This is a genomic window from Actinomadura sp. NPDC000600 (assembly GCF_040492135.1).
In the GTDB taxonomy this organism is placed as follows: Bacteria; Actinomycetota; Actinomycetes; order Streptosporangiales; family Streptosporangiaceae; genus Spirillospora.
Genome location: NZ_JBEUPD010000015.1, coordinates 163,497 through 219,178 on the forward strand (window position 1 = coordinate 163,497; position 55,682 = coordinate 219,178).

A 55,682-nucleotide genomic window follows, 5' to 3' on the forward strand; every position below is an offset into this window, starting at 1 on the left:
TCTCTGAGGCGTGGGCCGGTCCGGCCTCCCGCGGCGCCACCCCACGTTCGCGCTGCACCCCCAGCCCTGCCCCGGCGGCCCGGGGGGCCGGCCGCGCGCGTCCGGCCCCCGGGGGGTCAGCCCTGGCGCTCGGCGGCGAGCCGCTGCGTGATCGTGTGCTGGAGCCGCTGGAGGCCGGACGTGCCGACCAGTCCGATCTGGCCTTCGAGGTCGCGCAGCAGGACGTCCTCGTTCATCACGACCTCCGACGACTGCATCATCACGGTGCCCTGGCCGGTGAAGTCGAACTGGTGCTCCTCGCCGGACGAGCCGCCGATCCCGAAGATCATCCGGGCGGCGCCGAACGCGCCGCGCATGTAGGAGTGGTCGTAGTGGTGGCAGGGCGAGGGGCAGTCGGCCCAGCCGAGCAGCGCCTGCGGGTCGACGCGGATCGGCGGTTCGACGAAGTGCACGGGCCCGTTGGACGCGGCGACGAACCGGCCCGTGCCGATCAGGGTCAGGAACCCCGGGATGATCGACTGCTTCAGCTCCAGGCCCGGCTCGAAGGCGAGCAGGTTCCCGGCCCGGACGGTGAGGTTGCCCTCCTCCAGGTCGAAGGAGTTGACGTCGAACCCGCGGTCGGCCAGGACGAGCTTGCCCTGCCCCTGCGCGACGATCCAGTCCTGCGCGTACAGCGGGGAGTTGAACGTGTGCGCGACGAGGGAGTCCAGCGGGCCGGCCGACAGCGCCTCGAACCTGATCTGCCCGTAGTAGGCGATCATCTTGCCCTTCTGCGCGAACCACTGGCCGTTGAGGTCGACGCTGAAGGCGTAGGGGTTGACGTTGTCGTTGGACGGCAGGGTCGTGGGGTTCCAGGTCTGCGTGCCGAACGTGCTCACGGTCAGATCTTCCTCTCGCTGGCCTGGACGTAGACGACGCCGGAGCCGCTCAGCTCCAGCTGGAAGCCCTCGCCGGAGCCGCGCCCGATCAGGTCGCGCAGCCCCACCGCCGTGGTGAGCTTGTTCTGCACCTGGCCGCGGTGGGCCACGTACGCCTGCGGGTCGACGTGGACGGGGCGCTGCGGGGTGATCGGCAGCTCCATCACGCCGCCGTGCGACAGCAGGGCGCACGCGCCGTGCCCGGTGAGCGTCGTGGTGAACAGGCCCTGCCCGGTGACCGCGCCGCGCACGATGCCGCGCACGCCGCCCTGCTCGCCCATGAACATGGTCCCGACCTGCAGGGTCGCGTCGTGCACGAGCAGCCGGTCGGCCTCGGCGTACAGGGTGTCGGCGCCGTTCAGCTCGACAACGGACACGTGCAGCCCGCCATGGCCGAACATGACGCTGCCCTGGCCGGTCACGTGCATCATCGCGCTGTGCTCGCCGGCGACGGCGCGCCCGAGGGCACCGCCGATGCCCTGCCCCGCCGTGGTGGACGGGGCGAACGACACCGGGCCGGTGTAGGCCAGCATGGCCCCGCGCTTGCTGTAGACCTCCTGCCCGGGCCCGATCCGGACCTGGAGCATCTTGGAATTGATCGACTGGTAGCCGGGCATCAGATCTCCAGAATCCCGCCGCGTTCGGCCGGCTGGACGTAGACCAGCCCGTGCCCCTGGTACCGGAACTGCACGCTCTCCCCCGATCCCTGGCCGATCACCGTCCGCCAGTTGACGTCGGTGACCACGTCCTGCTGCAGCTGCCCGTGATGGCAGACGTAGGCGTGCGGGTCGACGCACAGCGGCGTCTGCGGCGTCACCTCCAGCGCGATGGCCGGGCCCTGCGAGAGGATCGCGACCGTCCCGTGCCCGTCGACCTTGGTGGTGGCGAGGCCCTGGCCCGTGCCCATCCCCCGCAGCCCCACGAACTGGACGCCCGTCTGGAGGCTCCCGTCGAGCGCCAGCAGGCTCTCCGACTCCACGAACAGGGTGTCGCCGGTGAGCTGGACGAGGGTCACCTCCGTCGCCTCGCTCGCCAGGTAGACCGTCCCCTGCCCGGTGATCTCCATGAGGGTCATGCCCTCGCCGGCGATCCTGCGCTTGAGGGCGCCCCGCAGCCCCTCGCCGCCCGTCATGCCCTGCCGCTTGAACGACATCTGGCCCTCGTAGGCCACCATCGAGCCGTTCAGCGCCCGGATCGTCTCGCCGCCGAGGTCGACGGCGAGCATCTTCGAGCCGTTCATTCGAAATTGCGCCACGAAGCGGAAAGATACAGCCCGGCGCGTTGCCGGTCCCCCGCGTGCGCCGATCCGCAAGGATGAGCACATGTGGATCGCTCCCGAACGCCGCAGTCTCAGCCGGTGGGCCGTCCCAGGGCTCGTCCTGGGCGCCGGTGTGGTGGTCGGGGCCGTGCTGGCCGCCGACGGGCGGTCGGGCACGGCCCTCATCGCACTGGCCGCGCTGGCCGGGTACGCGGCGTATCTCGCCTACCGGCGCAACGAGCCGGCGCTGCCGCTCAGCGAGGGGTTCGGGTCGGGCACCCGGGCCCGCGCGCACCTGCGGGCCGCCGCGATGACCGGCGACGTGCTGACCGTCGCGGTCGTCGGCGGGCTCGTGGTGCAGGCGCTGCGCGGCGCCGACATCACCGCCTACGTGTGGCTGGCGGCCGTCGCCGGCGTGACGTACCTGCTGTCGGCCGTGGCTGGCCGCGGGCTGTGACCGGATGCCGGCCGGCCGCGTGACCTCGGGAACTGTGGGTTAACTTCTCCCAACAAGTCTGGTTTGACCGGGCCGCGGGCGGCATGATGCGCCTGTGTCCGCCACCGACACCCTCGATGCGCTCGTCCCGGCCCGGGCTGTGTTCCATCCCGTGGTCGACCTCGGCACGGGCGCCGTCGTCGCCGTGGAGGCGCACGCCGCACCGTCCGCTCCGTCCGGCCCGCCCGGCCCGTCCGGCGGACCGATGCGGCCCGACCCGGCGTCCGGGGACGTGCGGCGCGCGGTCGAGGCCGCCCGCGCGGCCGCCGGGCTGGGCACGCCGCTGCCGATCCAGATCGGGCTGCGCGCCGAGACCCTCGCCGGCGGCGAGGACCTGCTGGCCGAGCTGCACCGCGGCCTCGGCGACACCGGACGGCGCCCGCAGGAGATCATCCTGTGCGTCGGCGGGGGCTTCCCGCCCGCGCGCCGCCCGGCCCTCGCCGCCGCGCTGTCCGCGCTGCGCCGCGCCGGCTACCTCGTCGGGCTCTCCGGCCTCGGCTCGGCGCACACGCCGCTCGACCTGCTCGTGGAAGGCGCCTCCTACCTGCTCAAGCTCGATCCCGGGCTGGCCCGGACTGCGGCCGCCGATCCGCGCCGCGCGGCGCTCGTGGCGAGCCTCGTCGAGCTGGCCCACCGGCTGGAGACGCACGTCCTGGCGCCCGGCATGGCCGCCCGCGACCAGGTGGTGCACATGCGCGAGACCGGCGTCCGGCTCGTCCAGGGGCCGGCCCTCGCTCCGCCGGAGTGGCGGCCGGGGATGCCGGTCACCATCCCGGTCACCGGGGAGGCCGCGGCGCCCGCCCGGCCCGGCGCCGGACTGGGACCGCGCGTGTCGGAGTTCACCCTCCCCGCCGTGACGCTGCCGCGGACGGCGACCGCCGGCGAGGTGCTCAACGCGCTCACCGCCGAGACCGGCGCGACCAGCGTCGTCCTGGTGGACGAGCGGCAGCGGCCGAGCTTCACCGTGGACCGGACGCGCTTCCTGCTCCAGCTGTCGGGCGCCTACGGCCATGCCCTGCACGCGCGCCGGCCCGCCGCGCGGCTCGCCGACCCGCCGCGCCCGGTCCCGCGCACCGTCCCGGCGATCGCCGCGCTGCGGGCCGCCGGGGCCGCGGACGAGCGCGTCTACGACGACCTCGTCGTGGTCGACGAGGTCGGCCGCTGCCTCGGCATCGTCCGGGTGGCCGACCTGATCCGAGCCATGTCGCGCTGAGATCGCCGCTGCGGGCCTAGTCCGCCCCGGTTGATCCCTTATGTGGATCAAGGCCGGAAAGCCCGGTGACGGCCGTCTCCTGGGCGAGGATGGCCGCCTGGACGCGGCCGGCGAGCCCGAGCTTGCCGAGGATGCGGCTCACGTGCGTCTTGGTCGTCGTCTCGGCCATGGCGAGCCGGGCGGCGATCTGCCCGTTCGACAGGCCCTCCCCGAGGCAGGCGAACACCTCGCGCTCGCGCGGCGTCAGCTCGGCCAGCCCCGGTACCTCGGCGGGCACGGCGGGCCGGGCGGCGAAGGCCCCGATCAGCCGCCGGGTGACCTTGGGGGCGATGATGCCCTCGCCCGCCGCGACCGTCCGCACCGCCTCCACCAGCTTGTCGGCGTCGACGTCCTTGAGCAGGAACCCGGCCGCGCCCGCCCGCAGCGCGCCGAACACGTACTCGTCCATGTCGAACGTCGTCAGCACCAGGACGTCGGTGAACCCGGCGATCCGCCGGGTGGCGGCGATGCCGTCCAGGACGGGCATGCGGACGTCCATGAGCACGACGTCGGGGCGCAGCTCGCGGGCCAGCTCCACCGCCCGCGCGCCGTCCGCGGCCTCGCCGACCACCCGGACGTCCGGCGCGGCGCCGAGGATCAGCACCAGCCCCGCCCGGACGGCGGCCTGGTCGTCGGCCACCAGCACCTCGATCGGACCGCCCGGCCCGCCGCCCACACGGCCCTGCTCAGCGCTCGTCCCGCTCGGCTCGCCGCTCATGCCGCCCCGCTCAGCGAGTCGACGGGCAGTTCGGCGTGCACCCGCCACCGGCCGCCGTCCGGCCCGGCGTCGAACCTGCCGGCGAGCATCACGGCGCGCTCGCGCATCCCGACCAGGCCGCTGCCGGTGCCCGGCAGCCGGGAGCCGTCCGGGCCGAGCGGGCTCAGCACGTCGATCACCACGCGCCCGCCCGCGTACTCCACCCGCACGTCGGCGTACCCGGACCCGGCGTGCTTGAGCGCGTTCGTCAGCGCCTCCTGGACGATCCGGTAGGCGGCCAGCTCGACCGCCGCCGGCAGGTCCGGCTGCTCGCCGGCGACCTCCAGCCGCGCCGACAGGTCGGGCCGCGCGGTGTGCCGGACGAGCCGGTCCAGCTCCGCCAGGCGCGGCCGGGCCGCCGGGTCCTCGGCGTCGCCCTCGCGCAGCAGCCCGATCATCCGCCGCATCTCGGCCAGCCCCCGCACGCTGTTCTCCCGGATCACCTCCATGGCCCGGTTCACCTCCTCCCGGTCGAGGCCCTGCACCTTCAGGACGGCCGAGGAGTGCAGCGCGACCGCGCTCAGATGGTTGGCGATCACGTCGTGCAGCTCGCGGGCCATCCGGGCGCGCTCGGCGGTCACCGCGGCCCGCCGGTCCATCTCGGCCAGGCGCGCGACCTGCTCGGCGCGCTGGCGCTCGGCCTCGGCCCGGGAGCGGTGCTCCCGGACCGCCATCGCGGTCAGCACGGGGGTCACCCACACCACCCCGGTGAGCGACGCCGCGAGCACGCCGACCGCGACGCCGCGCAGCGCGAGCGCGACGGCGGCCGCCACCGCCAGGCTCGCGGCGAGCGTCGTCCCGAGCAGCCACTCCGCCGTCCGGCGCCGCCCGTACAGGCTCGCGGCGTACAGCGCGTCCCCGTAGATCATCGCGGTGGCGAGGCTCGGCCCGAACGCTACGTCGACGAAGTTGAACGGGGTCGCCAGCAGCAGCCAGGTGAGCGGCGCCGTCCGCCTCAGCGGCATCGCCGCGCACAGCCCGGCCAGCGGGACGAGCCGCACCGCGAACGGCGGGTTCCAGCTCTCGGACCAGACCGTGTGGCCGTGCGCCGCGAGCACCACGAGCCCTCCCGCGAACGCGGCCGCGGCGATCAGCGCGTCCTGGGGGGTGGTGAGACGTCGGAGGCTGTGCACGCGTCCATCTCAGCATCCCGGCCGGGGTCTCCACTTCCGCCCGGGTGAGGAGCGCCCGTACATCCTTCGGACGACCCCCGGAACCTCACCGCAGACGACGATCGGCGGCCGTCCGGAGCAGACGATGGAAACCCGCGTCGAGAAGGGATTCCACGTGCTCCTGGCGGTCATCACCGCATGCGAGATCGGCTTCTGGGTCGTCCTCGCCGCCGGCCTCCTCGCCCGCTACGCGCTGCGCCTGCGCCGCACCGGCGCGGCGCTCCTGCTGTGCGTCCCGCTGCTCGACCTGGTCCTGCTGGCGGCCGCGGTCGTCGACCTGCGCGGCGGCGCGACCGCCGGCACCGGCCACGGGCTGGCGGCCGCCTACCTCGGCTACTCGGTCGCGTTCGGCCACAGCATGGTGCGCTGGGCGGACGAGCGCTTCGCCCACCGCTTCGCGGGCGGCCCGCCGCCCACGCGCAGCCCCAGGTACGGGGCGGCCCGCGCGCGCCACGAGTGGCGCGAGTTCGGCAAGGCGGTCCTCGCCACGGCCATCGCGTGCGGCCTGCTCCTGGCGATGATCGCGCTGGTCGGCGACGCGGACCGCACGCGGGCCCTCGACGCCTGGCCGGGGCGCCTCGGATTCGTCCTGGCGGTCTGGTCGCTGTGGCCGATCACCACCACCGTCTGGCCGCCCAGGCCGCCCGGGGACGCTACCCGCGACCCCGCGGAGCACGCGCGGCAAGAGTGACGATCGGCAGGTCGAACTCCCCCTCGGCCGTCTCCGGGGTGCCGTGAAGGTACTCCAGCACCCGGCCGAGGGCGGCGGCGCGCTCCTCGGCGTCCAGCACCAGCATGTGCGAGTGCGTCCCGACGGTCGCCGCCAGCGACTCGGCGGTCCGCCGCTGCGCGTGCGGGAACTCGGCCCGCTCGAACCCCGGGAACCACCGGGTCTCGGGCAGCGTCTTCGACCGCCAGTTCGAGGCGGACACGCTGCTGCGCGCCACCCGCTTCAGCCCGGCGACCCACGGCACCCGGTCGTCGTCGGTGTTCCACAGCCCGCCGAGGACGCCGCCCTCCGCGAGGACCCGGTGGATCTCCGGCAGCGCCCGGTCCGGATCGAACCAGTGCATGGCCTGCCCGACGAGCACCGCGTCGACGGCTCCGTCCTCGAGCGGCACGGCCTCGGCGCTTCCCCGGAGGGCCCGCACGCCCGGCACGCGCCGCCGCAGCTCCGCCAGCATCGCCGCGTCGGGCTCCACGGCCACCACGCCGGCCGCGTCCACGCCCGTCCGCAGCAGCACCTGCGTCAGCTTGCCCGTCCCGGCGCCGAGATCCAGGACCCGGAGCCGCCCGCGCCCGGCGACCGGCTCCAGCGCCCACCGCACGGCCGCGTCCGGATAGTCGGGACGCTCCTTCGCGTAGGCCGCCGCCTCGCCGCCGAACGACGCGGCCCGGCGGGCGACCAGCGCCGGATCGCTCCCGGGGAACGCATCTCTCACAGATGCCACCTTAGAAGCGGCCCGCCCGCGGCGGCCGACCGCGGCCAGGTCGGCGGCCCCGCTTGCCCGCCGCCGCGCGGCGGTGTCCCATGGCGGTGATCGAGTTGAAGGGACCGGGACGGCATGCTGACCCAGCGCGCCTCGGCGGGGCCGTTCGGCCGGGTCTTCCAGGCGGGCCGCGACATGGTCGTGTACGAGGCCGAGGACCCGTACCGCCTCAGGTGGTGGCGGCCGCGGGGTTCCCCGCCCTCGGCGGCCGAGGCCCGGGCCCAGCCGAGCCGGCTGCTCCGCGTGTCGAGCGAGGCGGTGCCGTTCACCGGGCGCGAGGCCGAACTGGCGGGCCTGCGCGAGTGGCGCGACGGGCGGGCGGCACTGTCCGTGCGGCTCGTGCACGGGCCGGGAGGGCAGGGCAAGTCCCGCCTGGCCGCCCAGGCGGCGCGGCTCTGGAGTGCCGACGGCTGGACGGTCCTCACCGCGCTGCACCGCCACGATCCGGCCGCGCCGCCGGAGTTCGCGCCGGGCGACCTGCGCGCCGCACGGGGGCTGCTGGTCGTCGCCGACTACGCCGAACGCTGGGACGTCGCCGACCTGCTCAGGATGCTCTCCGACCTGCGCGGCGCGGAAGGGCCCAAGGTGCGGGTGCTGCTGCTGGCGCGCCCGGCCGGCACCTGGTGGCAGACCCTCGCGCACAGGCTGGACGCCGATCTCGGGCTGGAGGCCGGGGCGAGCGCCCTGGACGCCCTCGAAGCGGGCGCGCACGGCCGCGGCAGGCTGTTCGAGGAGGCGCGCGACCGGTACGCGGCGCTGCTGGACGTGCCCGGGGCGCGCCTCGTACCGGCGCCCGAAGCGGTCATGGCGGACGACGGCTACACCCAGGTGCTCGCGGTGCACATGGCCGCGCTCGCCGCGGTGCTCGCCCATGAGGAGGGCGCCCGGGCGCCGCGGTTGCCCGCGGAGGTCTCGATGTTCCTCCTGTCGCGCGAGCGCGTCCATTGGGAGGAGCTCCACCGCGGCCTGCTGAGCACCGGCGCGGACGCGATGGGCCAGGCCGTCTACACGGCCACCCTGACCGGCGGCCTTCCGCGCGCGGAGGCGGTTGAGGCGCTGGTCCGGGCCGAGGTGGAGTCCGTTCTGCACCCCGGTCAGATCATCAAGGACCACGCCGTCTGCTACCCGCCGCCGCCCGGGTCCGCCGGCGTTTTGCGGCCGCTCTACCCGGACCGGCTCGGCGAGGACTTCGTCGCGCTGACGACCCCGGGCCATGACCACCCGTACCCGAGCGACCCCTGGGCCGCCGACGCGGCCGAACGCCTGCTCGGGGCGGGCGGGAAGGCGTGGACCCGCTCCGCCATGACCGTGCTCGTCGAGACCGCGCGGCGCTGGCCGCACGTCCGGGACGGGCGGCTCTTCCCCCTGCTCAGGGCGCGGCCCGAACTGGCGGTCCAGGCCGGCGGCGCCGCGCTCACCGCCCTGGCCGAGCTGCCGGACCTCGATCCCGCGCTGCTGGACGCGGTCGAGGCCCTGCTGCCGGAGCGGCGAGACGTCGACCTGGACCCCGGCGTCGCCGCCATCACCCGCCGCTGGGCGGAGCAGCGGCTCGGCCGGGCGCCGCGGGAAGGAGACGGCGTGCTCGAGGACCGCGCCCTCACCCATACCAAGCTCACCGGCCGGCTGATCAAGGCCGGGCTCTACGCGGAGGCCATGGAGTCCGCGCGGGAGGCGGTCGCCGCCTACCGGCGGCCGGCGGAACAGCGTCCGGGCGAATACCTGTCCGACCTCTCCGGCGCGCTGGTCAACCTCGGCATCTGCCAGGCGCACCTGGGAATGCGCCCGGAGGCGCTGGAGGCCACCGAGGAGGGAGTGGAGCTCGACCGGCGCCTCGCCGAGAGCGGTTCGGCCGCGAGGCTGGAGAACCTCGCCTCCTCGCTCAACAACCTGGGCAACCGCCTCGCCGAACTGGGGCACCGGGACCGCGCCCTGGAGGCCTCCTGGGAGTCGGTGCGGATCCGGCGGCGGCTCGCCGAGACCGCTCCGCCCCGCTACCTCGCGAAGCTGGCCGGGGCACTCGACAACCTCGGGAACCGCCTCGCCGCGCTGGGGGACCCCGAGGACGCCCTCGCGGCCACGGGCGAGGCGGTCGAGCTGTACCGGCGCCTCACCGCCGTCGACCGCGCCGCCCATCTGGCCGACCTCGGCATCGCGCTCACCAACCTCAGCGCCCTGCTGGAGCAGACGGGGAAGGCGGAGGAGGCGCTGGAGGCCGGCGACGACGCCGTCCGCGTCCGCCGGGAGCTCGCCGAGACCAACCCGGTCGCGTTCCGCGCCGGCCTGGCCGGGGCGCTGTGCACCCGGTCCGACGCCCTGGCCGCGCTCCGGCGGCACGGCGAGGCCCTGCGGGACCTCCAGGAGGGCGTGGAGCTGTTCCGATCGGCCGCGCTCGGCAACCCGGGGGCGGTCCGGCGCGACCTCGCGGCCGCCCTGTGCAAACTCGGTGCGCGGCTGCGGGAGAAGGACCGCCACGCGGACGCCGCGAGGGCCCTCGACGAGGGGGTGGGGCTGTACCGGTCGATCGCCGCGACGCACCCCGGCGCGTTCGGGGAAGAGTTCACCATGGCCCTTCGCATGCGCCTCGCCGCCCATCTGGACGGCGGCGCGGACGAGGAGGCGCTCCGCTGCACCGCCGAGTACGCGGAGCATCTGCTGCCTCTCGCGCGGCGGCTCCCCTGGCGGTACCGCCGCGAGCTGGACGAGACCCTGGCGACCGCCGTCCTCCTTCTCGGCCGGTCCGGGCGGCTGCGCGAGACCGTCACGATGCGGCAGCGGCACGGCAAGGCCAGGCGCACCGGCGACCACGCGAAGGCGGTCGAGATGCTCCGGCGGATCGCCGGGCCCGGGGACGCGTGAGGCCGCGCCCCGGACGGGGCGCGGCCTCATCGTTCACGTCGACCGGTGCCGGCCGGGCCCGCGGACCGGGTCCGCGGAGCCGTCAGACGTTGAACCCGAGGGCGCGGAGCTGGTCGCGGCCCTCGTCGGTGATCTTGTCTGGGCCCCACGGCGGAAGCCAGACCCAGTTGATCTTGACGTCCTTGACGAGGCCCTCCAGCGCGCTGTGCGCCTGGTCCTCGATCACGTCGGTGAGCGGGCAGGCGGCGCTGGTCAGCGTCATGTCCAGGGTGGCGACCTCGTCGGACAGGTCGACGCCGTACACCAGGCCGAGGTCGACGACGTTGATGCCGAGCTCGGGGTCGACGACGTCCTTGAGGGCCTCCAGGATCTCCTCCTCCTGCTCGGAGGCGGGGGCCGCGGGGACCTCGGCGTCGGTGGCCTCGGCGGCGGGCGTGTCGGTCGCGGGCGTGTCGGTCATGGTGCCTCTCCGAGTGCGCGGGCGGTCGCGTCCTTCCACGCCATCCAGGCGAGCAGGGCGCATTTGATCCGGGCGGGGTACTTCGAGACCCCGGCGAAGGCGACGGCGTCCTCCAGGACGTCCTCGTCCGGCGCGACGTCCTGGCCGCGGGACTGCATCAGCGCCAGGAACTCCTCGCCGACGGCCATCCCCTCCTTCACGGACTTGCCGATCAGCAGGTCGGACATCACCGACGCGCTCGCCTGGCTGATCGAGCAGCCCATGGCGTCGTACGACACGTCGGCGACCGTGGCGTCCTGGCCCTCGCCCTCCAGGTGGACGCGGAGCGTCACCTCGTCGCCGCACGTGGGGTTGACGTGGTGCGCCTCCCCCTCGAACGGCTCCCGCAGCCCCTTGTGCAGGGGATTGCGGTAGTGGTCCAGGATGACCTCCTGGTACATCGCCTCCAACTGCATGGCGTCCCTTCCAAGCCTTTCTCGCTACAACCCGGGCACCACTCAGCGTGTTCCTCAGGCGGTGCCGAAGAACTTCTGAGCGTGCCGTACCCCGTCGGCGAGCGCGTCCACGTCGGCGAGGGTGTTGTAGAGGTAGAACGTCGCGCGGGTGGTCGCCGGGATGCCGAAGCGGCGGCAGATCGGCCACGCGCAGTGGTGGCCGACGCGCACCTCGACGCCCTGGTCGTCCAGGACCTGCCCGACGTCGTGCGGGTGGATGCCGTCGACGGTGAACGACACGGCGCCGCCGCGGGCCTCGGTGGTGCCGGGGCCGATGACGCGGACGCCGGGGATCTCGCCGAGCCGCTCCAGCGAGTAGCCGACCAGGGCCTCCTCGTGGGCGTGCACGCGGTCCATGCCGATCTCGGCGAGGTAGTCGCACGCCACGCCGAGCCCGACGGCCTGGGCGGTCATCGGGACGCCCGCCTCGAACCGCTGCGGCGGCGGCATGAACGTGGACTCCTCCATGTGGACGACCTCGATCATGGAGCCGCCGGTGATGAACGGCGGCATGGCCTCCAGCAGCTCGCCGCGGCCCCACAGCACGCCGATGCCGGTCGGGCCGAGCATCTTGTGGCCGGAGAACACGAGGAAGTCGGCGCCGAGCCGGGCCACGTCCACGGGCTGGTGCGGCACCGACTGCGCGGCGTCCAGCAGGACCAGCGCGCCGACCGCGTGGGCGCGCGCCACGATCCGCTCGATCGGCGGGACGGTGCCGAGCACGTTCGACTGGTGCGTCAGCGCGACGATCTTCGTGCGCTCGTTGACGATGCCGTCCAGGTCGTCCAGGTCGAGGCGGCCCTCGTCGGTGATGCCGAACCAGCGCAGGGTGGCGCCCGTCCGCCGGCACAGCTGCTGCCACGGGACGAGGTTGGCGTGGTGCTCCATCTCCGACACCACGACCTCGTCGCCGGGGCCCACGGCGAACCGCTCGGCCTCGGGGCCGGCGGTGGCCGCGTTGCTCATAGCGTAGGCGACCAGGTTGATGCCCTCGGTGGCGTTCTTGGTGAACACGATCTCGGCGGGCGTCGCGCCGACGAACCGGGCGATGGACGCGCGGGCGCTCTCGTAGGCCTCCGTCGCCTCCTCGGCGAGCAGGTGCGCCCCGCGGTGCGGCGCCGCGTTGTGCCGCTCGTAGAACTCCCGTTCCGCGTCCAGCACCCGGACGGGCTTCTGCGACGTCGCGCCCGAGTCGAGGTAGACGAGCGGCCTCCCGCCGCGGACCGTGCGCCCCAGCAGCGGGAAGTCCTTCTTCAGCTCCTCAGGCAGAAGGCCCCCGGTTCCACTCATAGGGAAGCGCCCGCCTTCACGTACTTCTCGTAACCCTCGTTCTCCAGCTCGTCGGCCAGCTCGGGGCCGCCCTCGGCCACGACGCGGCCGCCGGCGAACACGTGCACGAAGTCGGGCTTCACGTACCGCAGGATGCGCGTGTAGTGGGTGATGAGCAGGACGCCGGTGTCGCCGGACGCGAACCGGTTGACGCCCTCGGAGACGACCTTGAGCGCGTCGACGTCGAGGCCGGAGTCCGTCTCGTCCAGGACGGCGACCTTCGGCTTCAGCATCTCCAGCTGCAGGATCTCGTGCCGCTTCTTCTCACCGCCGGAGAAGCCCTCGTTCAGGCTGCGCTGCGCGAACGCCGGGTCGATGGACAGGGCGTCCATCGCCGCCTTCATCTCCTTGGAGAACTCGCGCAGCTTCGGGGCCTCGCCGCGCACGGCGGTGACGGCCGAGCGCAGGAAGTTGGAGACCGAGACGCCGGGCACCTCGACCGGGTACTGCATCGCCAGGAAGAGCCCGGCGCGGGCGCGCTCGTCGACCGACATGGCCAGGACGTCCTCGCCGTCCAGCGTGACGGAGCCCGAGGTCACCTCGTACTTCGGGTGGCCCGCGACCGCGTAGGCGAGGGTGGACTTGCCGGAGCCGTTCGGCCCCATGATCGCGTGGGTCTCGCCGGCCTTCACGGTCAGGTCGACCCCGCGCAGGATCTCCTTCGCGCCGTCGGAGCCGTCGCCGACGGAGACGTGGAGGTCGCGGATCTCAAGGGTGGCCATAGTGCGTACAGTCCTTCGTCGTGCGGTCAGTCGTCGCCGGCGAGCGAGACGTAGACGTCGCCGTCCTCGACCTTGACCTTGTAGGTGGCGACCGGCTGCGTGGCCGGCGGGTTGGTGGGCTTGCCGCTGCGCAGGTCGAAGCAGGACCCGTGCAGCCAGCACTCGATGGTGCCGTTGTAGACCTCGCCCTCGGAGAGCGAGACCTCGGCGTGCGAGCAGATGTCGTTCAGCGCGAACACGTCGTCGCCGCTGCGCGCGATGACGACGGGCTCGCCGTCGACCTCGGCGCCGAGCGCCCCGTCGGCGGGGACCTCGTCCAGCGCGCACACCTTCACGTAGGTCACTTCGCCGCTCCCTGGTCGAGCTCCGCCTCGATCGCCTCGCGCACCTTCTCGCGCACCTCGGCGACCTCGATGCGCTCGACGAGCTGGCCGAGGAAGCCCCGGACCACCATGCGCCGCGCCTCGTCGAAGGTGATGCCGCGCGCCTGGAGGTAGAACAGGTGCTCGTCGTCCAGCCGACCGGACGCCGAGGCGTGCCCCGCGCCGGCGACCTCGCCGGTGAGGATCTCCAGGTTCGGCACGGAGTCGACCCGCGTGCCGTCGGTGAGCACGAGGTTGCGGTTCAGCTCGTAGGTGTCGGTGCCCTCGGCCTCGGCGCGGATGATCACGTCGCCGATCCATACGGCGTGCGCGTCCTGGTCCTGCAGGGCGCCGCGGTAGTCGACGCGGCTGCGGCAGTGCGGGACGGCGTGGTCGACGAGGAGGCGGTGCTCCAGGTGCTGGCCGCCGTCGACGAAGTACACCCCGTACAGCTCGGCGTCGCCGCCGGGCCCCTCGTAGGCGACCGACGGGGAGATCCGCACGACGTCGCCGCCGAGCGAGACGTTGTGCGAGACGAACCGGGCGTCGCGGCCGAGCCTGGCGTGCTGGTGGGAGACGTGGACGCCGTCGTCCGACCAGTCCTGCAGGCTGATCACCGACAGCCGGGCGCCGTCGCCGACGACGAACTCGACGTTGTCGGCGTAGGTCGCCGAGCCCCGGTGCGCCAGCACGACGGTGGCCTCGGCGAACGGCTCGAGGACGATCGTGGTGTGCCCGTAGGCGGCGGCCGAGGCGTCCTCGCCGCGCAGCCGCAGCACGGTCGGCGCGGAGGCGGCGGTCTCCTTCGGGACGGTCACGACCGTGGCCTGGGTGAAGGAGCTCCACGCCTGGGCGCTGACGCGGTCGGCGGGGACGTAGGCCCTGCCGAGGCGATCGTCGTCGCGTCCGACGGTCTCGACGGTCACCTCGGGCGCCGCCTCGACCTCCACCAGGACCTTGCCGCCGTCCTCGGCGGTGCCGTTGTGCAGGCCGCGCAGGCGGCGCAGCGGGGTGAACCGCCACTCCTCCTCGCGGCCCGTGGGCACCTCGAAGTCGGCGACCTCGTAGGACGCCTTCTCGTGCAGCGTCGAGAGAGGCTTCTGCTCCAGCCCCATCAGCCGACGGCTCCTTCCATCTGCAGCTCGATGAGCCGGTTCAGCTCGAGGGCGTACTCCATGGGCAGCTCGCGCGCGATCGGCTCGACGAAGCCGCGCACGATCATCGCCATCGCCTCGTCCTCGGTGAGGCCGCGGCTCATCAGGTAGAACAGCTGCTGCTCCGACACCTTGGAGACGGTCGCCTCGTGGCCCATCTCCACGTCGTCCTCGCGGACGTCGACGTAGGGGTAGGTGTCGGACCGGCTGATCTGGTCGACGAGCAGCGCGTCGCACTTGACCGTGGACTTGCTGTGCTCGGCGCCCTCCTGGATCTGCACCAGCCCGCGGTAGGACGTGCGGCCCCCGCCGCGCGCAACCGACTTGGAGATGATGCTGCTGGAGGTGTTCGGCGCGGCGTGCACCATCTTCGCGCCGGCGTCCTGGTGCTGGTCCGCGCCCGCGAACGCGATCGACAGGGTCTCGCCCTTGGCGTGCTCGCCGAGCAGGTACACGGCCGGGTACTTCATGGTGACCTTGGAGCCGATGTTGCCGTCGACCCACTCCATGGTGGCGCCCTCGTAGGCGACGGCGCGCTTGGTCACCAGGTTGTAGACGTTGTTGGACCAGTTCTGGATCGTCGTGTACCGGACGCGCGCGTCCTTCTTCACGACGATCTCCACCACGGCGGAGTGCAGCGAGTCGGACTTGTAGATCGGCGCGGTGCAGCCCTCGACGTAGTGGACGTAGGAGCCCTCGTCGGCGATGATCAGCGTCCGCTCGAACTGGCCCATGTTCTCGGTGTTGATCCGGAAGTAGGCCTGGAGCGGGATCTCCACGTGCACGCCCGGCGGGACGTAGATGAACGAGCCGCCCGACCACACGGCGGTGTTGAGCGCGGCGAACTTGTTGTCGCCGACCGGGATCACCGAGCCGAAGTACTCCTGGAAGATCTCCGGGTGCTCGCGCAGGCCGGTGTCGGTGTCGACGAAGATGACGCCCTTCTCCTCAAGGTCCTCACGGATCTTGTGGTAGACGACCTCCGACTCGTACTGGGCGGCGACACCGGCGACGAGGCGCTGCTTCTCGGCCTCGGGGATGCCGAGCTTGTCGTAGGTGTTCTTGATGTCCTCCGGGAGCTCCTCCCAGGAGGCGGCCTGCGCCTCGGTGGAGCGCACGAAGTACTTGATGTTCTCGAAGTCGATGTCCGACAGGTCGGAGCCCCAGGTGGGCATCGGCTTCTTGCTGAACAGCCGCAGCCCCTTGAGGCGCAGGTCGAGCATCCAGTCGGGCTCGTTCTTCTTGGCCGAGATGTCGCGGACGACGTCCTCGTTCAGGCCGCGGCGCGCCGAGGCGCCGGCCTCGTCCGAGTCGGCCCAGCCGAACTTGTACTTGTCGAGCCCTTCGAGCTCCGGGTGGGCAGCCGTAGTCATAGGGAGGTCCCTCCGGACTCCTCGTCACTGGTCAGATGCTTTGCGGCGGACGCCCCCGCGTCCGCCTCGCCCCCGCCGGGGGCGGCATGCGCGGCGCGTGCGCCGCCGTCGCCGGTCTCGCCCGGCCCGCACAGCGAGCGCGAGCTGACGTGGGTCGTGCAGATGCCGTCGCCGTGCGCGATCGTCGCGAGCCGCTGCACCGGAGTGCCGAGCAGCCGGCTGAACGCCTCGGTCTCGGCCTCGCACAGCTGCGGGAACTCCGCGGCGACGTGCGCGACCGGGCAGTGGTGCTGGCACAGCTGCTCGCCGCCGCCCGGCTGCGGCGCCTTGGCGGCGGCCGCCGCGTAGCCGTCGCCCGACAGGGCCTCGGCGAGCGTGCGGACCCGCTGGTGGGGCGGAGCGTCCTGCACGACGGGCCGGTACCGCCGCTCCAGGTCGGCGATCTGCCGCCGGGCGAACTCGGCGACCGCGCGGTCGCCGGCCGTCTCGGCGAGGAACCGCAGGGCGCTGGTCGCCAGGTCGTCGTAGGCGTGCACGAAGGCGCTGCGCCCGGCGTCGGTGATGGCGAACCACTTGGCGGGCCGGCCCCGGCCGCGCCGGGACTGCGGGACCCGCGCCTTGCGGACCTCGATCATGCCCTCGGCCAGCAGCGCGTCCAGGTGCCGGCGGACGGCCGCCGGCGTGAGGCCGACGCGCTCGCCGAGCGTGGACGCGGTGACCGGGCCGTGTTCCAGGATCAGGCGGGCGACCCGGGCGCGGGTGTCGCGCTCGGTGCGGCCGGACGGCGCGCCGAAGGAGCGCGTAGCTGCGCCTCCGGTGCTCGTCTGATCCTCGCCCACGTTTTTCACAACATCAGTGTGCCGTAATTACTTCCCGCGAAACACCGGAATCCCGATGTCGTAGCTCACGCAGGTAAGCCTTACCTAATTCGGGCCTCCTCGCCGGCGAAGGGCGCGCCGGCCCCGCGCGGCAGCACCACCACCGGGCACGGCGCGGCCCGGACGATCTTGCCGGACCGCTCCCCGAGGAACACCCTGAGCAGCGGGCCGTGGTGGCCGGACAGGCAGGCGAGGACCTCGCCCGGCAGCATATCGACGGCGCCGAGGGTCCCGGAGACCCCGCTGCCGACCTCCGCGAGCCGCTCCACCGGCATCCCGTCCCCGAAGCGCGCGCCGAGCAGGCCCGCGGCCTCCCGCAGGTCCTCGTCGGCCTGGGCGGCCTGGCGGCCCAGCGCGCGCTCGACGCCGCCGAGCCTGGCCGCGGGGCCGGGCGGGCGCAGTACCAGCGTCAGCAGCCGCACCGGAAGCCCGAGCCGCGCCGCGAGGTCGGCCATGGCAGTCAGGTCCTCCAAGCCGCGGGGCGGCCAGTAGGCCACGGTCATCCGCTCCAGCCGCCGCGCGGGATGATGGGGGTGCACCACCCGCGTGTGGTGCGGCGAGTCCTCCGCGTACCCGCGCGGAGCCAGCATGACCGGCACGGGCGAGTCGTGCAGGAGTCGGTCGGCGGTGCTGCCGAGGGCGATCCGGTGAGGGTTCCCGCCCGGCGCCGAGCCGATGACCACGAGGTCGGCGCCGGTCTCGCGGGCGGCCTCCATGAGACCGCGCCCGCTCCCCCGGTGGGCGTGCACGCGCAGGTCGAGCTCCTGGCTCGGCACCCCGAGCTCGCCGAGCCGCGCGGCGGCCCTGGCGAGGGCCTCCTCGGCCTGCTCCCTGAGGTAGGCGACCCATTCGGCGTCAACGGAACCGGGGCCGTGCGCGGGCCAGGCGGGCGGATGGACGTGGACGACGGTCAGCGGCGCGTTCCGGTCCGACTGTGCCGCCGACCAGACGAGTGCGGCCAGGGCGAGGGCGTCGTCACCGCGCTCGTCGGGCGAGTACCCGACCAGCACGCGCAGTCCGCCGGGCTCGCCCCTGTGCTGTTCGGCGCCGTGCTGTTCGGCGCCGTCCGGTTCGACGCCGCCCTGTTCCGTCGTGCTCGGTTCACTCATGCGGGCTCCCCTCCGTGCCCCGTGTGCCGGGCCGCCAGCCGCGAGTGGCGGCGGCCGTACAGGAAGTAGGCCGCCAGGCCGACGGCGATCCAGATCGCGAAGACGGTCCAGGTGACGCCGCCGAGGCCGACCATCAGGTACACGCACAGGGCGACGCCGAGCAGCGGCGTGAGGGGGTACAGCGGTGCGCGGAAGCTGCGCGGAAGGTCGGGCCGGGTGCGGCGCAGCACGATCACGCCGACGCTGACCAGCGCGAACGCGAACAGCGTGCCGATGCTGGTGGCGTCGACGAGCCGGCCGAGCGGGACGGCCGCTGCGAGCACCCCGATGAACGCGGCCACGATGACGGTGTTGGCGACCGGCACGCGGCGCCGGGGGCTCACCTTCCGGAAGACGTCCGGGACGAGCCCGTCGCGCGACATCGCGAACAGGATGCGGGTCTGGCCGTACATGACGGTGAGCACGACGCTGGCGATCGCGACCACGGCGCCGAGGGACAGGATCATCGACGGCCACGTCCGCCCGCTCACGCTGTCCAGCACCTGCGCCAGCGAGGCCTCCGAACCGCTCAGCGAGAACCGCGTCCAGTTCATGGCGGCGACCGCGGCGAGCCCCACCAGGACGTACAGGGCGGTCACGATGGCCAGCGACAGGATGATCGCCAGCGGCAGGTCGCGGCGCGGGTTCCTGGCCTCCTCGCCCGCCGTGGAGGCGGCGTCGAACCCGATGTAGGAGAAGAACACCTTGGAGCCCGCAGCGCTGATGCCCGCCCATCCCATCGGGGCGAACGGGGCCATGTTCCCGGTCCGGAACGCCGTGAAGGCGACCGCGCAGAAGAACAGCAGCACGCCGATCTTGAGGAAGACCATGACCGTGTTCGCCGCGGCGCTCTCGGAGGTGCCCCGCAGCAGCAGCAGCGTCGCGAACAGCACCACGACCACGGCGGGGAGGTTGACCACCCCGCCCTCCCCCGGCGGGTTGCCGACCTGCGCCGGGATCGTGAAGCCCAGCGCCGAGTCGAGGAAGGCGTTGAGGTAGGAGCCCCAGCCGACCGCCACGGCCGACACCGACACCGCGTACTCCAGGAGCAGGCACCAGCCGCAGACCCACGCGACCAGCTCGCCGAGCGTCGCGTAGGCGTAGGAGTAGGACGAGCCGGAGACGGGGATCGTCCCGGCCAGCTCGGCGTACGACAGCGCCGAGAACAGGGCGGTGACGGCGGCGAGGACGAACGAGAGCACGACGGCGGGCCCGGCCAGCGGGACCGCCTCGCCGAGGACCACGAAGATCCCGGTGCCGAGGGTCGCGCCGACGCTGAACAGGGTGAGCTGCAGGAGGCTCATCGTGCGCTTCAGCTCGCCGCCCGCGCCGTACCCGCCCTCGGCGACGATCCTGTCGACCGGCTTCGTCCGCAGCAGGCTGCGCGCGAAGGTCTCCGGCGCGATCCCGGTGGTCACAGCGTGCTCGCCAGCGGCCAGGTCGCGTTGGGGGTGACGATCGTCCCCGCGGTGCCCTCCAGGATGCGCTCGCACTGGTCCAGCAGCCCGATCGCGGCCATGTCGCCCGTGCGCTCCACGAAGCTCACCGCCGCCTCGACCTTCGGGCCCATCGACCCGGCGGGGAACTCCTCGCCGCGCAGCTCGTGCGGCGTCGTGTGTGCGATCTCCTCCTGCCGCGGGGTCCCGAAGTGCCGCATCACGCGCGGCACGTCGGTGAGGATCAGCAGCGCGTCGGCGTCCATGCTCTCGGCCAGGACGGACGCGGTGAGGTCCTTGTCGACCACCGCCTCGACGCCCTCCAGCCGCCCCACGTCGTTGCGGAAGACGGGGATGCCGCCGCCGCCCGCGCACACCACCACCGTGCCGAGCCGGACCAGCTCCCTGATCAGCCGGGTCTCGATCACCCGCTGCGGCCGCGGGGACGGCACCACGCGGCGCCAGCGGTCCCCGTCCTGCCGGACGGTCCAGCCGTACTCGGCGGCGAGCTTCTCCGCCTCCTCCCGCTCGTAGACCTGGCCGACGAACTTGCTGGGCTCGTCGAACGCCGGGTCCACCGCCGAGACCAGCGTCTGGTTGATCATCGCCACGACCTGGCGGCCGGGCAGCGCGTTCTGCAGCGCCTGCAGCATCCAGTAGCCGATCATGCCCTGGGTCTCGGCGCCGATCGTGTCCAGCGGGTAGGGCCGGGTCAGGTTCGGGTCGTTGACGCTCTCCAGCGCCAGCACCCCGACCTGCGGGCCGTTCCCGTGGGTGATGATCAGCTCGTGCCGCTCGGCGAGCGGCGCCAGCGACCGCACGGCCCGGTCCACGTTGGCGCGCTGCGGCTCGGCGTCGGGCGTCTCCCCCCGCTCGACCAGCGCGTTCCCTCCGAGCGCGACGACCACGCGCATGCTGCCTCCCCCTCCCCGGCGGTCCGCTCAGCCGAGCGTCGCCACCATGACCGCCTTGATGGTGTGCACCCGGTTCTCGGCCTCGTCGAAGACGATCGACGCCTCGGACTCGAAGACCTCGTCGGTGACCTCCAGGGCGTCCAGGCCGGTCTTGCGGAAGACCTCCTCGCCCACGGCGGTCGCCCGGTCGTGGAAGGCCGGCAGGCAGTGCATGAACCGGGCGGCGGGGTTGCCCGTCGCCCGCATGACCTCCGCGTTGACCTGGTAGGGCCGCAGCAGCGCGACGCGCTCGTCCCACACCTCGGCCGGCTCCCCCATCGACACCCACACGTCGGTGATCACGAAGTCGGCGCCGCGCACGCCCTCCCCGACGTCCTCGGTGAAGGCGATCTCGGCGCCGGTCCCGGCCGCGACCGCGCGCGCCGGCCCGACGACCGCCTCCTCGTCGGGCCAGAGGCTCCGCGGGGCGACGATGCGGACGTTCATGCCGAGGAGCGCACCGGCCGCCACGTAGGAGTTCCCCATGTTGTTGCGCGCGTCGCCCAGGTACGCGTAGGTGATCTCTTGGAGCGGCCTGCCGCCGTGCTCGCGCATGGTCAGCATGTCGGCGAGCATCTGCGTCGGGTGCCACTCGTCGGTCAGCCCGTTCCACACCGGGACGCCCGCGTGCTCGGCCAGCTCCTCGACGAGCCGCTGGCCGGCCCCCCGGTACTCGATGCCGTCGTACATCCGCCCGAGGACGCGCGCCGTGTCCTTCATCGACTCCTTGTGGCCGATCTGCGTCCCGGTGGGGCCGAGGTAGGTGACGTGGGCGCCCTGGTCGTGCGCGGCGACCTCGAACGCGCAGCGGGTCCGCGTGGAGTCCTTCTCGAAGATCAGCGCGATGTTCCGGCCCGCCAGCGCCCGCACCTCCGTCCCGCCGTACTTGGCGGCCTTCAGCTCGGCCGCCAGGTCGACGAGGTACCCGAACTCGCCCGGGGTGAGGTCGAGCTCCCTGACCAGACTGCGCCCGCGAAGGTCGAAGGCCATCAGGCGTCCCGGACGAGCGGGCAGCTCATGCAGCGCGGGCCGCCGCGCCCCCGGCCGAGCTCGCTGCCGCGGATCGTGATGACCTCGATCCCGTTGCGGCTCAGGTGGTTGTTGCTCGTGGCGTTGCGCTCGTAGGCGACGACGACGCCGGGCGAGACGGCCAGGACGTTCGCGCCGTCGTCCCACTGCTCGCGCTCGGCGGCGAACACGTCCTGGGTCGGGGTGAGGACCTTGATGTCGTCGGTGCCGAGCGCGGCGGCGATCGCCCGGTGCATGTCCTCCGGCGGATGGTCGGTGATCTTGAGTTCCTTCTCGGTGTCACCGGGCTCGACGGTGTGCGACGGCAGCATGCCCATCCCCGCGTACTTGGTGAACACGCCGTGGTCGACCATGGTCATGACCGTGTCCAGGTGCATGAACGCCCGCTTGCGCGGCATCCGCAGCGCGACGATCCGCTCGCAGGAGCCGGCGGCGAACAGCGACTGGGCGAGCATCTCCACCGCCTGCGGCTGCGTCCGCTCGCTCATCCCGACCAGCACGCTGCGGTTCCCGAGGACCAGCACGTCGCCGCCCTCCAGCGTCGCCGGCGCCATCGCGGTGCCGCGGTTCCACACGTGGTAGCCGCCCTCGGCGGGGCGGTCGTGCCCGGGGGCGAACAGCGGATGCCAGCGGTAGACCGCCTCCATGTTCACCGTCTCGCGCATCCGGGCCTTCATGCGCATCGTGTTGATGGAGACGCCGTCGTAGATCCAGCAGGACGTGTCGCGGGTGAACAGGTGGTTCGGCAGCGGCGGCAGGACGAACCCGTCCGCCTCGACGGAGTGGAACGCGATGGACGCCGGCTCGGGCATCCGCTCCAGCATCTCCCGCTTGGTGATGCCGCCGACCAGGAACGCGGCCAGGTCCGCGACGTCCATGGCGTCGAAGCAGTTGCGGATCGCGTCGGTGGCGAGCGGGCCGAACCAGTGCGGATCGACGATCCGGTCGAGGATGTGGCGGCGCGCCTCGGGGATCGTGACGGTCTCGGTCAGCAGGTCCGTCAGCAGGTGCGTCCGCACGCCCTGGGCGCGCAGCACGTCCTCGAACTCCTCGTGCTCCTCGACCGCGCGCCTGACCCACAGCACGTCGTCGAACAGCAGCCCGGCGGCGTTGGAGGGGGTGAGCCGCTTCAGCGAGAGCTCGGGCCGGTGCAGCAGCACCTCCCTGAGCCGGCCGACCTCCGAATCGACGTGGAACGCCATCCCACCTCCCCGGGGGCCCCGGCCGCGGCGCCGCGGCTCCCCTGATCGCGGATTCCCCGGCGCGGGGCGGCGAAACTAGATCGACTTCCACCGGACGGCTTTACCGCGCCTTCACGCGGCCGGGGCCGGGTCCGGGCGCGGAGCTGTCCTCCCCCGGACCTAAACTCGTCAGCATGACACCCCCCGGAGACGGCGCGGTCGAACTGCGCTCCCTCGCCAAGCGCTACGGCGCGGTGACGGCCGTGGACGGCCTGTCGCTCAGCGCCGCCCGGGGAGCGGTCACCGCGCTGCTCGGCCCGAACGGCGCCGGCAAGACCACCACGATCGAGATCTGCGAGGGGTTCCGGCGGGCCGACTCGGGCACCGTCCGCGTCCTCGGCCTCGACCCCGCCTCCGACGGGCGCGCGCTGCGGCCGCGGGTCGGCGTGATGCCGCAGTCCGGCGGCGTGCCGGGCACGGCCCGCGCGGGCGAGTTCCTGCGGCTGGTCGCCTCGTTCCACGCCGCCCCGCTCGACGCCTCCGCCCTGCTGGAGCGGCTCGGCCTCGCCGAGCACGCCCGCACCCCGTTCCGGCGCATGTCGGGCGGGCAGCAGCAGCGGCTCTCGCTGGCCGTCGCCGTGGTCGGGCGCCCCGAGCTGGTCTTCCTCGACGAGCCCACCACCGGGCTCGACCCGCAGGCCAGGCACGCCACCTGGGACCTGATCGGCGAGCTGCGCGCCGCCGGGGTGTCGGTCGTGCTCACCACGCACAACATGGAGGAGGCCGAGCGCCTCTCCGACCACGTCGTGATCGTCGACGGCGGCAGGGTCGTCGCCGAGGGCGCCCCCGAGGAGCTGACCGGCGCCGAGCGGCAGCTGCGGTTCCGCGCCCGTCCCGGCCTCGGCCTGGAGGAGCTGCTGGCGGCGCTGCCCGCCGGGAGCGCCGCCAAGGAGTCGCCCGCCGGGCACTACCTGATCGAGGCGGAGGTCAGGCCCGAGCTGCTGGCCACGGTCACCGCCTGGTGCGCCTCGCACGGCGTCCTCACCGAGGACCTGCGCATCGAGCGCCGCACGCTGGAGGACGTCTTCCTGGAACTCACCGGACGGGAGCTGCGCTCGTGACGACCCCGCTCGACCTGGCCCCCGCGCCGGGCGCCGCGCCGCTGCCGCGGATGATCCTGTCCCAGGCCGGCTACGAGTTCCGCGCCGTGCTGCGCAACGGCGAGCAGCTGCTGCTCACGCTGATCATCCCGGTGGTGCTGCTCACCCTGTTCAGCGCCACGTCCCTGCTCGACCTCGGCGCGGGCCGCCGCGTCGACTTCCTCACGCCCGGGATCCTCGCGCTCGCGGTGATGTCCACCGCGTTCACCGGCCAGGCCATCGGCACCGGGTTCGAGCGGCGCTACGGCGTCCTCAAGCGGCTCGGCGCGACCCCGCTGCCGCGCGGCGGGCTCATCGCGGCCAAGACGCTCAGCGTGGTCGCGGTCGAGGCCGTGCAGGCCGCGGTGGTCTGCGCGGTGGCGCTGGCGCTCGGCTGGCACCCGCACGGCGACCCCGGCTCCGTGGTCGTCCTGCTGCTGCTCGGCACCGCCGCGTTCAGCGGCTTCGGGCTGCTGATGGCGGGGACGCTGCGCGCCGAGGCCACCCTCGCCGCCGCCAACCTCGTCTACATCCTGCTGCTCGCCCTCGGCGGCGTCGTCTTCCCGCTGGACAGGTTCCCCGCGGCGGTGCGGTCGGCCCTGGAGCTGCTGCCGATCTCGGCGCTGGCCGACGGGCTGCGCCAGGTCCTCCAGCACGGCGCCGCGCTGCCCGGCAAGCCGCTGGCCGTCCTCGCCGTCTGGGCCGTCGCGGGCCTCGTCCTGGCCGCCCGCTTCTTCCGGTGGGAGTAGCGCATGGCCCTGTCTGAGGCGCCCGGCTCGTTCGGCGGCGCGTCCCGCCGCGCCCGGCCCCTGCGGCCGCGGGCGGGCTGGTCGCGGACGCTGTCGCTCGGCTCGGTGCCGCCGCCCGCGCTGATCCTGCTCGGCATCATCTCCCTGCAGGTCGGGGCGGGCCTGGCCAAGCACCTGTTCGACCGGCTGCCGCCGAGCGCCGTCGTGACGATGCGGCTGCTGACCTCGGCGGTCGTGCTGGGGTTCCTCGCCCGCAAGGCGCTGCGGACCGTCCTGCGCGACCACTCGCGCTCCAGCCTCGCCATCGCCGCCGGGTTCGGGCTGGCGCTGGCGCTGATGAACTTCTCGATCTACCAGTCGTTCTCGCGGATCCCGCTCGGCGTCGCGGTCACGATCGAGTTCCTCGGGCCGCTCGCGGTCTCCATCGCGGCCTCCCGGCGCCCCCGGGACGCGCTTTGGGTCGTGCTCGCGGGGGCCGGGGTCGTCCTGCTGGCCAGGGGCGGCAGCGGCGCCCTCGACCCGGTCGGCATCGCGTTCGCCCTGCTGGCGGGGGTCTGCTGGGCGGGCTACATCGTGCTCACCGCCGCGACCGGCAGGCGGTTCTCCGGCACCACCGGCCTGGCGCTCGCCAGCATCGTCGGGACGGTCGCGATCCTCCCGCTCGGCGTGGCGTCGGCCGGCTCCGCCCTGCTCGACCCGCGGCTCCTGCTGATCGGCCTCGGCGTCGGGCTGCTGTCGTCGGTGATCCCGTACTCGCTGGAACTGGAGGCGCTGCGACGGATGCCCGCCCGCGTCTTCGGGATCCTCATGAGCCTGGAGCCCGCCGTGGCGGCGCTCGTCGGGGTGGCGCTGCTCGGCGAGGTCCTCACCGTGCGGCAGTGGGTCGCGATCTGCTGCGTCATCGTCGCCTGCGCGGGCGCCACCAGGGGGCAGAAGGACCCTCCCGAGGCCCCCGAGGCGTGAGCGGTGGCGGCCCCGTGTGGCAGCGTGGAAGGATCGGAACGTCGCGATCATCGAGCCGGAGAGGAGCCGCCGTGATCGGCCGGAGCGAGGACCAGGGGATTCCGCCCGAGTTCTTCGAGGCGGGGTCGGCGTCGTTCGTCGACTTCCTGCGCCTGCACTCCCCTGAGCTGCTGCCCGTGAACCGGGTGCCCGAGGGGGACGCGCCCGAGCTGCCGCACGGGACGACGGTCCTGGCGCTGACGTTCCCCGGCGGCGTCATGATGGCCGGCGACCGGCGCGCCACGCAGGGCAACCGCATCGCCTACCGCGAGCTCGACAAGGTGCAGCGCGCCGACGAGTACTCCGCCGTCGCCTTCGCCGGAACGGTCGGCCTGGCGCTGGAGATGGTCCGCCTGTTCCAGGTGGAGCTGGAGCACTACGAGAAGATGGAGACCGTCCCGCTGTCGCTGCCGGGCAAGGCCCGCCGCCTCGGCGCCGTGATCCAGGCGAACCTCGCGCAGGCCCTCCAGGGGCTGGCGGTCGTCCCGCTGTTCGCCGGCCTCGACCCCGACTCCGGCGAGGGCCGCATCTACACCTACGACATCACCGGCGCCCCGCAGGAGGCCCGCGGCTTCCACGCCGACGGCTCCGGCTCCCCCTACGCGACCGGCGCGCTGAAGAAGCTCTACCGCGACGACCTGTCCCTGGAGGACGCCGCCACCGCGTGCGTCCAGGCCCTCTACGACGCGGCCGACGACGACACCGCCACCGGCGGCCCCGACCCGACCCGGCGCATCTACCCGACCATCGCGGTCGTCACCGCCGACGGCTACCGGCGGCTGCCCGACGAGCAGGTGGCGGCGATCGCCGACGAGGTCGTGCGCGGCCGGACGGAGCGGCCCGGCGGCCCCGTCGCGCCGCTGCGCTGAGCGCCGGAAGCGTCGTACCCGGCTTCTAGACTCGGCCCATGGCACGGGCGAACGACGAGGCTGCGGCCCTCATCCAGGAACTGGCCGACCTGCTGTCCATCACGGGCGGGGACGCGTTCAAGATCAGGGCGTACGAGAAGGCGGCGCGCGCGGTCGCGGGCCACCCGGGCGACATCTCCGGCCTCGACCTGGCCGGGCTGCGCAAGATCTCCGGGGTGGGCGACGCGATCGCCAAGAAGCTCCTCGACTACAACACCACCGGCACGATCCGCCAGGTCGAGGAGCTGCGCACGCAGATCCCGTCCGGGGTCAGGGCCCTGACCGCCATCCCCACGCTCGGCCCGAAGAAGGCCCTCGCCGTCTACGAGGCGCTCGGCGTCTCCTCGGTGGACGAGCTCGCGGCCGCCATCGGCGAGGGCCGCCTGCGCGGCCTCAAGGGCTTCGGCGCCAAGACCGAGGAGAACATCCTCCGGGGCATCGAGCTGATGCGCAGCTCCGGCGACCGCGTCCTGGTCGACGCGGCCGCGGGCGTCGCCGACGAGATCGTCGCGGCCCTGTCCGAGCTGCCCCAGGTGGAGCGCTGCGCCCACGCCGGCTCCCTGCGCCGCATGCGCGAGACGATCGGCGACGTCGACGTCCTCGCGGCCTCCCGCGACCCGCGTCCGATCATGGAGGCGTTCACCGCGCTGCCGTTCGTCGCGGAGGTGATCGCGGGCGGCGACAAGAAGACCTCGGTGCGCACCGCCACCGGCCTGCAGGTCGACCTGCGGGTCGTCCCGCCCGAGTCGTGGGGCGCCGCGCTCCAGTACTTCACCGGCTCGCAGGCGCACAACATCCGCACCCGCGAGATCGCCGTCAAGGCGGGCCTCAAGCTGTCGGAGTACGGGCTGTTCGACGCCGACAGCGGCGAGCTGATCGTGTCGAAGACCGAGGAGGGGGTCTACGAGCGCCTCGGCCTGCCGTGGGTCCACCCCGCCCTGCGCGAGGACACCGGCGAGATCGAGGCCGCGCTCAAGGACGAGCTGCCCCGCCTGGTGACGGTCGAGGACCTGCGCGGCGACCTGCACAGCCACACCGACCTGACCGACGGCGTCGCCTCCCTGGAGGACATGGTCGCCGCGGCGCGGGCCCGCGGCCTGGAGTACTACGCGATCACCGACCACGCGCCGAACCTGGTCATGCAGCGCATGACCGACGAGAAGATGCTCGCCCAGCGCGCGCAGATCGCCGAGCTGCAGGAGCGGTGCCCCGGCCTCACCCTCCTGCACGGCACCGAGCTCAACATCGACCCCGACGGCGGCGTCGACTGGGACGCCGACTTCCTGTCCGGCTTCGACGTCTGCGTCGCCTCCGTCCACTCCCACTTCACGCAGGACGAGGCCGACATGACCCGGCGGCTCGTCCGCGCGTGCGAGAACCCGCACGTCCACGTGATCGGGCACCCCACCGCCCGCAGCATCGGCCGCCGCCCGCCGGTGAACGCCGACTGGGACGAGGTGTTCCGCGCCGCCGCCCGCACCGGTACCGCGATGGAGATCGACTCCTTCCCCGACCGCCTCGACCTGCCCGCCGACCTGGTCCGGCGCGCGAAGCGGTTCGGCGTGAAGTTCTCCGTCGACACCGACGCCCACTCGGTCGGCCACCACCGCAACATCCGCTACGGCGTCGGCACCGCCCAGCGCGGCTGGCTGACCCCGGACGACGTCATCAACACCTGGCCGCTGGAGCGGCTGCGCGCGTTCCTGCGCAAGAGCTGAGCGCGGGTCAGGCGGGCTGGGGCGCCCCGGCGGCGTGCGGGGCGGCCAGGGCCGGTTCCGCAGTCGCTGGGCCCGGCGCCGGGCCCCGGTCGCGCAGGGCGAAGAAGAGGCGGAACGCCGCGATCCACATCAGCACCGAGCCGAGCATGTGCAGCAGCACCAGGCCGGCGGGGACGCCGAGGAAGTACTGCGTGTAGCCCACGGCGCCCTGGAGGACGATCAGCCCGGCCAGCTCGTGGGCGCGGCGGCGGGCGGCCGCGGGCGCGCCGGTGCGGTGCAGGGCCGCGATGGCGAGCACCGTCAGCGCGATGGTGAGCCACGCCAGCTCGCCGTGGATCCGGGCGACGTCGGTGATGTCGAAGCCGTAGCGGCGCGACTCGGCGTCGCCCGCGTGCGGGCCGGTGCCGGTGACGACGGTGCCCGCGACCATCACGGCGGCGGAGGAGACCAGCAGCGCGGCGGCGAGGCGGCGCGTCCAGGGCCCGGCGAGCGGGCGGGGCGGCGCGTCGCCCTCCCCCGCGCGGATCCACAGCGCGACGCAGAAGACCAGCAGGGCGGGCGAGACCAGGAAGTGCAGGGACACGGCGGCCGGGTGCAGCTTGGTCAGCACGACGACGCCGCCGATGACCGCCTGGGCGACCACGCTCATCGGCTGGGCCAGCGCCCACCACACCAGGCTCCGGCGGCGCGGCCGCAGCCGCAGCGCGGCGACGAACACCAGGACGCCGACGCCGAGCACCACGAAGGTGATCAGCCGGTTGCCGAACTCGATCGACATGTTGAGCACGTGGTGCTCGGGGTTGTGGGTGGGCACGAGGCTGTCGCCGGAGCAGCGCGGCCAGTCGGGGCAGCCGAGGCCGGACTTGGTGACGCGGACGGCGCCGCCGCTGACGACGATCACCACGTTGCCGATGACGCCGAGCAGCGCGAGCAGCCGCAGCGACCCGGGCGTCGGGCGCCACACGGCGTTCCAGGTCCGGACCAGGGGGTTCGACGACTCTCGCTCTGCCACGGCACCAATCGTATGGCCGGGCCCCCGTGACCGTGACGCGACCCCTGCCCATGCCCGCACCGCACGACCGCGCCGCGCGGACGGGCCGCTGGCCGGGGGTCAGGCGCCGTAGGGGCCGGGTGGTCGGGGCGGCAGGAATCCCGACGGGCCCTGGCGCGCCCACGGCGGCCCGGCCGCCGGCGGGGCCGCTCCGGGGCGCGGCGCGGTGCGCAGGAACGCCTGCCTGGCCAGCGCCATCAGTTCGAGCAGGGAGTCGCGGCGGGTGGCGAACCAGCCCGGGTCGGCGACGCCCCGGTCGGCGCGCTTGTGCAGCAGCGCGAGCTCGGTCGCGGCGAGCTGGTAGTCGACCATGGCGCGCCCGGCGGGCGCGCCGCCGACCGAGCGGGCCCAGCGGCGGGCGGCGCGGCGGGAGGGGATGGAGCGCAGCATGCGCACGTCCTGAGGCGTCACCAGGCCCGTCCCGGCGTACATCGGCAGGTACGCCTCGATGCGCCGCACGGTGCCGCGGCGCTCCACGAACACGATGACGATCAGCGTGACCAGGACGGAGAAGTCGAGCACGTAGACGGCGCCGATGCCGCCGAGCCCGAAGGCGGCGGCCCCGTTCCACAGCCCGTGCAGGACCATCGCGCCGAGCAGCCCGGCCAGCGGCGCGGCGAGCTGGCCGCGCCGGTGGGTGGCGGCGTAGGCGACGCCGAGGCCGGTCATCGCGGTGAACAGCGGGTGGCTGAGCGGCGCGATCAGGCCGCGCAGGATGAACACCGCCTGGAGCTGCTGGGCGCCGCCGTCCTCGAACGCCCGCATGTAGTACGTGATGTTCTCCATCATGGCGAAGCCGAGGCCCACCATGGCGGCGTAGATGATCCCGTCCGCGAACCCGTCGATCTCGTTGCGGCGGAACCACAGCATGCCGAACAGGACGGCGCCCTTCAGCGTCTCCTCGATGACCGGGGCGCCGAAGGCGGCGCTGACGAAGTGGCCCTCCGTCTCGCCGAAGATGGGCACGGTCACGTACAGCATCCCGAGGGTGTTGAGCACGAGGGCGCCCAGGACGGCGACCCCCGCGCCCCACATGAACGAGAAGGCGAGCGCGCGCGGCGGCTCGGGCTCCAGCCGGTCGAGGGTGAGCGCGAGGGCGACCAGCACCGGGATCGGCAGGATCGCGAGGAGCGCCCCGACCCAGAAGGCGGCCCCGCCCAGCACGGCGTACGTGCCGAGCGCGATGACGGCGCACAGCCCGGACACGGTCATGCCGAGGATCAGGCCGACCGGAGGCCGTCCGGGGACGCGGCCCTCGAGCACCGCCTTGGGATCCATGGTCGCCATACCGCGAAGGGTAACGGCAGGTGGGACCGATCGGTAAAGCGCCGGAAGCGCCGCCTCCGGCCGGACGCGCCGTCAGTACAGGAGCGGGTCGACCGCCACGGCGGTGAACAGCAGCGCCAGGTAGACGTTCGACAGGTGGAAGAAGCGCATCGGCCGCAGGTGGACGCCGGTCACCCCGGCGCGCACGGCCTTCAGCAGGCGGTGCCCCTCGGCGAGGAAGACCAGGCCCAGGACGACGGCGACGGCCCCGTACACCGGGCCCATCCCGGCGACGGGCCACAGCACCAGCGAGCAGGCGATGGTCGCGTAGGTGTACACCAGGCTCTCGACGACCACGCGGCGCTCGGAGGCGACGACCGGCAGCATCGGGACCTTGGCGACGGCGTAGTCCTCGCGGTAGCGCATCGCGAGCGTCCAGGTGTGCGGCGGCGTCCAGAGGAACACGACGCCGAACAGGACGAACGGCGTCCAGGCGACGCCCCCGGTGACGGCGGCCCAGCCGATGAGGACGGGCATGCACCCGGCGATGCCGCCCCACACGACGTTCTGCGACGTGCGGCGCTTGAGCAGCAGCGAGTAGACGAAGACGTAGAACAGGATCGCGAACAGCGACCCGGCCGCGGCGACCGGGTTCACCGTGAGCAGGAACCCGACGGTGGACAGCGCGGCCAGCGTCACCCCGAAGACCAGGGCGCGGGCCGGGGTGACCTGGTGGCGGGCCAGCGGGCGGCGCCGGGTGCGGCGCATCTTGGCGTCGATGTCGCGGTCGATGTAGCAGTTGATCGCGTTGGCGGCGCCGGCGGACATGGTGCCGAACGCCAGCGTCAGCAGGACGGTGGGCAGCGGCGGCACGTCCCGGGCCGCCAGGAACATCACCGGGATGGTGGTGATCAAGAGCAGCTCGATGACGCGCGGCTTGGTCAGCGCCACGTAGGCGCGCACGCTCGCACCGAGCGTGCGCCGTTCGGCCCGCTCGGCGGGGGGCGGGGCGAGCGGGGACGGTGGCGCCTCGGGCACCTGCTCGTCCAGCTCGATCCCGCGCTTGTTACTGAGCACCGTCACAATCGGGTCCACGTCTGACTAGGGATGAGAAATCGGTACCACCTCGGCGGTGCCCCCGCGATCCGGGCCGGCCTCGGCTGGCTGCGACTTCGGCTTGGTCGTCTTGCCGCGGCCGCTGGCGTCAGCCGCGCAATCACTGTAGTCCGCCCCCTCCCGGGACCGCGCACCGGGTCGCCGGACGCGCCGTGCGCGCCGTGCGCGGCGGTCCGGCGCTCCCGCGGACCGGGGCGGCCGCGGATCACCCGCCGGATCACCCGTGCGGGGGGTTAGCCCGCGGAGCGTTCGGGCAAGGGTGCATGAAGCGTCGCGGCCCGGTGCCCGGCGTGCGGCCCCGCACCCCCCTCGCCCCAGCCTGCGGCGGCCCTCCCGCGCGATAGGCTCGCGGCTGGGCGCGGCACGATCTCCACCAGGCCGCTCCCGTGCGGCCCGGGCGGGGGAAGAGGGGCCGCACCGCCGGACGTTGTCCTGTGTGCCGGGGCCGTCCGCGACGCCGCCGGCGCACAACATTACAGAGTGTTCTTAGACACCGGTTCGAGAGGAGCCTGTCGTTTCCGTGAGCAGGGACAACAGCACGTTTGAGTGGTCCGACCAGGACCGGCGCGCGGTGGACGTGATCCGCGCCCTCGCCATGGACGCGGTCGAGGAGGCGGGCTCCGGTCACCCCGGGACGGCGATGAGCCTCGCACCGGCCGCCTACCTTCTCTTCCAGCGGTTCCTGCGGCACGACCCGACGGACCCGCAGTGGCCCGGGCGGGACAGGTTCGTGTTGTCCTGCGGCCACTCCAGCCTGACCCTTTACATCCAGCTGTACCTGTCGGGCTACCCGATGACGCTGGACGACCTGAAGTCGCTGCGCAAGTGGGGCAGCCTCACCCCCGGCCACCCCGAGTACGGGCACACCGCGGGCGTGGAGACCACGACCGGGCCCCTCGGCCAGGGCATCGCGAACGCCGTGGGCATGGCGATGGCGGCCCGCCGCGAGCGCGGCCTGTTCGACCCTGACGCGCCCGAGGGCGAGTCCCCCTTCGACCACACCGTCTGGGCGTTCGCGTCCGACGGCGACATCGAGGAGGGCATCAGCCACGAGGCGAGCGCGCTGGCGGCGCACCAGCGCCTCGGCAACCTGGTGCTGCTCTACGACGACAACCACATCTCGATCGAGGACGACACGGCCATCGCCCTGTCGGAGGACGTGCGCGCCCGGTACGCGGCCTACGGCTGGGACGTCCACCACGTCGACTGGACCGAGAACGGCGACTACGAGGAGAACGTCGCCGCGCTCGCCGCGGCGTTCGCCGCGGCCAAGGCCGAGACCTCCCGCCCGTCCTTCATCGCGCTGCGCACGATCATCGGCTGGCCGGCGCCGAACAAGAAGAACACCGGCAAGATCCACGGTTCGGCGCTCGGCGCCGACGAGGTCGCCGCGACCAAGCAGGTCCTCGGCATGGACCCGGCCGAGAGCTTCCACGTCCCCGAGGAGGTGCTGGCCCACGCCCGCGCCGTCTCCGACCGGGGCCGCGTGGAGCACGCCGAGTGGAACCGGACCTTCGAGGCGTGGCGGGCGGCGAACCCCGACCGGGCCGCCGAGTTCGACCGGATCTCCTCCCGCACGCTGCCCGCCGGCTGGGAGGAGGCGCTCCCGGCGTTCGAGGCCGGCAAGGACATCGCGACCCGCGCCGCGTCCGGCGAGGTGCTGGCGTCCCTGGCGCCGGCGCTGCCGGAGCTGTGGGGCGGCTCGGCCGACCTCGCGGAGAGCAACAACACGACGATGAAGGGCGAGCCGTCCTTCATCCCGGAGGAGTTCCAGACCAAGGAGTTCCCCGGCCACCGCTACGGCCGCACGCTGCACTTCGGCGTCCGCGAGCACGCGATGGCCGCCATCTGCAACGGCATCGCGCTGCACGGCGGCACCCGCCCCTACGGCGGCACGTTCCTGATCTTCAGCGACTACATGCGCCCGGCGGTCCGGCTGGCGGCGCTGATGAAGCTGCCGGTCACCTTCGTCTGGACGCACGACTCGATCGGCCTCGGCGAGGACGGCCCGACCCACCAGCCCGTCGAGCACCTGTGGGCGCTGCGGGCCATCCCCGGTCTGGACGTCGTCCGCCCGGCCGACGCCAACGAGACCGCTGTGGCGTGGCGGACCGTCCTGCAGCACACCGACCGCCCGGCCGGCCTCGCGCTCACCCGGCAGAAGCTGCCGACGCTGGAGCGCGGCGGCGGGCTCGCGTCCGCGGAGGGCGTCGCCAAGGGCGGCTACGTGCTGGCCGACGCCGACGGCGGGCGGCCGGAAGTGATCATCATCGCGACCGGCAGCGAGGTGGCGCTGGCGCTCCAGGCGCGCGAGGCGCTGCAGTCCGGGGGCACCCCGACCCGCGTCGTGTCGATGCCGTGCGTGGAGTGGTTCGAGGAGCAGTCCGACGCCTACCGGCAGGAGGTCCTGCCGCCCGGCGTGCGCGCCCGGGTGTCGGTCGAGGCCGGCGTGGCGCTCGGCTGGCGCACCTACGTCGGCGACGCCGGCGAGTCGGTGAGCCTGGAGCACTTCGGCGCCTCGGCCGACTACAAGACGCTGTTCCAGCAGTTCGGCATCACCTCCGAGCGCGTGGTGGCGGCGGCCAAGGCCAGCCTCATCAAGGCCGGCGTGCGGAACGCCGGGCAGGGCGAGACGACCGGCAACTGAGCGAGGCCCACGAGGCAGGCGGCGCCCGCGCACCCCTGGGCGCCGCCGCCCCGCCCCCGGGCCGACGGTGACGACGACGTGAAGACGACGAGGAGAAAGCGATGAGCGACATTCTGAAGGAGCTCTCGGGCGAGGGCGTGTCGATCTGGCTGGACGACATCAGCCGGGAGCGGCTGCGCACGGGCAACCTGGCGGAGCTGGTCAAGGACAAGCACGTCGTCGGCGTCACGTCCAACCCGACGATCTTCGCCAAGGCGCTGAGCAAGGGCGACGCCTACGACGAGCAGGTCCGCGACCTCGCGGTGCGCGGCGTGGACGTCGAGGAGGCGTCCCGGGCGATCACCACCTACGACATCCGGTGGGGCTGCGACGTCCTGCGCCCGGTCTACGACCGGACCGAGGGCCTGGACGGCCGCGTGTCGATCGAGGTCGACCCGCGCGTGGCCCGCGACACCCGCCGGACGGTCGCCGAGGCGCGGGCGCTGTGGTGGATGGTCGACCGGCCCAACCTGCTCGTCAAGATCCCGGCGACCGAGGAGGGCCTGCCGGCGATCACGGCGGCGCTGGCCGAGGGCATCAGCGTGAACGTCACGCTGATCTTCTCGCTGGAGCGCTACGGCAAGGTCATCGACGCGTTCTTCGCCGGCCTGGAGAAGGCCAGGGAGAACGGCCACGACCTGTCGACGATCGCCTCGGTGGCCTCGTTCTTCGTCAGCCGGGTGGACACCGAGATCGACAAGCGGCTCGACAAGATCGGCTCGGACGAGGCGAAGGCGCTGCGCTCCAAGGCGGGCCTCGCCAACGCCCGGCTCGCCTACGCGCTGTTCGAGGAGAAGTCCGCCACCGACCGGTGGAAGGCGCTCAAGGACGCCGGGGCCCGTCCCCAGCGGCCGCTGTGGGCCTCGACCGGCGTGAAGGACCCCGACCTCAACGACACTCTGTACGTGGACGAGCTGGTCGCGCCGGGCACCGTCAACACGATGCCGGAGGCGACGCTGGTGGCGGAGGCCGACCACGGCCAGGTCCGCGGCGACACCGTCCGGGGCGCCTACGACGACGCCCGTGCGCACATGGCGGCGCTGAAGGACGCCGGCGTCGACTACGACGACGTCGTGCGGGTGCTGGAGGAGGAGGGCGTCGAGAAGTTCGAGGCGTCCTGGAAGGAGCTCCTCGACACCATCACCGGCGAGCTGGAGTCCAAGAGGGCCGGCGCGTGACCTCGGTGGTGACCGCCGGGGGGATCTCGGTCACCATCCGCGGCGCCGTCGTCGACGAGAGCGAGACGGTCCTCGACCGTCTCGTCTCCGACGGCGTGCCGGGGTCGCTGGCGTCCCGCAGCGCCAAGCTGTGGGGGCCGGACGCGGCCCCGCTCGCCGCCCGCCGGCTCGGCTGGCTCGGCCTGCCGGAGACGTCCCGCTACCTGAGGGACCGGCTGGCCGGCCTCGCGCGCGAGGTCCGCTCCGCGGGCCTCGACCGGGTCGTGCTGGCGGCGTCCGGCGGCCCCGCCCTGGCCGCTGAGACGATCTGCCGGACGGCGGGCGCCGAGCTGACCGTCCTCGACACCACCGACCCGCACGAGGTGTCCGCCGCCCTGGCGTCCGGCCTCGACCGGACGCTCGTGGTCGTGGCGGACGACGGCGTCGAGGCCGATGCGCTGCGACGCGTGTTCGGCCGCGCCTTCGCCGAGGCGGGGCTGGAGGGCGCGGACCTGGCGGGCCGGTTCGTCGTCGTGGCCGAGGAGGGCTCCGACCTCCAGCGCACGGCCCAGGAGGCCGGACACCGCTTCGTCACGGCCGAATCCGACGTCGACGGCCGGTTCGGCGCGCTCGGTGCGCGGGCGCTGGCCCCCGCCATGCTCGCGGGCGCGGACGCCGAGCCCCTGCTGGACGAGGCGTCCCGGCTCGCGGCGGTGCTGCGGCAGCCCTACGACAACCCGGCGCTGGCGCTCGGCGCGGCGCTCGCGTCCTCGGCCCTCGGCGCCCGCGACAAGCTGGTCATCGCCGACCTCGGCTCCGGGCTGGACGGCTTCGCCGCGTGGGCGGAGCAGCTGGTCGCCGGGACGATGGGCAAGGACGGCAAGGGCCTGCTCCCGGTCGTGGTGGAGGGCGTCGACGCGGCCGGATTCGAGCTGACCGGAGACCTGCGGCGCGTCATCCTCGGTCGCCGCCCGGACGAGCCGGGCCCCGGACGCGAGGCGGGCGTGAGCGTCGCCGGGCCGCTCGGCGCTCAGTTCCTGCTGTGGGAGTACGCGGTCGCGGTGGCGTGCCGGGTGATCGGGGCCGACCCGTTCGCCGAGCCCGACACCGGAGAGTCGCGCGAGAGCACCGCGGCGCTGCTGCGCTCCGAGGAGGGCGCGGCGCCCACCGTGGTGCACCGGCCCCCGGAGCTGGTCGAGGGCGCGGTCGAGGTGCACGCCCCCGAGGGCGTGCTGCGCGGTGCGCAGACGCTCACCGAGGCGCTCGACACCGTCCTGGAGGACGTCGAGGACGGCGGCTACCTCGCCCTCCTGGCCTACCTGGACCGGTCCGGCGACGCCGTGGCGGCGGGGCTGCGGCCGCTGCTCGCGGCGCGGGGCGCCAAGGTGCGCAAGCATCCGGTCCCGGTCACGTTCGGGTGGGGGCCCCGCTACCTGCACACGGCCGGGCAGTACCACAAGGGCGGCCCGGCGAACGGCGCGTTCCTGCAGATCACCGGTGCCGTCACCCGCGACGTCCCTGTGCCGGGCAGGCCCTACACCCTGGGCGAGCTCCAGCTCGCGCAGGCGTTCGGCGACCTGCGGGTGCTGCGCTCGCTCGGCCGCCCCGCCTACCGGATCCACCTGCGCGACCGCGCCGAGGGGCTCGCGCAGCTCGCCGCGGCGCTCGGCTGACCCGACCCGGATCCGGTCGCGGCGACGCGGGGCGACCGGCCGGATCCGGGTCGCGGCGCAGAAGATCGACGGAGATGGTCGCGGATGCCCTTTCTCTCCTGAAACGATGGGGGGTGGGAGGGAACGGTGTCCGGATTCGACGTACTGACGCGCGGCGACGTGCTGGACTCGGCGCTGCAGGCGCGGGACTACCTCGTGAGCTGCGGCGTCCCCGGCGCGCTGGCCGCCAAGGACCCCCGGCTGTGGGGGCGGCGGGCGGTCGACCACAGCCGGCTCGGCTGGCTCGACCTGCCGTTCGCCTCCCGCGGCCTGCTGAACCAGGTGAGCGGCCTGGTGTCGGAGGCGCGGTACTCGGGCCTCGACCACATCGTGCTGATCGGCGTCGGCGCCGAGAGCCTCGCCGCGCAGGCCGTCATGGAGGCGCACGCGCCCGCTCTCGCGGGCTCCGGCGGCGCGCCCGAGCGGCCGTCCGGCGAGCTGACCGTGCTCGACGGCGGCGACACCGCCGCGCTCGCGTTCGCGCTGGAGCGGCTCGACCGCACCCTGGTGGTGCTGTCCAGCAAGGCGGGCGTGTCCCTGGAGGGCGACGCCTACCGCCGGATCTTCGCCGCGGCGTTCCGGGAGCGGGGCCTGTCGGAGCGGGAGATCGCGAGCCGGTTCCTCGTGATCACCGACCACGGCAGCCCGCTGCACGACTTCGCCCGCCAGTGCGGCTACCGGATCGGGCTCACCGACCCGTACCTGCCCGGGCACTACGGCGCGCTGTCCGCGTACGGGCTCGTCCCGGCCGTGCTGGCGGGCGCGGACGCCGACCGGCTGCTGGAGGAGGCGGCCTCCCTGGTGCCCTCGCTGTCCAAGGACGAGGACAACCCGGGGCTGCTGCTCGGCGCCGTCATCGGCGGCTGCGCGCAGCAGGGGCCGGGCGGCCTCGCCCGCGACAAGGTGCTGCTGCGGGAACCGGGCGGGCCGGGCGCGCTGAGCGCGTGGATCTCCCAGCTGCTCGCGGTCGGCACCGGCAAGCGGGGCCGCGGCGTGCTGGCCTTCGAGCCGCCCGGCGCGCGGGGCGACTTCCCCGACGTGCACGGCATCTCGGTCAACCCGCGGTCCGCGGCGCAGGACGAGTCCGACACCTCGGTGTGGGCGCCGCTGGGCGCGCAGTTCCTGCTGTGGGAGTACGCGACGGCGGTCGCCGGGTGGCTGCTCGGGGTGAACCCGTTCGAGGCGGGGAGCACGGTCGTCCAGGAGGCCGAGGACGACGCCGCCACCCTGCTGCGCACGGTCGCGAGCGGGTCGCTCACGCAGGAGCGGCCGGTGTACGTCGAGGACGACATCGAGGTGCACGCCGACTTCCCGTGGCCGCCCGGCGCCGAGCTCCAGACCGTCCTCGGCGGCCTGGTCGCCTCGGTGCCGTCCGACGGCTACCTGGCGGTGATGACGTACCTGTCGGGCGACTTCTCCGGCCGCTACCTCGCGCCGTCGCTGGCCCGCGCGTCCGGCCGCCCGGTCGCCTACGGGCCGGGCCCCGGCTACCCGCACGCGACGGGGCCGGTGCACAAGGACGGGCCGGGCAACGGCGCGTTCCTGATCATCACGGGCGAGCCCGCGCCGGGCGACGCGCTCGCCGCGCACCCCGTCCCCGGCCGCCCCTACAGCCTGGCGCAGCTGCAGATCGCGCGCGCCCTCGGCGAGCTGCGGGCGCTGCGCGCGCGGCGGCTGCCGGTGATCCGGCTGCACCTGCGCAACCCGGTCGAGGGCGCGGGCCGGCTGACCGAGGCGGTCCGCGCGGTGGCGGGGGCGCGCAGGCCGTGAGCTTCACCGCCGTCGTCTCGGGGGAGACGGCCATCACCGCCCGCGGGCCCCTGAAGGAGTCCGCCGAGCGGGTGCTGGGCCGGTTGTGGATCGACCAGGTGCCCGTCCGGCTCGCCTCCGAGGACGCCTCGCTGTGGCCGTCGGCCGCCACCGCCGGCGTGGAGGGGCGGCCGCTGTGCTGGCCCGGGCAGCCCGGCCCCGGCCGCGCGGTGTTGGACCGTGCCGGAGAGCTGCGCGCGCGGGCCCGCGCGGACGGGCTGACCGAGGTGGCGCTGCTCGGCGGCGGCCCCCCGGCCCGCGCCGCCGAGCTGATCGTGCGCGCCCACGGGCTCGCGGCGCCGGACGGCCGCGGTGCGCTGGCGGTGCTGGACGGCCCCGACCCCGGACCGCCGCTGCGCGTCCGGGACGACCCGGACCGGCTGCACCGGACGGCGTTCGTGGTGACCGGCGACGACCAGGCGACCGAGGTGCTGCGGCAGGTGTTCGCCGAGGCCCTGCGGGAGGCGGGCCTCTCCCCCGCCGAGGTCGCGCGGCGGTTCGTCACGGTCGCCGAGCCGCGCGCGGCGGCGGCCAAGCACGCGACGGAGGCGGGGCACGCGCTGGTGGAGGCGCCGGCGCCCACCGCGTTCGGCGCGCTCTCCCCTTACGCGCTGGTGCCCGCCGCGCTCGCGGGCGCCGACGTCGCGGCGCTGCTGGATGAGGCCACCGCCGTCCTGCCGTCGCTGACGCGGCCGGAGAACAACCCGGGGCTCGTGCTCGGCGCCGTCCTCGGCGGCGCGGCCAGGGCGGGGCGGCGGACGGCCGTGCTCGGCGGCTACCCGGCGGCGCTGCCGGGCATCGCCCGGTGGGCGGCGCTGCTGCTGGAGGAGTCCGCCCGCGGCCGGCTGACGCCGGTCGTCCAGGACGGCGGCATGCCGCTGCAGCCCGCCGACGACCTGTTCCTGCTGACGTTCGACGGCCGCCCGCACCAGGACGACGCCACGGTGGCCGGGCCGCTCGCCGCGCAGCTGGTCGTGTGGGAGTACGCGGCCGCGGTGGCGTCCTACCTGCTGGGGGCCGACCCGCTGGCGCCCGCGGAGCGGCCCGCCCCGATGACGCTGGACGACGGGACCGGCGAGCCGCTGTTCGCCGACGGCGACCCCGGCCGGGCGGTCGAGGCGCACACGACCGTCCCGGCGCTGGCGGGCGCGGCCGGGCTCACCGAGCTGCTGGACGCGCTGACCGGCCTGGTCGGGCGGGGCGAGCACCTCGCGCTCGTCGCCTACCTCGACCCGGACGAGGCCCGCGGCCAGGGCGCGCAGGTCCGCCGGCTGGCCGCGCTGCTCGCGGCCCGCTGCGGGCGCCCGGTGCGGGTGGGCTGGGGCGCGCGGCCGCCCGCGGGCGGAAATGATCACCCGGACGGATGCGTTTACCTTCTGGTGACCGGGAACGTCGTCCGCGACGTGCCGGTCCCCGGCCGGCACCACAGGCTCGGCATGCTGCAGCTCGCGCGGGCGCTCGGCGACGCCCGCGACGCGCGCGCGGCGGGCCGCCCGGTGGTACGGCTCCATCTGCAGAACCGCTGGGCGGGGCTGAACCGGCTGCTCGACTCCGCCAGAGGAGACATATGAGGGCTCACGCCGGAGACCGGAGACCGCGGCCGGCCGGGGGGCGAAACCGAGTTGGGGCCCGCGATACGAGTTGGGGCAGGATGCTTGCAGCAGTAGTCGGACAAGGCGCAGTGCGAACAGAGGCAGTGCGATCAGAGGGGGCCACGTGACCAACCCAGCCAATCCGCTCCGCGACCCGCGGGACAAGCGCCTGCCGCGGGTGGCCGGGCCGTGCGTGCTCGTGCTGTTCGGGGTCACCGGGGACCTGTCGCGCAAGAAGCTCCTCCCGGCCATCTATGACCTGGCGAACCGAGGGCTGCTGCCGCCGGGCTTCTCCCTGGTGGGCTTCGCCCGGCGCGACTGGGAGAACGAGGACTTCCGCCAGATCGCCTACGAGTCGGTGAAGGCCCACGCGCGGACCCCGTTCCGCGAGGACGTGTGGACGCACCTGTCGGAGGGCATGCACTTCGTCCCCGGCGAGTTCAGCGACCCGGGCGCGTTCGACGCGCTGGCGATGGCGGTCAAGGAGCTGGACGAGAGTCGCGGCACCGGCGGCAACTACGCGTTCTACCTGTCGATCCCGCCGAAGTTCTTCCCGGAGGTCGTCGAGCAGCTGCAGCGCAGCGGGCTCGCCGACCGCGAGGAGGGCTCGTGGCGCCGGGTCGTCATCGAGAAGCCGTTCGGCCGCGACCTGAAGACCGCGGTGGAGCTGAACGACACCGTGCACCGCGTGTTCCCCGAGGAGGCGATCTTCCGGATCGACCACTACCTCGGCAAGGAGACGGTGCAGAACATCCTGGCCCTGCGGTTCGCCAACACGATGTTCGAGCCGATCTGGAACCGCTCCTTCGTCGACCACGTGCAGATCACGATGGCCGAGGACATCGGGATCGGCGGCCGGGCCGGCTACTACGACGGCATCGGCGCCGCCCGCGACGTCATCCAGAACCACCTGCTGCAGCTGCTGGCGCTCACGGCGATGGAGGAGCCGACGTCGTTCAGCGCCGACGCCGTCCGCGCCGAGAAGGCCAAGATCCTTTCCGCGGTGCGGGTGCCCGGCGACCTGGCGCAGTCCACCGCGCGCGGGCAGTACGCGGCGGGCTGGCAGGGCGGCGTGAGCGTCCAGGGGTACCTGGAGGAGGACGGCATCCCCGCCGACTCCCGCACCGAGACCTACGCCGCGGTCAAGCTGGAGATCGACAACCGCCGCTGGGCGGGCGTGCCGTTCTACCTGCGCACCGGCAAGCGGCTGAGCCGCCGGGTGACGGAGGTGGCGATGGTGTTCCAGCAGGCGCCGCACCTGCCGTTCTCGCACACCGACACCGAGGAGCTGGGGCAGAACGCCCTGGTGATGCGGGTGCAGCCGGACGAGGGCATCACGGTCCGGTTCGGCTCGAAGGTGCCCGGCACCTCGATGGAGATCCGCGACGTCAACATGGACTTCGCCTACGGCGAGTCGTTCACCGAGGCCTCCCCCGAGGCCTACGAGCGGCTGCTGCTGGACGTGCTGATCGGTGATCCGCCGCTGTTCCCGCGGCAGGAGGAGGTCGAGCTGTCCTGGAAGATCCTCGACCCGATCGAGGAGTACTGGGCGAGCCGCGGCGGCCTCGACCAGTACAAGTCCGGCGGCTACGGGCCCGACAGCGCCGACGAGCTGATGGCGCGGGACGGCCGAACCTGGAGGCGGCTCTAGTTGACTTCCTCCCCCGCTTACGGGCGGGCGATTCCAGCGGTCGCCCGCTGGGTTTCCTGCTTCGCCGACGAGTGCCCCGTCCGGGAGGTGCCCCGTTGAGGTCTTACACCGTCTCCACAGGCGGTCACCGCCAGCCCGGCGGCCAGGATGTTGCGCGCCGCGTTCACGTCGCGGTCATGCACGCTGCCGCAACCGCACGTCCATTCGCGGACGTTGAGCGGCAGCTCGGCGCGGACGGTTCCGCAGGTCCCGCAGAGCTTGGTGGAGGGGAACCAGCGGTCGACGACCACGAGGTCGCGGCCGTACCAGGCGCACTTGTACTCCAGCATCGTGCGCAGTTCCCGCCACGCGGCGTCGGAGATGGCGCGGGCGAGCTTGCGGTTCTTGAGCAGGTTGCCGGCAATGAGGTCTTCGATCACGACCGTTTGGTTCTCACGGACGAGGCGGGTCGACACCTTGTGCAGGAGATCGCGGCGCCGGTCGACGATCCGAGCGTGCACCTGGGCCACCCTGCGGCGGGCCTTGTCCCGGTTCACCGGACCGGGAGCTTTGCGGGCCAGCTCCCGCTGCGCCTTGGCCAGGCGGGCACGGTCCCGCCGCTCGTGCCGGGGGTTGGTGATCTTCTCCCCGGTGGACAGGGCCACCAGGGAGGTGATCCCGGCGTCCACCCCGACCGCCGCGTCAGTGGCGGGAGCGGCGGGGATGGTGTCCTGGCACAGCAGGGAGACGAACCAGCGGCCGGCGCTGTCGCGCGACACCGTCACCGTGCTCGGTTCGGCCCCCTCGGGCAGGTGACGCGACCAGCGGATGTCCAGGGGCGCGGCCATCTTCGCCAGCGTCAGGCGCCCATCGCGCCAGGTGAAGGCACTGCGGGTGTACTCGGCCGAGCAACGCGACCGCTTGCGCGACTTGAACCGCGGATAGGCGGCCCGCTTGGCGAAGAAGTTGGCGAACGCGGCCTGAAGATGTCGCAGCGCCTGCTGAGGCGGAACGCAGGACACCTCGGTGAGGAAGGCCAGTTCCTCGGTCTTCTTCCACTGCGTCAGCGCCGCCGAAGACTGCAGGTAGGAAATGCGGCGCTGCTCGCCGTACCAGGCCCGGGTGCGTTCTTCAAGCGCCTTGTTGTAGACCAGTCGCACGCATCCGAACGTGCGCGACAGCTCGGCCGCCTGCTCGGCGGTGGGGTAGAAGCGGTACTTGAACGCCCGCCTGACCTGCCGCGCCATGCCTCACAAGCTACCGGCCCGGGTGCGAGCGCAGAGGCCAAATCTCCCTGGGGAACTCGTCTTTCCACGTCCTGCTCGACAGGGGCTTCGTTTCCTCCCCGGCTTGAGGCCGGGGTATCCACGAAGGAGCACCGATGAACATCGATCTGACCGGCACGACGACCCGCAAGATCCAGGACGCGCTCACGCAGTCGCGGCACCTGATGGGCGGCCCCGCCGTCGGCATGGTGCTCACGCTGATCATCGTGACGGACGAGTCGGCCCAGTACGACGCGGTGCGCGCCGCGACCGAGGCGGCGCGCGAGCACCCCTGCCGGGTGCTGACCGTCATCTCCCGCGACCCGCGGGGCGGCTCGTCCCGGCTCGACGCCGAGATCCGCATGGGCGAGACCGGCCCCGGCGAGACGGTGCTGCTGCGCATGTACGGGCCGCTCGCCGAGCACGCCGACTCCGTCGTCGTCCCGCTGCTGATGCCCGACACCCCGGTGGTGACGTGGTGGCCCGGCGGCAAGGTGCCGAAGGTGCCCGCCAAGGACCCGCTCGGCCGGCTGGCGCAGCGCCGGGTGACCGACTCCTACGCGGCGCGCGACCGGCTCGGCACCCTCGCCCAGCTCGCCGAGGGCTACCGGCCGGGCGACACCGACTTCACGTGGACCCGGCTGACCTCCTGGCGGTCGCTGCTGGCCGCCGCGCTCGACCAGGACCACGAGGAGATCACCGCCGGCGAGGTGATGGCCGAGCCGGACTCCCCGAGCGCGGAGCTGCTGGCCGCGTGGCTGTCGGTCCGGCTCGGCGTCCCGGTGGGCCGGTCGGTCTCCGAGGGCCCCGGCATCACCGGCGTCCGGCTGGCGACGACGGGCGGCGACATCGTCATCGACCGCCCGGACGGGCGGGTCGCGACGCTGTCCCGTCCCGGCCAGCCCGACCGGCAGGTGTCGCTGATGCGGCGGCCGATGGCCGAGCTGCTGGCCGAGGAGCTGCGGCGCCTCGACCCCGACGAGGTCTACCGCGAGGCCGCCGCCCGGTTCGCCAAGGACCTCGCGGGCGGGACGCAGAAGCCGGGCGTGGCGAGCGAGCCGGTGTCGGCGACGCCCGACGCCGCCAAGACCGGGCCCGCCAGGAAGCAGGCCGAGTCCAAGCAGGGCGAGTCCAAGCCGCCGGCGCGCAAGGGGCGCGGCAAGTCGGGGGACGCGTGACTCCCCCGGCCGTCCTGGTCCACCGCGACCAGTCCCTGCTCGCCGAGGCGGCCGCGGCCCGGCTGGTGACGCGGATCGCCGACGTCCAGGCGGCGCGGGGCTCGGCGTCGGTCGTGCTCACCGGCGGCGGCGTCGGCACGGCGGTGCTCGCCGCGCTGGCCGCCTCTGGCGCCCGCGACGCGGTCGACTGGGGCCGGCTGGACGTGTGGTGGGGCGACGAGCGGTTCCTGCCCGCGGGCGACCCGGAGCGCAACGAGACCGGGGCGCGGGAGGCGCTGCTCGACCGCGTCCCGCTCGACCCGGCCCGGGTGCACGCGATGCCGGCGGCGGACGGCCCGGACGGCGACGACCCCGACGCCGCGGCCGAGCGGTACGCCGCCGAGCTGCGGGCCGCCGCGGGGGCGGGGGGCGGCCCGGTGCCGTCCTTCGACGTGCTGATGCTGGGCGTCGGCCCCGACGCGCACGTGGCGTCGCTGTTCCCGGAGATGCCGGCGCTGCGCGACGAGGGCGCGGTCGCGGCGGTGCGCGGCGCCCCGAAGCCGCCGCCGACCCGGATCTCGCTCACGTTCCCGTCCCTGCGCGCCGCGGACGAGGTGTGGGTGCTGGCGGCGGGCGAGTCCAAGGCGAAGGCCGTCGGGCGCGGGCTGGCCCCGGACGCGGACCCGTTCCAGGTCCCGTGCGCCGGGGCCCGCGGCCGGAGCCGGACCCTCTTCCTGCTGGACCGCGCCGCCGCGTCCGAGCTGCCGCCGGGGAGTTTCACCTCCCCGTGAACCCGGCATGAAGATAGGCCCGTACACCTGGGAGAAGACTGAACGGTAGCGGAGCTTCCGCATGCCTCGCCCGAAAGCGTGCATACCCTAACCAAGGGAAAACCCGCGTCGAGCGTGAGGAGTTCTCAGGTGCTCAAGGGTCGGACCGGGACGGCGAGTGCGGCGATCATCGGAGCGGCGGTGATCGCCGCTGCGGGCTGCTCGTCCGGCGGCGGAGACGGCGGCGGTGGCGGTGGCGGTGGCGGCAAGGCCGAGGACGCGGTGAAGCTCGCCATCACGCCCGCGACCGGCACGAAGCAGGCCGCCCCCGACAAGCCCGTCACCGTCACGGCGGACAAGGGAAAGCTGACCAGCGTCACCCTCGCCTACGGCAAGAAGGGCGCCAAGGCCGAGGGGAAGCTCGCCTCCGACGGCAAGTCATGGACGTCGTCATGGACCCTGCAGCCCTCCACGACCTACACGGTCACGGCGAAGGGCAGCGGGGACGGCGGCAAGGAGGTCACCGCGACGTCCACGTTCACGACCCTGACGCCGCAGAAGAAGCTGGAGAGCGGCATGTCGCCGCTGGACGGCGAGACCGTCGGCGTCGGCATGCCCGTGCAGCTGCTGCTGTCCAAGCCGGTGAGCACCAAGGCGGGCAAGGTCGCGGTGGAGAAGGCCCTCGAGGTCCGCATGTCCAAGCCGGTCGAGGGCGCCTGGTACTGGGTCAGCGACAAGGAGGTCGACTTCCGGCCCCGCGACTACTGGCCGTCCGGGCAGAAGGTGAAGGTCGTCGCGCACCTGGCCGGGCTGAAGGCCGGCGAGGGCATGTACGGCATGAAGGACCGCAGCGTCGAGTTCACCGTGGGGCCGCGGCACATCACCACCATCGACGCCAAGAAGCACCGGGCGACGGTGACCGACGGCGGCCGGACGGTGCGGACGATGAAGGTGAGCCTCGGCAAGCCGGGGCACGACAGCTACAGCGGCACGATGATCGCGCAGGAGAAGGCGGCGCACATCATCATGGACTCGGCCACCACCGGCGACCCCGGCGAGTACCGCATCCCGACGAAGTGGAACGTCCGCCTCACCTACAGCGGGACGTTCGTGCACTCGGCCCCGTGGTCGACCGACGCGCAGGGCAACGACAACGTCAGCCACGGGTGCGTGAACGCCGCTCCCGGGGACGCCAAGTGGTTCTACGACTTCACCAACCGGGGCGACGTGGTGAAGGTGACGGGCACGTCGCGGCAGCTCCAGTTCGGGAACGGGCCGACGCCGTGGGCGAAGTCCTGGGACGGCTGGCTCGCGGGCAGCGCCGTCGGCAAGCCCGTGACGGGCGCGCCCCTCACGTGACCCGGGCCCCGGGACCCGTCCCGGACCTCACTGGCACACTTGGTGCCATGCAGAAGCTCTCGTTGGACGCACGGGTACGGGACCTGATGAAGCGCGCCGCCGCGGCCTCGACCGGGCGCAGCGCCGACACGGTGTACGGCGGGCACGAGCACGTCCTGCGGCAGACGCTGATCACCATGACGGCGGGCACGTCGCTGGCGGAGCACGAGAACCCGGGCGAGGCGACGGTCCTGGTGATGCAGGGGCGGGTCCGGCTGGTGGCCGGGGAGGACTCCTGGGACGGCATCGCCGGCGACCTGCTGATCATCCCGGACGCCCGGCACGGCCTGGAGGCGCTGGAGGACGCCGCGGTGCTGCTCACCGTGGCCAAGACCAAGAACGGCTGACCGGGCCGCCCGGCCGCGGCACGAGGCGCGGAAGGGACCCGGGGCGGGCCGCCCGGTCGTCGGACGGCCCGCCCCGGGGCCTCGGCCAGGAGTGCGCGCCGCCTCAGTCGCAGGTGAAGTCCCGCGCGGGCAGGCGGCCGGTCAGCAGGTAGTCGTTGACGGTGTCCATGACGCAGGCGCTCGGATAGCCGCGCTGGTAGGGCGCGTGGACGTCGGCGTCCAGCGTGACCATCCGCGAGCCGCGCAGCAGCCGGTGCAGCGCCTCGTTGTTCGCGTAGGTGGTCCGCGTGTCACCGGTCGCGGCCACCATCAGCGCGGGCAGGCGCCCGCCGACCTGCGTCGGCCGCTCCGCGGGCCGCGTCGGCCAGAACGCGCACGGGTTGACGTCGCGGGTCAGCGGCGCGAACAGCGGGCTGGCCGGCCGGTTCCGCTCGATGTCGCGCCGGTAGAACTCCGGGTCGCGCGGCGCGGCCGCGTCCCCGCAGACGATCGCGGTCTGCCCGCTCCCGTACACCGACTCGGCGCCGGTGAGCAGGAACGCCAGCTCCTCCTCCAGTTCCTTGGTCGGCTGGACGCTCTCCCCCGCCGCGGCCTTGGCGAGGACGCGCAGCGACTGCGCGAGCACGGCCCTGGGCTCGTCCTCGTCGGTGCCGAGGTTGTCGAACAGCACGACCGGCAGCACCGTGTCGTCCACGCGGTACCGGCCGACCGCGAGCGGCTTCTCGGCGGACGCCTTGACGAGCGAGCGCACGGTACCGAGGACTTCGGCGCGGGTGCCGCCGAGGCCGTAGGCCGCGTCGCGCCTCGCCGCCCACTCCGCCCACGCGCCGAGCGCGTGGTCGTTGGCGCCTTCGGCGCCGGCCAGCAGCCGCGGGCCGAAGCGGGTCGGGTCGACCGAGCTGTCGAGGACGACGCGGTCGAGGCGGCCGGGGAACATCGTCGCGTACACCGACCCGAGGTAGGTGCCGTAGGACGCGCCGTTGTAGGAGACCTTCCGCTCACCGAGGGCGGCCCGGACGATGTCCATGTCGCGGGCGATGTTGCGCGTGCTGACGTGCGGCAGGACGCCGCCGTTCGTCCGCGCGCACCGCGCCGCCAGGTCCTTGGCGAAGGCGGTGGCCCGGTCGAACGAGCGGCGGCTCTCCCCCGCCGACCTGATCCACGTCCCGGAGGGCCAGCCGCAGTCGACCGCGGCGCTGCGGCCGAGCGAGCGCGGGTCCATGCCGACCAGGTCGTAGCGCGGCCCGGCCTTCCCCATGATGGAGCGCATGTAGGGGGGCATGTCGATGGCCGGTCCCGGGCCGCCGCCGTTGAGGATCATCGTCCCGATGCGGTGGCCGGGGTCGGACGCCTTCAGCCGCGAGATCGCGACCGTGATGGTGCGGCCGTCCGGGTGGCGGTAGTCGAGCGGGACGGTCACGTCCGCGCACCGGGCGCCCGCCTTGTCGAGATCCTTGCCGGTCTCGTCGCCGGATCCGAGCGTGCACGCCTTCCAGTTCAACCGCTGGTCGTAGAAGCGGGCGAGGCCCCCGCGCCCGCCCGTGGCGGCGCCCGGTCCGGCGGCGCGCGCGGCGGCCGGTGCGGCGGCGGCCGGGCCGCCCGCCCCGTCGCAGAACGCCGTCTCGACGAGCTTCATCTGGTCGTCGAACGCCTCCCTGGTGGACGGGTTCTCGTTGAGGTCGACCGTGACGCGGCGCCCCGACGGCGCGACGCCCGAGACGGTGATGTAGCTCTCGAGGCCGCCGGCGTGCCCCCACCAGGTACCGCCGCAGCGCAGCGGTGTCCCGATCAGCCCGAGGCCGTAGGCCGCGCCCTCCCAGACGCGGTCGGGGTCGGCGGGGACGGTCCGCCGCATCTGCGCGAGCATCTCCGGCGGCAGCAGGCGGCCGCCCATCAGCGCGCCGAAGAAGGCGTTCAGGTCCCGCGGGCTGGAGATGAGGGCCCCGCCGGCCCAGGCCACCGTCGTGTTCATCGCGGTGAAGTCCTCCCAGCGGACGGCCCCGTCGCGCTCCTCCCGCACGTAGCCGTGCGCGTACGCCCCCCTGATCCGGGTCTCGTCGCCCGGCCAGTAGGTGTCGCTCAGCCGCAGGGGCCGGATGATGCGGCGCCGGACCTCCTCCTCGAGGGAGTGGCCGCTCGCCTTCTCTGCGATGAGCCCGGCGATGACGTAGTTGGTGGTCGAGTAGTGCCAGCCGGGGCCCGGCGGCGGGAGCGTCAGCGCCCGCTCGACCAGCTCCTCCGGCTCGAAGTGCCGGAAGCGGTACCCGTCCGGCCCCGCGAAGGTGTCCATGTGGTCGGGCAGGCCGCTGGTGTGCCGCAGCAGGCTCCGCACGGTGATCTTGCGGCCGTCGTAGCCGCCCCGGTCGAGCAGGCCGGGCAGGTAGCGCTCGACCGGGGCGTCCAGCGAGATCCGGCCCTCCCGGGCCAGCTGGAGCACGGTCACGGCCGTGAACGTCTTGGTGACGCTGGCGACCCGCACCCGCAGGTCCGCCCGCATCGGGCGCCCGGTGCTGCGGTCGGCCACCCCGCTCCCGGCCGTCCACGTCCCGCAGGCAGGGTCGTCGACGCGTACGGCCGCGCCGGTGAGTCCGTGTGTCCCGGTCATGCGTTCCAGGGCCTGCCGCGTCGCCGTGCGGTCGGTGCAGCCGGCCTGCGCCGGCTCGGCCCGCGCGGGCGCCGGGACGGCGGCGGTCACGGCGATCGCGGCCACCGCCGCCAGCACCGCGGCCGCTCGCCTGGCGGCCCGGCGCCGCCTCGATCGTGTGGTCGTCATGGTCTCCGACGCTAGGCAGCGGCGGGCGCGGGCACACTGCGGGCAGCGGGCGGCCGGAGGGTGGGGACAGCCCCAGCACGCGCGTCGACCAAAGTCGACGCGGCGGCCGACCTGCGGCCGCTGACCGGGGCGGACGGCACGGCTACCGTTGGCCGGATGGACCTCCTCCGGCGACCGTGGCGCGACTGGCTCGGCGACCTCGGCGCCGCCGCCGCCGCGATGGTGCTCGGCTGGGTGCTGCTCCAGGGCACGATCGACGACCTGCCTGCCGGAGAGACGATCGCGGTCCGGCGGGACGTGCTCCTCGGCGCCGTCGCCTGCGTGTTCCTCGTGCTCTTCCGGCGGCGCCATCCGGTGGGCCTCGCGGTCGTGATGGTGTTCGCGCAGTGGACGGCGACGACGACGCTCGGCACGGCGGCGATCGCGATGTACTCGCTGGCCATGCTGCGCCCCTGGCGGATCGCCCTGCCGATCGCCGGCGCGAACCTGGCGCTGATCATCGGGCTCTTCTGGGCGTCGGCCTCCGGGACCGACTTCCGCGAGGGCAGCGTCATCTTCGCGCTGATCTACGCGGTCCTCATCACGACGGGGATGCTGGTGCGGTCCCGGCGGCAGCTGATCGCGTCGCTGGAGGAGCGGGCCCGCGCCGCGGAGACCGAGCAGCGGCTGCGGGTCGAGGAGGCCCGGCTGCTGGAGCGCGAGCGGCTCGCCCGCGAGATGCACGACGTCCTGGCGCACCGCATCTCGCTGCTGGCCGTGCACGCGGGGGCGCTGGAGTTCGGCCCGGGGACGCCCGAGGGCCAGCGGGAGGCCGCCGGGGTCATCCGGCGGAGCGCCTACGAGGCGATGGAGGACCTGCGCGAGGTGATCGGCGTGCTGCGGGACGACTCGCCCGGCGCCGATCCCGAGCGCCCGCAGCCGACGCTCGCCGACGTCCCCGGGCTCGTGGAGGAGTCGAGGCGCGCCGGGAGCCGCGTCAGCCTGGAGCAGAACGTCCCCGACCCTGGCCTGGTCCCCTCCCGCGTCGGGCGGCACGCCTACCGGATCGTCCAGGAGGGGCTGACGAACGCCCGCAAGCACGCACCGGGCGCGCATGTCCGGGTCCGCCTCGACGCGGGAGCCGAACTGGAGGTCGAGATCGTGAACGCGCTGCCGGCCGTCCCGCCGCCGCTGCCCCTCCCCGGTTCCGGTACGGGCCTGGTCGGCCTCGCCGAGCGGGTGGCGCTCCTCGGCGGGACGCTGGAGCACGGCCGCACCGGCGACGGCCGGTTCCGCCTGCGCGCCCGCCTTCCGCTACGGTCGGCGCATGGCGCAGGGACCGGTGGGAAAGGTGATACGCATGGCAGCGAACTCCTCTGACGGGCCCGTCCTGGAAGAACTCGACCGCGACGAGTGCATGAAGCTCCTCGCCGGCGGCACCATCGGCCGGGTGGCGTTCGACGACGGCGAGGGACCGACGGTCGTCCCGGTGAACTACGCCGTCGAGGGCGACGCGGTGATCTTCCGCACGTCGGCCTCGGGCCGGCTGAACCGCAACCTGCTGACGGCGGTGGCCGGCGGGGAGGTCCGGGCGGCCTTCGAGGTCGACAGGTTCGACGAGGCCGACCACGCGGGCTGGAGCGTGCTGCTGCGCGGCGGCGCGCATCCCCTGTCCGAGGCGGAGAAGGCCGAGGTCGCGCAGGTCCGCCCCTGGCCGGGCGGCGACCGGGAGGCGTGGTTCCGGCTGGCGGCGTCGAGCGTCACCGGGCGCCGCCTGCGCCGTCCCTGAGACGCCCGTAGGGTGGCGGGATGGACTCCCCTCCCGTCCGTGTCCTGATCGTGGACGACGACGCGCTCGTCCGGGCCGGCCTGTCGATGATGCTGGCGAGCGCCGGCGACCTGGAGGTGGTCGCCGACGTCTCCGACGGCGCCGAGGTCGTCGCCGCCGTCAACCAGCACCGGCCCGACGTCGTGCTGATGGACATCCGGATGCCGCGGCTGGACGGCCTCGCGGCGACCGAGCTGCTGCGCGGCCGCCGCGAGCCGCCCGAGATCATCATCCTGACCACGTTCGACTCCGACGACCACATCCTGCGGGCGATGCGCGCGGGGGCGAGCGGCTTCCTGCTGAAGCACACCCCGCCGCCGGAGATCGTCGCGGCGATCCGGCGGGTGGCGGCCGGCGAGCCGATGATGTCGCCCGCGGTACTGCGCAAGATGATGGCGTACGTGGCCGAGAGCGGCGCGGACCCGCGCCGGGCCCGCGCCCGCGAGCTGCTCGCCCGGCTCAGCGAGGGCGAGCGGGCCGTGGCCGCGCTGGTCGGGCGCGGCCGGACCAACAGCGAGATCGGCAGGGAGCTGTCGCTCAGCGTCGCCACCGTGAAGGCGTACGTGTCGCGGCTGCTGACCAAGCTGGAGCTGAACAACCGCGTCCAGATCGCGCTCCTCGTCCACGACGCCGCCCTCGACGCCGGCGCTCGCGACTAGCGCTCCGGGCCGCGCCGCACCAGGGGGACGTGGCGGAGCAGCAGCGCGGCCGCCAGGCCCACCGCGGCGGCGGGCAGCGCGGCGACGAACAGGGTGGAGAACGCGTCCGCGAAGGCCTCGGCGACGCCGTCGCGCACCGGCGCCGGGAGGGTCTCCAGGACCTCGGGGCGGACGGCGTCCTCGAACGCGGGCACCCGCCCGTCCGGGACGCGCCGGACGATCTCCTCGGCGAACCGGTTCGCCACGACGGCGCCGAACACCGCCATCCCGGCGGCGGTGCCGAGCATCCGGCTCGCGAAGACGCCCGAGCTCGCCGCGCCGAGGTCGCGGTGCGGCGCGGCCTGCTGCGCGATGAGCATGACGACCTGCTGGGACAGCCCGGCCCCGAAGCCGAGGACGGCCATGTAGCAGCCCGCGGTGACCAGGCCGGTGCGGGTGTCCATGGTCGCCAGCAGCGCGATCCCCGCCGCGCTGACCGCCATGCTCGCCGCGGGCAGCCGGTGGTAGCGGCCGGTCCGGTGGATGTACCGGCCGGCGGCCACGGACGCGGCCAGGAGGGCGGCCATCATGGGGAGCAGCAGCAGGCCCGACCTGGTGGCGCCCACTCCCCCGACGACCTGGAAGAACATCGGCAGGTAGGTGGCGAGCCCGAACCCCGTCGCGCCGCCGACGGCCGCGACGACGCAGGCCACGCTGAACGAGCGGTCGCGGAACAGGCGCGGCGGGACGACCGGTTCGGCGGCCGCCCGCTCGGCCAGCACCCACGCGGTGAACAGCACGGCCGACGCCGCCGCAAGCGCGAGGACGGCGGGCGAGCCCCACGCATGGCGCGTCCCGGCCCAGCTGGTGAACAGGGTGAAGCAGGTGACGGCCGCGCCGAGCAGGACGATCCCGGCGTAGTCGATCCGCGGCCTGCCCTCGGGCGCGGGCAGCCGCAGGAACAGCACGATGACGGCGGTCGCGGCGATGCCGAGCGGCAGGTTGAGGTAGAAGACCCACCGCCAGGACGCGTGGTCGGTGAGCACCCCGCCGGCGAGCGGTCCCGCGATGCTGGACACCGCGAAGACCAGCGCCGAGTACCCCTGGTACCGGGCGCGCTCGCGCGGCTCGAACAGCTCGCCGGTGAGCGCGAACATCGAGCTCATCAGGCAGCCGGCGGCGGCGCCCTGGCCGGCGCGGAACACGATCAGCCAGGTCATGCCGGGCGCCGCGCCGCACGCCGCCGATCCGGCGAGGAAGCCGAGCAGCCCGATCAGCAGCACGCGGCGGCGGCCGAACAGGTCCCCGAGCCGTCCCGACAGCGGGACGGTGACGCTGGTGGCCAGCACGTACGCCGTCGACACCCAGGCGAGCCGGTCCAGCCCGCCGAGGTCGCCGACGATCGTCGGCAGCGCGGTGCCGAGCACCGTCGCGTCCAGCGAGGACATGAGCCCGGCGAGCATCAGCCCGCCGAACACCAGCAGCCGGTGCCGGTCGGTCATCGGCGCGGTCGCGGAAACCATCTGCACCTCACATTCGTTTGCTTTGAGCATTTGAATGCTAAGAGCAACTATATGAGCTGCGCAACCTGGTTACACTGTCGCCATGAGCGAGGAGGCACTGGACGCCGTCGAACGGAGCATGGTCAAGCTGCGCCGCGGGATGTCGCGGCAGCGGCTGGGCAAGGCGGCGGTGCGGGAGCACAACCTCCCCGTGGACGTGCAGGTCCTGCACGTCGTGGACATCGTCGACGAGGGTCCCGACCGGCCCGGCGAGGAGATGAGCGTCGGCCTGGTCGCCGCCCGCCTCGGCGTGGACGCCTCACGCGGCAGCCGCATCGTCGCCGAGGCGGTCAAGTCGGGCTATGTCCGGCGGGTCGCGTCCCAGGAGGACGGCCGCCGCATCCATCTGGAACTCACCGACGCCGGGCGGTCCGTCGTCGAGGCGACCCGCCGCACCCGCCAGGAGCACTTCGCCAAGGCCATGAGCGACTGGACGGACGAGGAGCGCGCCGAGTTCGCCCGCCTGCTGTCCAGGTTCGTCCACACCTACGACGCCTGACGGGCTCCGGCCGCGGCGCTCGGACCGCCGGGCGGGAGGCGGCGCCTCCGCCTCTGGTCGCAGCCCGCGGGCGTCCGGTTGCGCCTCAGGTTGCAAGGCCGGCCCGCCGGGTGCGGCCGAGAGGAGGAGAGCGCCGCGGGCGCCGCCGCCTAGGCTGTGCGCATGGGTCGTCGCCGTGGTCCCGTTCCGCCGCGCGGCCGCGCACGGGACGCGGCCCTGGCCGGCGCCGTGCTGCTGGTGGTGGCCGCCAGCAGCGTGGGCTCGCTCGTCGGCGACCGCGCGGAGCCCTGGGGCGTCACCGCCCTGGGCTGGGCGCTCATCGCGGCGACCTGCGGAGCGCTGTACCTCACCCCCCGCCACCCGGTGGCCGTCGGATCGCTCGTCCTGGTGCTCACGTTCGGCTACTACGTCCTCTCCGCCTACGACGGAGCGCTGATGATCGCGCTCACCGTCGCGCTGTACCAGGTCGCGGCGGCGGGCAGGCTCCAGGCGGCCGTCGCCCTCGGCGCGCTGACGGTGATCGGCACCGGGGCCGGCACGCTCCTCGGCAACAGGGACGTCAACAGCGTCGCGCTGTTCATGCTGTCCGGGTGGGTGGTGGTCATGGTCGCGCTGGGCTGGGTCCGGCACAGCCGCCTGGCCTACCTGCGCGAGGCCGAGCGGCGCGCCGCCGGGGAGGAGCGGCTGCGCATCGCCCGCGAGCTCCACGACGTCGTCGGCCACCACATCTCCCTCATCAACGTCCAGGCGGGGACTGCCCTGCACCGGTTCCACCGGGACCCGGCGAACGGCGAGGCCGCCCTCGCGGCGATCAAGGAGTCGAGCAGGGAGGCGCTGCGCGAGCTCCGCGCGACGCTCGGGGTGCTGCGGCAGGCCGACGAGGAGGCGCCGACCGCGCCCGCGCCCGGCCTGGACCGGATCGGCGAGCTGGTGGCGCCGGCGCGGTCGGCGGGCCTCACGGTGCACGTCAGCGTCGGCGACGCTGCGGACCCGCCGGCCGAGGTCGGCCTGGCCGCGTACCGGATCGTCCAGGAGTCCCTCACCAACGTGGTGCGGCACGCCGCCGCCCGCGAAGTGACCGTGAACGTCGCGCCCGGCCGCGGGGAACTGCTCGTCGAGGTCGCCGACGACGGCCGCGGCCCGGCCGCAGCGGGCGGCGAACGCGGTCGGCAAGGCCCTCGTCCAGCAGGCGCAGAACGGCGGCGTCACGCTCC

49 protein-coding genes are annotated in these 55,682 nt (G+C 74.0%); 24 read left to right on the forward strand and 25 right to left on the reverse strand.

What is annotated here, in order from left to right; genetic code table 11:
* Positions 1-116: 116 nt before the first annotated feature.
* From ABWI07_RS22655 to ABWI07_RS22665, 3 genes are read right to left on the reverse strand one after another with little or no spacing between them, the layout of a single operon-like run.
* Complete coding sequence (locus ABWI07_RS22655; protein WP_149258191.1) at positions 117-878, reverse strand: AIM24 family protein; 762 nt, start codon at positions 876-878, stop codon at positions 117-119.
* Positions 879-880: 2 nt separating this feature from the next.
* Complete coding sequence (locus ABWI07_RS22660; RefSeq protein ID WP_149258190.1) at positions 881-1,534, reverse strand: AIM24 family protein; 654 nt, start codon at positions 1,532-1,534, stop codon at positions 881-883.
* A complete protein-coding gene (locus ABWI07_RS22665; protein ID WP_235036646.1) occupies positions 1,534-2,172 on the reverse strand; it encodes an AIM24 family protein in 639 nt (212 codons plus the stop codon). Before ABWI07_RS22665 ends, ABWI07_RS22660 begins: the two co-directional genes overlap by 1 nt.
* A 67-nt stretch (positions 2,173-2,239) precedes the next feature.
* Between ABWI07_RS22665 and ABWI07_RS22670 the strand changes: the two genes are divergently transcribed.
* Together ABWI07_RS22670 and ABWI07_RS22675 are read left to right on the forward strand one after the other, a co-directional pair.
* Positions 2,240-2,632, forward strand: coding sequence for an ABC transporter permease (locus ABWI07_RS22670; protein ID WP_149258189.1), 393 nt, complete (start codon positions 2,240-2,242; stop codon positions 2,630-2,632).
* A 94-nt stretch (positions 2,633-2,726) separates the two neighbouring features.
* Complete coding sequence (locus ABWI07_RS22675) at positions 2,727-3,884, forward strand: EAL domain-containing protein (protein WP_353819722.1); 1,158 nt, start codon at positions 2,727-2,729, stop codon at positions 3,882-3,884.
* Between the two features lie 16 nt (positions 3,885-3,900).
* Here the strand turns inward: ABWI07_RS22675 and ABWI07_RS22680 are convergent, their stop codons facing one another.
* The gene (locus ABWI07_RS22680) at positions 3,901-4,641 is read right to left on the reverse strand and encodes a response regulator (RefSeq protein WP_149258187.1); all 741 of its coding nucleotides are present in this window, start codon (positions 4,639-4,641) and stop codon (positions 3,901-3,903) included.
* The gene (locus tag ABWI07_RS22685) at positions 4,638-5,813 is read right to left on the reverse strand and encodes a sensor histidine kinase (protein WP_353819723.1); all 1,176 of its coding nucleotides are present in this window, start codon (positions 5,811-5,813) and stop codon (positions 4,638-4,640) included. Before ABWI07_RS22685 ends, ABWI07_RS22680 begins: the two co-directional genes overlap by 4 nt.
* A 124-nt stretch (positions 5,814-5,937) precedes the next feature.
* On the opposite strand from ABWI07_RS22685, the gene ABWI07_RS22690 reads away from it, so the two are divergent.
* Complete coding sequence (locus tag ABWI07_RS22690; RefSeq protein WP_235036645.1) at positions 5,938-6,543, forward strand: hypothetical protein; 606 nt, start codon at positions 5,938-5,940, stop codon at positions 6,541-6,543.
* Here ABWI07_RS22690 and ABWI07_RS22695 read toward each other — a convergent pair.
* Positions 6,506-7,294, reverse strand: coding sequence for a class I SAM-dependent methyltransferase (locus ABWI07_RS22695; protein WP_149258185.1), 789 nt, complete (start codon positions 7,292-7,294; stop codon positions 6,506-6,508). The two genes, ABWI07_RS22690 and ABWI07_RS22695, sit on opposite strands and share 38 nt — an antisense overlap.
* Before the next feature lie 123 nt (positions 7,295-7,417).
* Between ABWI07_RS22695 and ABWI07_RS22700 the strand changes: the two genes are divergently transcribed.
* Entirely contained in the window at positions 7,418-10,198 is a 2,781-nt protein-coding gene (locus tag ABWI07_RS22700) for a tetratricopeptide repeat protein (protein WP_353819724.1), read from the forward strand.
* A gap of 82 nt (positions 10,199-10,280) precedes the next feature.
* On the opposite strand, the gene ABWI07_RS22705 is transcribed toward ABWI07_RS22700, so the two are convergent.
* From ABWI07_RS22705 to ABWI07_RS22765, 13 genes are all read right to left on the reverse strand, one after another.
* Positions 10,281-10,658 (reverse strand): metal-sulfur cluster assembly factor, encoded by a 378-nt coding sequence (locus tag ABWI07_RS22705; RefSeq protein ID WP_149258183.1) that lies wholly within the window; start codon positions 10,656-10,658, stop codon positions 10,281-10,283.
* Entirely contained in the window at positions 10,655-11,113 is a 459-nt protein-coding gene (gene sufU / locus ABWI07_RS22710) for a Fe-S cluster assembly sulfur transfer protein SufU (RefSeq protein WP_149258182.1), read from the reverse strand. The genes ABWI07_RS22705 and sufU overlap by 4 nt, the downstream gene beginning before the upstream one ends.
* 54 nt (positions 11,114-11,167) lie before the next feature.
* Positions 11,168-12,442 carry a cysteine desulfurase gene (locus tag ABWI07_RS22715; protein WP_149258181.1) on the reverse strand — a complete coding sequence of 425 codons (1,275 nt, stop codon included), beginning with the start codon at positions 12,440-12,442 and terminating at the stop codon, positions 11,168-11,170.
* Positions 12,439-13,203, reverse strand: a complete 765-nt coding sequence (gene sufC / locus ABWI07_RS22720) for a Fe-S cluster assembly ATPase SufC (RefSeq protein WP_149258180.1) — start codon at positions 13,201-13,203, stop codon at positions 12,439-12,441. The genes ABWI07_RS22715 and sufC overlap by 4 nt, the downstream gene beginning before the upstream one ends.
* Before the next feature lie 26 nt (positions 13,204-13,229).
* Positions 13,230-13,547, reverse strand: coding sequence for a non-heme iron oxygenase ferredoxin subunit (locus ABWI07_RS22725; RefSeq protein ID WP_149258179.1), 318 nt, complete (start codon positions 13,545-13,547; stop codon positions 13,230-13,232).
* A complete protein-coding gene (gene sufD, locus ABWI07_RS22730; protein ID WP_353819725.1) occupies positions 13,544-14,680 on the reverse strand; it encodes a Fe-S cluster assembly protein SufD in 1,137 nt (378 codons plus the stop codon). Before sufD ends, ABWI07_RS22725 begins: the two co-directional genes overlap by 4 nt.
* Positions 14,680-16,092, reverse strand: a complete 1,413-nt coding sequence (gene sufB, locus ABWI07_RS22735; RefSeq protein ID WP_149258177.1) for a Fe-S cluster assembly protein SufB — start codon at positions 16,090-16,092, stop codon at positions 14,680-14,682. Before sufB ends, sufD begins: the two co-directional genes overlap by 1 nt.
* A complete protein-coding gene (locus ABWI07_RS22740; protein WP_268843218.1) occupies positions 16,089-16,931 on the reverse strand; it encodes a helix-turn-helix transcriptional regulator in 843 nt (280 codons plus the stop codon). Before ABWI07_RS22740 ends, sufB begins: the two co-directional genes overlap by 4 nt.
* Positions 16,932-17,011: 80 nt before the next feature.
* Positions 17,012-18,079, reverse strand: a complete 1,068-nt coding sequence (locus tag ABWI07_RS22745) for a universal stress protein (protein ID WP_353819726.1) — start codon at positions 18,077-18,079, stop codon at positions 17,012-17,014.
* Entirely contained in the window at positions 18,076-19,536 is a 1,461-nt protein-coding gene (locus ABWI07_RS22750; RefSeq protein ID WP_353819727.1) for an amino acid permease, read from the reverse strand. The genes ABWI07_RS22745 and ABWI07_RS22750 overlap by 4 nt, the downstream gene beginning before the upstream one ends.
* Positions 19,533-20,468, reverse strand: a complete 936-nt coding sequence (gene arcC, locus ABWI07_RS22755) for a carbamate kinase (RefSeq protein WP_149258175.1) — start codon at positions 20,466-20,468, stop codon at positions 19,533-19,535. The genes ABWI07_RS22750 and arcC overlap by 4 nt, the downstream gene beginning before the upstream one ends.
* A gap of 27 nt (positions 20,469-20,495) precedes the next feature.
* The gene (gene argF, locus ABWI07_RS22760; RefSeq protein ID WP_149258174.1) at positions 20,496-21,497 is read right to left on the reverse strand and encodes an ornithine carbamoyltransferase; all 1,002 of its coding nucleotides are present in this window, start codon (positions 21,495-21,497) and stop codon (positions 20,496-20,498) included.
* A complete protein-coding gene (locus tag ABWI07_RS22765) occupies positions 21,497-22,738 on the reverse strand; it encodes an arginine deiminase (RefSeq protein WP_149258173.1) in 1,242 nt (413 codons plus the stop codon). Before ABWI07_RS22765 ends, argF begins: the two co-directional genes overlap by 1 nt.
* Before the next feature lie 173 nt (positions 22,739-22,911).
* Here ABWI07_RS22765 and ABWI07_RS22770 point away from each other — a divergent pair, with 173 nt between their 5' ends.
* From ABWI07_RS22770 to polX, 5 genes are all read left to right on the forward strand, one after another.
* Entirely contained in the window at positions 22,912-23,838 is a 927-nt protein-coding gene (locus ABWI07_RS22770) for an ABC transporter ATP-binding protein (protein ID WP_149258172.1), read from the forward strand.
* A gap of 50 nt (positions 23,839-23,888) precedes the next feature.
* On the forward strand, positions 23,889-24,605 hold the full coding sequence (locus ABWI07_RS22775) for an ABC transporter permease (protein WP_149258799.1): 717 nt from the start codon (positions 23,889-23,891) through the stop codon (positions 24,603-24,605).
* A 3-nt stretch (positions 24,606-24,608) separates the two neighbouring features.
* Positions 24,609-25,568, forward strand: a complete 960-nt coding sequence (locus ABWI07_RS22780; RefSeq protein ID WP_149258171.1) for an EamA family transporter — start codon at positions 24,609-24,611, stop codon at positions 25,566-25,568.
* A 71-nt stretch (positions 25,569-25,639) separates the two neighbouring features.
* Positions 25,640-26,476: a proteasome subunit beta gene (prcB, locus tag ABWI07_RS22785; protein WP_149258170.1), complete on the forward strand. Its 837-nt coding sequence runs from the start codon at positions 25,640-25,642 to the stop codon at positions 26,474-26,476.
* Positions 26,477-26,514: 38 nt separating this feature from the next.
* On the forward strand, positions 26,515-28,233 hold the full coding sequence (gene polX, locus ABWI07_RS22790; RefSeq protein ID WP_353819728.1) for a DNA polymerase/3'-5' exonuclease PolX: 1,719 nt from the start codon (positions 26,515-26,517) through the stop codon (positions 28,231-28,233).
* Positions 28,234-28,240: 7 nt separating this feature from the next.
* On the opposite strand, the gene ABWI07_RS22795 is transcribed toward polX, so the two are convergent.
* The 3 genes from ABWI07_RS22795 to ABWI07_RS22805 all read right to left on the reverse strand — a co-directional run bounded on the left by ABWI07_RS22795 (position 28,241) and on the right by ABWI07_RS22805 (position 31,633).
* Complete coding sequence (locus tag ABWI07_RS22795; protein WP_353819729.1) at positions 28,241-29,245, reverse strand: COX15/CtaA family protein; 1,005 nt, start codon at positions 29,243-29,245, stop codon at positions 28,241-28,243.
* A gap of 99 nt (positions 29,246-29,344) precedes the next feature.
* Positions 29,345-30,571 carry a PrsW family intramembrane metalloprotease gene (locus ABWI07_RS22800; RefSeq protein ID WP_149258168.1) on the reverse strand — a complete coding sequence of 409 codons (1,227 nt, stop codon included), beginning with the start codon at positions 30,569-30,571 and terminating at the stop codon, positions 29,345-29,347.
* A 72-nt stretch (positions 30,572-30,643) separates the two neighbouring features.
* A complete protein-coding gene (locus ABWI07_RS22805; protein ID WP_502912846.1) occupies positions 30,644-31,633 on the reverse strand; it encodes a heme o synthase in 990 nt (329 codons plus the stop codon).
* Between the two features lie 553 nt (positions 31,634-32,186).
* Between ABWI07_RS22805 and tkt the strand changes: the two genes are divergently transcribed.
* The 6 genes from tkt (at position 32,187) to zwf (ending at position 42,273) form a co-directional block, all read left to right on the forward strand.
* Positions 32,187-34,313 carry a transketolase gene (gene tkt, locus ABWI07_RS22810; RefSeq protein WP_353819730.1) on the forward strand — a complete coding sequence of 709 codons (2,127 nt, stop codon included), beginning with the start codon at positions 32,187-32,189 and terminating at the stop codon, positions 34,311-34,313.
* 101 nt (positions 34,314-34,414) lie between these two features.
* The gene (gene tal, locus ABWI07_RS22815; RefSeq protein ID WP_149258166.1) at positions 34,415-35,530 is read left to right on the forward strand and encodes a transaldolase; all 1,116 of its coding nucleotides are present in this window, start codon (positions 34,415-34,417) and stop codon (positions 35,528-35,530) included.
* Positions 35,527-37,182, forward strand: coding sequence for a glucose-6-phosphate isomerase (locus tag ABWI07_RS22820; RefSeq protein WP_353819731.1), 1,656 nt, complete (start codon positions 35,527-35,529; stop codon positions 37,180-37,182). The genes tal and ABWI07_RS22820 overlap by 4 nt, the downstream gene beginning before the upstream one ends.
* A gap of 126 nt (positions 37,183-37,308) precedes the next feature.
* Positions 37,309-38,991 (forward strand): phosphoheptose isomerase, encoded by a 1,683-nt coding sequence (locus ABWI07_RS22825; protein WP_149258164.1) that lies wholly within the window; start codon positions 37,309-37,311, stop codon positions 38,989-38,991.
* A complete protein-coding gene (locus ABWI07_RS22830; RefSeq protein ID WP_353819732.1) occupies positions 38,988-40,601 on the forward strand; it encodes a glucose-6-phosphate isomerase in 1,614 nt (537 codons plus the stop codon). The genes ABWI07_RS22825 and ABWI07_RS22830 overlap by 4 nt, the downstream gene beginning before the upstream one ends.
* Before the next feature lie 145 nt (positions 40,602-40,746).
* A complete protein-coding gene (gene zwf / locus ABWI07_RS22835; RefSeq protein ID WP_353819733.1) occupies positions 40,747-42,273 on the forward strand; it encodes a glucose-6-phosphate dehydrogenase in 1,527 nt (508 codons plus the stop codon).
* A gap of 17 nt (positions 42,274-42,290) precedes the next feature.
* Here zwf and ABWI07_RS22840 read toward each other — a convergent pair whose 3' ends face one another.
* The gene (locus ABWI07_RS22840; protein ID WP_353819734.1) at positions 42,291-43,499 is read right to left on the reverse strand and encodes an RNA-guided endonuclease InsQ/TnpB family protein; all 1,209 of its coding nucleotides are present in this window, start codon (positions 43,497-43,499) and stop codon (positions 42,291-42,293) included.
* A gap of 134 nt (positions 43,500-43,633) precedes the next feature.
* Between ABWI07_RS22840 and ABWI07_RS22845 the strand changes: the two genes are divergently transcribed.
* From ABWI07_RS22845 to ABWI07_RS22860, 4 genes are all read left to right on the forward strand, one after another.
* Positions 43,634-44,695 carry a glucose-6-phosphate dehydrogenase assembly protein OpcA gene (locus ABWI07_RS22845; RefSeq protein ID WP_149258160.1) on the forward strand — a complete coding sequence of 354 codons (1,062 nt, stop codon included), beginning with the start codon at positions 43,634-43,636 and terminating at the stop codon, positions 44,693-44,695.
* Positions 44,692-45,465 (forward strand): 6-phosphogluconolactonase, encoded by a 774-nt coding sequence (gene pgl, locus ABWI07_RS22850; RefSeq protein WP_149258159.1) that lies wholly within the window; start codon positions 44,692-44,694, stop codon positions 45,463-45,465. The genes ABWI07_RS22845 and pgl overlap by 4 nt, the downstream gene beginning before the upstream one ends.
* A gap of 129 nt (positions 45,466-45,594) precedes the next feature.
* Entirely contained in the window at positions 45,595-46,803 is a 1,209-nt protein-coding gene (locus ABWI07_RS22855; protein WP_353819735.1) for a L,D-transpeptidase, read from the forward strand.
* Positions 46,804-46,850: 47 nt separating this feature from the next.
* Positions 46,851-47,189, forward strand: coding sequence for a cupin domain-containing protein (locus tag ABWI07_RS22860; RefSeq protein ID WP_353819736.1), 339 nt, complete (start codon positions 46,851-46,853; stop codon positions 47,187-47,189).
* Positions 47,190-47,292: 103 nt separating this feature from the next.
* Here the strand turns inward: ABWI07_RS22860 and ABWI07_RS22865 are convergent, their stop codons facing one another.
* Entirely contained in the window at positions 47,293-49,962 is a 2,670-nt protein-coding gene (locus ABWI07_RS22865; RefSeq protein ID WP_353819737.1) for an alpha/beta fold hydrolase, read from the reverse strand.
* 156 nt (positions 49,963-50,118) lie between these two features.
* Here ABWI07_RS22865 and ABWI07_RS22870 point away from each other — a divergent pair, with 156 nt between their 5' ends.
* The 3 genes from ABWI07_RS22870 to ABWI07_RS22880 are packed head-to-tail and all read left to right on the forward strand — an operon-like array spanning position 50,119 to position 52,428.
* Positions 50,119-51,321 carry a sensor histidine kinase gene (locus ABWI07_RS22870; protein WP_353819738.1) on the forward strand — a complete coding sequence of 401 codons (1,203 nt, stop codon included), beginning with the start codon at positions 50,119-50,121 and terminating at the stop codon, positions 51,319-51,321.
* Complete coding sequence (locus tag ABWI07_RS22875) at positions 51,302-51,730, forward strand: pyridoxamine 5'-phosphate oxidase family protein (protein WP_149258154.1); 429 nt, start codon at positions 51,302-51,304, stop codon at positions 51,728-51,730. Before ABWI07_RS22870 ends, ABWI07_RS22875 begins: the two co-directional genes overlap by 20 nt.
* A gap of 20 nt (positions 51,731-51,750) precedes the next feature.
* Complete coding sequence (locus ABWI07_RS22880) at positions 51,751-52,428, forward strand: response regulator transcription factor (RefSeq protein WP_149258153.1); 678 nt, start codon at positions 51,751-51,753, stop codon at positions 52,426-52,428.
* Here ABWI07_RS22880 and ABWI07_RS22885 read toward each other — a convergent pair.
* A complete protein-coding gene (locus ABWI07_RS22885; protein ID WP_160160866.1) occupies positions 52,425-53,930 on the reverse strand; it encodes an MDR family MFS transporter in 1,506 nt (501 codons plus the stop codon). The genes ABWI07_RS22880 and ABWI07_RS22885 overlap by 4 nt on opposite strands.
* Positions 53,931-54,012: 82 nt before the next feature.
* On the opposite strand from ABWI07_RS22885, the gene ABWI07_RS22890 reads away from it, so the two are divergent.
* The gene (locus tag ABWI07_RS22890) at positions 54,013-54,468 is read left to right on the forward strand and encodes a MarR family winged helix-turn-helix transcriptional regulator (protein WP_149258151.1); all 456 of its coding nucleotides are present in this window, start codon (positions 54,013-54,015) and stop codon (positions 54,466-54,468) included.
* A 162-nt stretch (positions 54,469-54,630) separates the two neighbouring features.
* On the forward strand, positions 54,631-55,682 hold a 1,052-nt coding region (locus tag ABWI07_RS22895; protein WP_353819739.1), incomplete at its 3' end, for a sensor histidine kinase.

What these genes read in the sequence shown, in the direction of transcription:
- ABWI07_RS22670 (WP_149258189.1), top strand. Translation starts at nt 2,240, where the DNA reads ATGTGGATCGCTCCCGAACGCCGCAGTCTCAGCCGGTGGGCCGTCCCA.
- ABWI07_RS22800 (WP_149258168.1), bottom strand. Translation starts at nt 30,571, where the DNA reads ATGGCGACCATGGATCCCAAGGCGGTGCTCGAGGGCCGCGTCCCCGGA.
- argF (WP_149258174.1), bottom strand. Translation starts at nt 21,497, where the DNA reads ATGGCCTTCGACCTTCGCGGGCGCAGTCTGGTCAGGGAGCTCGACCTC.
- ABWI07_RS22745 (WP_353819726.1), bottom strand. Translation starts at nt 18,079, where the DNA reads ATGAGTGAACCGAGCACGACGGAACAGGGCGGCGTCGAACCGGACGGC.
- sufD (WP_353819725.1), bottom strand. Translation starts at nt 14,680, where the DNA reads ATGGGGCTGGAGCAGAAGCCTCTCTCGACGCTGCACGAGAAGGCGTCC.
- ABWI07_RS22780 (WP_149258171.1), top strand. Translation starts at nt 24,609, where the DNA reads ATGGCCCTGTCTGAGGCGCCCGGCTCGTTCGGCGGCGCGTCCCGCCGC.
- ABWI07_RS22885 (WP_160160866.1), bottom strand. Translation starts at nt 53,930, where the DNA reads ATGGTTTCCGCGACCGCGCCGATGACCGACCGGCACCGGCTGCTGGTG.
- ABWI07_RS22870 (WP_353819738.1), top strand. Translation starts at nt 50,119, where the DNA reads ATGGACCTCCTCCGGCGACCGTGGCGCGACTGGCTCGGCGACCTCGGC.
- polX (WP_353819728.1), top strand. Translation starts at nt 26,515, where the DNA reads ATGGCACGGGCGAACGACGAGGCTGCGGCCCTCATCCAGGAACTGGCC.
- ABWI07_RS22680 (WP_149258187.1), bottom strand. Translation starts at nt 4,641, where the DNA reads ATGAGCGGCGAGCCGAGCGGGACGAGCGCTGAGCAGGGCCGTGTGGGC.
- ABWI07_RS22690 (WP_235036645.1), top strand. Translation starts at nt 5,938, where the DNA reads ATGGAAACCCGCGTCGAGAAGGGATTCCACGTGCTCCTGGCGGTCATC.
- tal (WP_149258166.1), top strand. Translation starts at nt 34,415, where the DNA reads ATGAGCGACATTCTGAAGGAGCTCTCGGGCGAGGGCGTGTCGATCTGG.
- sufU (WP_149258182.1), bottom strand. Translation starts at nt 11,113, where the DNA reads ATGCAGTTGGAGGCGATGTACCAGGAGGTCATCCTGGACCACTACCGC.
- ABWI07_RS22875 (WP_149258154.1), top strand. Translation starts at nt 51,302, where the DNA reads ATGGCAGCGAACTCCTCTGACGGGCCCGTCCTGGAAGAACTCGACCGC.
- ABWI07_RS22660 (WP_149258190.1), bottom strand. Translation starts at nt 1,534, where the DNA reads ATGCCCGGCTACCAGTCGATCAATTCCAAGATGCTCCAGGTCCGGATC.
- ABWI07_RS22845 (WP_149258160.1), top strand. Translation starts at nt 43,634, where the DNA reads ATGAACATCGATCTGACCGGCACGACGACCCGCAAGATCCAGGACGCG.
- arcC (WP_149258175.1), bottom strand. Translation starts at nt 20,468, where the DNA reads ATGCGCGTGGTCGTCGCGCTCGGAGGGAACGCGCTGGTCGAGCGGGGG.
- ABWI07_RS22705 (WP_149258183.1), bottom strand. Translation starts at nt 10,658, where the DNA reads ATGACCGACACGCCCGCGACCGACACGCCCGCCGCCGAGGCCACCGAC.
- ABWI07_RS22700 (WP_353819724.1), top strand. Translation starts at nt 7,418, where the DNA reads ATGCTGACCCAGCGCGCCTCGGCGGGGCCGTTCGGCCGGGTCTTCCAG.
- ABWI07_RS22865 (WP_353819737.1), bottom strand. Translation starts at nt 49,962, where the DNA reads ATGACGACCACACGATCGAGGCGGCGCCGGGCCGCCAGGCGAGCGGCC.
- ABWI07_RS22765 (WP_149258173.1), bottom strand. Translation starts at nt 22,738, where the DNA reads ATGGCGTTCCACGTCGATTCGGAGGTCGGCCGGCTCAGGGAGGTGCTG.
- sufC (WP_149258180.1), bottom strand. Translation starts at nt 13,203, where the DNA reads ATGGCCACCCTTGAGATCCGCGACCTCCACGTCTCCGTCGGCGACGGC.
- ABWI07_RS22860 (WP_353819736.1), top strand. Translation starts at nt 46,851, where the DNA reads ATGCAGAAGCTCTCGTTGGACGCACGGGTACGGGACCTGATGAAGCGC.
- ABWI07_RS22775 (WP_149258799.1), top strand. Translation starts at nt 23,889, where the DNA reads ATGATCCTGTCCCAGGCCGGCTACGAGTTCCGCGCCGTGCTGCGCAAC.
- ABWI07_RS22840 (WP_353819734.1), bottom strand. Translation starts at nt 43,499, where the DNA reads ATGGCGCGGCAGGTCAGGCGGGCGTTCAAGTACCGCTTCTACCCCACC.
- ABWI07_RS22880 (WP_149258153.1), top strand. Translation starts at nt 51,751, where the DNA reads ATGGACTCCCCTCCCGTCCGTGTCCTGATCGTGGACGACGACGCGCTC.
- ABWI07_RS22770 (WP_149258172.1), top strand. Translation starts at nt 22,912, where the DNA reads ATGACACCCCCCGGAGACGGCGCGGTCGAACTGCGCTCCCTCGCCAAG.
- ABWI07_RS22890 (WP_149258151.1), top strand. Translation starts at nt 54,013, where the DNA reads ATGAGCGAGGAGGCACTGGACGCCGTCGAACGGAGCATGGTCAAGCTG.
- sufB (WP_149258177.1), bottom strand. Translation starts at nt 16,092, where the DNA reads ATGACTACGGCTGCCCACCCGGAGCTCGAAGGGCTCGACAAGTACAAG.
- ABWI07_RS22715 (WP_149258181.1), bottom strand. Translation starts at nt 12,442, where the DNA reads ATGAGTGGAACCGGGGGCCTTCTGCCTGAGGAGCTGAAGAAGGACTTC.